Genomic DNA, 57671 nt, shown 5'->3' with positions numbered 1-57671 from the left:
CTCGTCGATATGGATCATCGGACGGTTCGTCTGCCACGACAGCACCTGCAGCGTCTGCTGGCAGCGCATCCACGGCGATGTGGAGAGCCGCGTCGGATTGTAGCAGGCCAGCTCGCGGTTGAGCGAGTATGCTGCGGCGGCGCCACGCGGCGTGATCGGGCGTGCGGCGTCCGAGCCTTTCCAGGATTTGCGGGGCTCCGCTTTGGCATGGCGTACCAGCAGTATGGTCTGCGCGTCGGCGGCGCCTTCCTCGATCCGGTCGACGAACAGGGCGAGGATGTCCCTGTCGGTGGTGTGGGTGAGTATTTTGCGCGCCTGCGAGATGGACACCCACACGATGTCGTCGATTTCGCCGATATCGGCGCGGCGCACCGGTCCGAAGGCGTCAAGCAGATGTTCGGCATCGGTGGGGCTGATCGGCTGCGCCATCCAAAACCGTGCATGTTTGACGGTTTCCGTGGAATTCGCGGGGCAATGCCGCCTTTTCGGCTTGCCCTCGTCGGCCAGCGGATATTCCACGTCTCCTATGTACGGGCCGAGCATGACCGGCATGCCGGTTTCTTCGCTGATTTCGCGCACTGCGGCGTGACGATGCGTTTCGTTGGCGTCGAGCTTGCCTTTCGGCCAGCTCCAGTCGTCATATTTCGGGCGATGCACGATGCATACTTCGATTGATTCGAGCAGTGAGCGGCGTTGCTCTTCTGCGTCTTTGTCGGATTGCGTCGTTGCGTGACGGGCACTGTGTTTGGCGGCGGCTTTGGCGGCTACGTCTGTTTCGGCGTCTGCTTCAGAGGCTTCGTTCGTGCGTATGCCGGCGCTGTCGTTCGGCAGGGAATCGGCGCGCTTTCGATAGAGGATGCCGCCGGCCGTTTCCACGATTCTTCTCACTTCGTTTCCCATGCCTTTCATTGTATTGCGATGCGGCGTTACGGGGACGGCCTGCATCGTGCGGGCTGTGGCGCGGATGCGCCTCGTCTGTTGCGGGGCGCGTAAGAACGGCCGGTTCCTTGGGAAGGGAACCGGCCGTTACCATTGCTCTTTAGCTGTTGTTGCGAGGACGGCGGGTGTGCTTTTTGATCAGGCACTCCTGGCTGTCCACCAGCGGGCGTCCCTCTTCGTCCTTCGAATGGCGTACATACGTGCCATCCGGCTGCATATGCCACGAAGCGGTGGTGTCGGCCATCTGCAGATCGACGTAGCGGATCAGCTCATCGATCTGCTCCGGAGCGGTGACGCGCACCAGCGCTTCGACACGACGGTCGAGATTGCGGTGCATCAGGTCGGCCGAACCGATCCACACTTCCGGACCGCTTGCCGGCCCTTCGCCGATCTGCGGGCCGCAGGAATTCGCGAACGCGTAGATGCGGCTGTGTTCGAGGAAACGACCCAGGATGCTGCGCACGCGGATGTTCTCGGACAGTCCCGGAACGCCCGGCTTCAGCGCGCAGATGCCGCGTTCGACGATATCGATCTTCACTCCGGCCTGGCTTGCGCGGTACAGCGCGTCGATCGTCTTCTCGTCGACGATGGAGTTGACCTTGATCTTGATCCACGCTTCCTTGCCGGCGCGTGCGGCATCCTCTTCACGGCGGATGCGCTGAATGATGCCGGTGCGCACGGTACGCGGCGCGACCAGCAGACGGTGGAAGCTCGACTTCGGCGCGTAGCCGCTCAGCTGGTTGAACAGGCGGGTCAGATCCTGGCCGACGACCGGATCGCAGGTCAGCAGGCCAAGATCGGTGTAGACGCGGGCGGTCTTCGGATTGTAATTGCCCGTACCCACATGGCAGTAGCGCCTAAGCCCGTCCGCTTCCTGACGGACCACCAGCGACAGCTTGCAGTGCGTCTTCAGGCCGACGATGCCGTAGACCACGTGGACGCCTGCGCGTTCGAGCTTGCGGGCCCAGGCGATGTTGGCGTCCTCGTCGAAACGCGCCTTGATCTCGACCAATGCCAGCACCTGCTTGCCGGCATGCGCGGCGTCGATGAGCGCGTCGATGATCGGCGAATTCGAGCTGGTGCGGTACAGCGTCTGCTTGATCGCCAGCACCTTCGGATCGGCCGCGGCCTGCGCGAGGAACGCCTGCACGGAGGTGGAGAAGGAATCATATGGGTGATGCAGCAGGATGTCGCGCTCGCGGATGGCGGCGAAGATGTCCTGCGCGCGGCTGGATTCGACTTCGGCGATCTGACGGTTCGTGGTCGGCACAAACGGACGATACTTCAGGTCGGGACGGTCGATGGCGCCAAGCTCGAACAGCACGGTGGCATCCAGCGGGGCCGGCAGACGGTACACCTCGTCCGGGGTGACGCGCAGCTGGTCGGCGAGCAGCTGGGACAGGAACGGGCTGGTCTCGTCGGAGATCTCCAGACGGATCGGCGGTCCGAAACGACGACGCAGCAGCTCGCGCTCCATCGCGTTGAGCAGGTTCTCCGCATCATCCTCTTCCACGTCGATGTCTTCGTTGCGGGTGACGCGGAAGGAGCGGGCCTCCTTGATGATCATGCCGGGGAACAGGGATTCCAGGTGGGCGATGATCAGATTCTCCATCGTGATGAAGCCGTAGCGCACATCCTCGGCATCGTCTTCGGTCATGTCGTCGACCGGCACCAGACGGTTGAGGTTGCCCGGAATCTTCACGCGGGCGAAATGCGACTTCCCGGAGTTCGGATTCTCCACCAGCACGGCGAGGTTGATGGAGCCGCCGGAAATGTACGGGAACGGGTGGGCCGGGTCGACGGCGAGCGGCGTCAGCACGGGGAAGACCTGCTGGCGGTAGTAGCGCGACAGGCGCTCCTGCTCCGCGGTGGTCAGCCGGTCCCAGCTGAGCAGCACGATGTTCTCCTTCGCCAGATCGGGAAGGAGATGCTCGACCAGATAGTGGGCGTGCTCTTCCTGCAGGCGATGCGCCTGCTCGCTGATCGCGCGCAGCTGCTGGCGCGGGCTCAGGCCGGAAGCCGCGGTGACGGCGATGCCGGTGTCGATGCGGCGTTTGAGGCCGGCCACACGGACCATGAAGAATTCATCGAGATTGTTGGCGAAAATCGCTTCGAAACTGGCACGTTCGATGATCGGGAGATCTTCGTCCTGGGCAAGTTCGAAAACACGCTTATTGAACTTGAGCCAGCTCAGCTCGCGGTCGAAAAAGCGGTCGTTGGGCAGCGGTTCTTCGCCGGCGATTTGCTCGCGTTTGTCCGACTTGTCGGTTTCGGCGATATGCTCGGCTATCTGGCTGCGCAGAATAGCCTTGGAGGATGCGTCAAAAATCTGTGCCATACCTCAATACTTTACGTGCAGGAGGGCGCGAAAACACAGTATCCGTTTCAAAAATTCAGGTGCTGTTCATGTTTCGCTACGACACGCCGCCGAAGTATGTATAAACGCGCACAAGTAAACAGAAAGGTGACTGTCGCTTTGCGAGGATGTGCGGTTTGCGGACGGTTTTGCGGAGGAATCGCACAACACCGGAAATCCACGAAAAAAGTCTTGAAAAAGCGTCGATTCGGCTTGCATATCGGGGCGGGAGTGAATATATTTACAAGTACAAGGACAACTTAAAAGAGCAGAGCCCACAAAGAGTGTATGGTCATGAGGACTGTTACGTTGGACGGGCATTGGAAAGACTTACCGTTACAACGATGATGTTGTGCAGAGATTCTGCTCCTAGTGTTCTTGTTGAAAAGGCCCGCTCCGGCGGGCCTTTTCGTTTGTCCGGCCTGTGTCCTGCCCTTGTCCCGCCCATGCCCTGCTTCTGCCCTTGCCCTTGCCCTTGCCCTTGCCCTGCCCATGCCTCTGCTTACGCTTCGTGTCTTCGCTTGTGCGTCCGCCTCTGCTTGTGCATATGCCGTCTTCTCTTGACAGTTTTGACCGCAACACGCCGTCGTCTGCGGTCAAAACTGTCAGTCGTCTGTTGGCGGTTTGTGGTTCGCGTTGTCTCCTTTGACGCTTTTGGTCTCGGTCCGCGGCGTGTTGCGGTCAAAACTGTCAGCCGTTTCTCGGAGTCCAAAGGTTTGCGCCGTTTGCCCTGGCGAGGAGGAGGCGAGTTGTCCACAGGCTTGTGGATGACACTCCGATGATGTGAATAACTGCGTCCTTTCGACCACATACCCCTGTCGAGATTGCGCTGAGCGCTTGGTTCACGGTTCAATCTGGCTATGAACACACAAACACATCCATCGGAATCCACGCCGCCGCGCAATTATCCAAAGTCGGGTACGGAATACGTGCGGCGGAGCCAGCCCGTGGCCGAACATCGGCGTCCGGCAACGCAAGTGACCATGCAGCGAAGCGGAGGTCGATTCGGGCCGGTATCCACGGGCATGAACGTCGGCACAGGCACTGCGACGGCCTGCCATAACGTCGTTGTGATGAGCTCGCCCAGCGGAGGAGTTGGGCTGAGCACGCTATCCGCGATGCTGGCGTTGGCTTTGCGTCGTCGCGAATACAAGGTGTCGCTGGTCGACGCCGATCTGCTTGCGGGCGGATTGGATGTGCTGCTCGGATTGGAAAGTGCGCCGGGACTGCGGTTCAGTGATATCGACGCGCCTTTGGGCCATATTGAAGGCAAAGCGCTATATGAGGAGTTGCCGCATTGGGAGGATATCGCGATACTGTCCTGCGATTCATGGAGCGGTCGCGTTCCGGATTGGTGGGAACTGCAGGCCGTGACCCGCGCGCTGTCGCAGGTCAGCGATGTCGTTGTGATTGATGCCGGGAGAGGCCGTGAAATAGAACATGTTCAGGCATTGCATGAGGCCTTGCAGGTCAGCGTGATAGAGCTGTCCGTACTTGGCCTGGCGCGCGCGAAAGCTCATGCCGGCAGGTTGAAGGCGGCAAAATGTTCAAAAATGAAGTATGCGGCAATGCGCCCGAAAGGCGTAAGGAACGGTAGCGGCGTCAGCGCTGATGAGGCTGCGAGTTTCATGGGCGGCAGCGTGTCTCCTGTTTTTCGTGAGGACGCAAAGCTCTGTGCCAGTCTGCTTGATGGGCTGGGCATTCAAACCATCGGCCGGCGTAATCGCAAAGCGGTGTTCGCATTGGTCGAGCAGATTGAGCAGTCGCTGGGGTTGGGGCAGCTGGGGCATGAATAGTGGTGTGGCAACGGCATAAACAGCCCGTGTGAATCCGTATGCGGTGATTGGTGAAGGCGCGAATATCGTGAAAGGAGAGCAATGGAATTGGGGCCGCTCACGACGTTGGGTGACGATCCCTCGGTCACCGATGTGGCCGTCACCTGCGACGGTCGCGTGTGGGTCGACCGGGGCGACGGCATGCGCGAATACATATTGGAGATTCCCTTTTCCGGTCCTCGCATCGTGCGCGAGTATGCCGTTCGCCTATGCTCGCAGTTGGGCAGGCGTTTGGACGACGCCTGCCCGATCTGCGACGCGTCCAACGAGCAAGGCGTGCGCGTGCATGCGGTGATCGCTCCGCTGGTGCCGCAAGGCGCGGCGATCACCATACGTTTCCCTGACCGTGCCGTGCCCCGGCTTGACGCCCTGGCTGCGGGCGGACTGTTCCCCGGCGTCTGGCTGCCGTTGTTCCGTGGTCTGGTCCGCAATCGCGCGACGATACTGATCACAGGTGGGACCGGAGCGGGGAAAACCACACTGCTGAAAGCGTTATTGGGACAGTGCGATGATACGGAACGCATCGTCACCGTGGAGGAGGTGCGCGAGCTCGGCGGTCTGCGTAACGCCAATCATGTGTCGTTGGTCACGCGTGAGGCGAATGTGGAGGGCGCCGGCGCCATCGGCCTGTCGCAGCTGGTGAAAGCGACGTTGCGTATGCGCCCCGATCGAGTGGTGTTGGGCGAATGCCGAGGCGAAGAGATCGCCGATCTGCTGCGCGCGTTCAATTCCGGTCATCATGGCGGCATGACCACATTGCACGCCGATGATGTGCCGCGTGTGCCGTCGCGATTGATTTCCCTTGGATTGTTGGCGGGGCTTGCCCCGCAGGCGTTGTCCATGTTGGCTGAAGGCGCGTTCGACGTAGTGTTTCACGTGGAACGCGTACGAGGTATTCGTCGTATAACGCAGATCGGCCGGCTGGTTGCAGGCTCGGAAGGATTACGCGGCGACACTTTGGTCGCATGGGACGGGCGATGTGCCGTTCCCGGTCCGAATTGGAATGCCTTCGTGCGGCGATGGGCGAATACCCGTGTCAGAGGGCCCGCATGAACGATATCGCAGTATTTGCTTTTTTCGCGGCCGCATGCTGCAGCTGCGGCGTATGGTCCGTTCTGGAATCCTCAGACGTTTCAGCGCGGCGTTTGGAAACGCTCGCGACGAAAGGCGGACGCCTTCCCGCATTGCGAATCGGATTGTCGATGACCGTCGCGTCGGCCATCGCATACGTGCGTAGCGGGGGGACGTTGATTGACGCGTTCGGCAAGCAGCACGGCATGCGCTTCGCTGTCCCGCGGCTGACGGCGGACCGGCTGTACGCAGTGTTGGCGACCAGGGCGGAGCCCGCGGACAGCGAAGCGAAGATCGGACATGTGGCGATGGAACTTGAAGCGGCATGCCGGTTGAGCGCAACATTGGGCTGCGAGGCGGCGCGCTGTCTGGAGGCGGTGTCGGCATCGCTCAGACGCATGGAATTGCTGGATGACCTGCGCAAAACGGCGTTCGCCATGCCGAAGGCAACGGTGAACATGCTGACGGTGCTGCCGTTGATCACTTTGATATTGGGGGAGATCCTGGGCGCGCGGCCGGCGGCCTTCCTCTTCTCCGGTCTGCAAGGATGGCTGTGTCTGATCATCGGCGGCGCCTGGTATGGGCTCGGATTGCTGTGGGTGCGCGTATTGATGCGGAATATGGAATCGGAAACGTCGCCGAACGAAGGCGGTTCCGATGATGCGCATGCAGGAGGAGGCGTACAAAGCGTCGCCGGGAATCGGACGGACTTTGAAAGGGAAGATGATGGCTGAATTATGGAGCATGGTCGCCGCATGCTGGGCTGCGATCGGCGTCGCCGTCATACTTGCGGCAAGACGCGACGCGGATTCGCGCCTTCAAAGCTGGGCCGGCGTCAGGCCGGATGCGTTGGGCGCGGATGCGGCGGCATTGCCGTTGATTTTGGAAATGCTGGCGGTATCGATTTCTCAAGGGGCGTCGATTCCGCATGCGCTGATTTCCGTGGGGAACATCGTCGGTGCGGCGTTGGGATATGGCATGGTCGCCGTGGGAGAGTCGCTGCATCGAGGCGGCGGCTGGGATGAGGCTTGGGCATGTGCGATGACGACAGCTGATTCGTCAGAGGGGAGTGGAATCGGAACGTTGACGGAGCCTTCGGAATCAGCCGCGGCCGCAGAGCGGCGCATCATGGCGGATGCATTGCCGCTCATTCGCTCGGCCCTGGAATCTTCATGGATACACGGCACCTCTCCGGTATTGCGTTTGCGCACGACGATCGAACAGTTGGATAAGCGCTCGCGTACGGCAATCGAACGGAACGCCGCGGCCTTGTCGGTGAAGTTGCTGATGCCGATGGGACTGTGCTTTTTGCCGGCCTTCATATGCATCGGCGTAATCCCGTCGATTGCCTCCTTTATGGGGTGACGCATGGAATGCAACGCGTGGATCAGGGCTCATGGGCGTGACAAGGAAGGTTGTCCACAGGATTGTGGATAACACTCCGGGTATGTGGATAACCGTTTCCATTCGACCACATACACCGAAAACTTCACCCTAAAAATCGGAAACCCGTCATAGTGGAACAACCTGGTCGCCCGACCGGGGAATCACCAATGAAAGGAATGCCATGAATTTCGGAGAACCTGTCACCGTCGACAGGCATAGCGGAATGCTGCGTGCGACCAAAACCGGCGTAGGCGGCCTGTGCGAACGAGTCAAACGTCAGGCGATGCTGCTTGATGCGAAGCTGCGTACGCTCACTTTGGAGCCGGAAGAGGGCACCGCCACAGCCGAGTACGCTGTCGTGCTCGTCGCGGCAACCGGCTTCGCCGCATTGCTTGTCGGCATTTTGAAATCCAATGCAATCAAAACCCTTCTGACGGATATCGTCGAAAAGGCCTTGAGCGCAGGGTGATTCATGATGGTCATGCGTCGTATGCGCGCCATGGCCGATATGACGGACGAGGGGGCTGCCACTGCGGAGTTCGCGGTGGTGCTCCCCGCCGTAACGGTGATGGCCATATTGCTGCTCTATCTTGCTCGTGCGGTCGTCGTATCGATGAGCTGCCAGGACGCCGCAGCCGCTATAGCTCGTGAGCTGGTCGTCGACGAAGAAGTGGATGCCGGTGCGTTGGCCAGGCGTATCGCGGGGGAGGGCGCCACTGTCTCCGTGGCCAGAGGCGACGAACGGGCGGAAGTCATTGTGCATTGCCCGGTGATCCCCGATCCCCTGCATGTTCTTCCCGAACTTGTTACCGGAAAAGCCGTAGGAGTGTATTGACATGAAACGCATGCAAGACGCGGATATTGGCTCCGGCACCGTGGCTGGCGTCATGCTTGTCGCGGTTGCGGCCATTCTGATCGCAACCGTGGCGATGGGAGGAGGACTGTTGATTCGATACCATCGTGCGACGTCGGCGGCCGATTCGGCATCCGTCTCAGCGGCGACGGCATTGCGGCAAGGCAAAAGCGTGAGCGCCACATGCGCAGTCGCCGCGGGCGTTGCTCAGGCCAATGGCGTCGCATTGGAGGATTGCGTCGTGGATGGCGAAGATGTGCAGGTGACGGTGATGATGGAAACCGGTATCCCGCTGGCACCGCATATCAGGAAAATCTCCCGCGCCGGACCCGTGCCATGTGATTGATGCGGCGTCAACGGCACCCATGGAGATTGACAAAATGTCAAGTGTTTGCATATCGGCGCGACACGACGCGAAGCACTAGCGCATCTCGCCTCGCTGCGGTTATCGTAGCTGTATGGGAGAACTGCATTCGAATACAACCGTGGCCATGATCGGCAATCCGACGTCGGATAAAGGCGCTGGCGCCAAGATTATGGAGCAGGTGTTCAGCCTGCTGTCCGACGAAGGTGTGAAATACGGCTTTGGCGTAATCGACTTGACCGGCGACAGTTTCGAAAGTTCGTTGAACAATGCGCGCATGCATCGCGATCTGTATGACCATCTGGTCGTCGTCGGCGGTGACGGCATGGTCGCGCTCGGCGTCAATGCCGTCGGCTGCAGCAAAACACCGCTTGGCATCGTCTCCGTGGGATCCGGCAATGATTTCGCCAGAAGCATGGGGCTGCCGGTGAACCGCGTTGAGGTCGCAGTCGCGGGCATCGTCGGCGCGATCGTTCGTCATGCCTATATCGATGTGGATATGGGGCATATCGTGTCGTTGCCGGGCGGCCAAGCGGTGGATTCCTCCACGGGAGAGGAACGGCCGGAACCGACGGATATCGACTGCTTCTATGGCGGCATGCTGTCGTGCGGACTGGATGCAAAGGTCAACGATTTCGCCAACCACTCCCACCTGCCGGGCGGTTCGCTGCGCTACCTCGCCGGCGTGGCCTCCGTGGTGTCCAAGCTCAAGCCGTATGGCTATCACGTCAAAGCCACGCTTGCCGACGGTTCGGTCGATGAGAGGGATATCGTCTCCCCGATGCTGACGGTCGCGAATTCCCGCCATATCGGCGGAGGCCTGGAAGTGTCGCCGTATTCCAGATTCAATGACGGCCTGCTGGATCTGATTTGGATCGACCACATGCCGAAGGCCGGTGAGATCGCCGACGCCGTTTCGCGCATCTACACCAAAGGCCTGCTGTCAAGCCGCATATTCGGATGGAAGCGAATCCGCGAAGTGGAGATCGGCCGTGCCGACGACGGTATGGAGCCTCCGATTTTCATGGCGGACGGCGAATACATCGGGCATCTGCCCGTCAAGGTCACCGCTCAGAAGCGTGCCCTGCGCGTGCTCGTGCCGCCGGCCGTCGCGCTCGACCAAGGCGCCGGCGAAGCCGATCACATCGACATGCGAGTCCGCCGTGACGGCCGTGACCCCCTCACCGGCGAATTCGTACGATAGCGCGCCGCTTCCCGCCGCTCATCCAACGGCCATGAGACGGCGCTGGATATCCGAATCCCCTTCGTGGCAATGCCGGCGCTGCATTCGTCGATCATGATGACAATGCGGGAGTGTCGGAAAACCGGTATTCCCGCATATCTGCAGGCAGGATATGCGGATGGGGCGATGGAAGGCGGCCCTGAATTCGACCCGGTGATGCACATGTCGGGCTGCGGCCTGGTGCGTATTTTCCTTACGACGGTTTTACGATTCTGAATATTGCTCTGAGGAACGGATCGAGGAATGACGCGGATTGAGGATTATGTTCCCCGATTTTGTTGATTGATGATTCGTCGGTATACGTTCATGCGGATGCTGCCGCACCCCAGTGCGTCCTGTCAAGGTCCCGCGCTGCTGACACGTTATTGTTGAAAACGGATGGAGTAAGGAGCGTGGAATGTTCACTGTGGCAGTGGTCGAAGACGACGAGTCGGCCGTGACCAAATTGCGTGCATGTCTTGATGAGTATTCCCGCACGCATGAGGGCGTGAATTTCGACATCACGGTGTTCGGCGAGCCGACCGCATTCCTCGATCCGTATCTCGCGAATTGGGACATCGTGTTCATGGATATCGAAATGCCGAATATGAACGGGCTTGAGGCGGCCCATAAACTGCGTGAGCTCGATGATGAGACGGTGCTGATCTTCGTGACCAACCTGGCCCAGTATGCGGCGAAGGGCTATGAAGTGGACGCGCTGGACTACATCATCAAACCGTTCGCCTATCCGGATTTCGAACGCAAACTCGCCCGCGCCATCGGCATCAGGGAGGAGACCTCCTCCACGGCGATGATCGCGCAGCGTGGCGGTGTGCGACGAGTCATGCTGCGAGACATCATATACATCGAAGTCAAAGGCCATAATGTCCTTTACCACATGGAACAAGGCCTTATCTCAGGCAGCGGCACCTTACGGGAAATAGCCGATAAACTAGGCCCGCGAGGATTTCTGCGCTGCAGCAAGGCGTTCGTGGTCAACAGCAGGCATATCGCCGAAGTTCGTGGCGGCGAGTTGGAATTGTCCGACGGTACGCTGCTGACCATAGGGCGTGCATACCGGAAAAGCTTCATGAACAATCTGGCGTCCAGCATGGGCGCCGGCATGGTGATATAGCCCGTCGTGGGCTGCGGACAGCCGGGCGAGCCGGGAAGGGACCGTTGGGGATGGAAGGCATGAACGACATCATTCGTTTTTTCGATACCAATGGCATGGTGTTCGAAATGCTGGTGGCGATTCTCCCATTCACATGGAAGCAGGAGCATCGTCGTCGCTTCATCGTTTGCGCATGCGGCGGCTTCGCCGTGATTCTGGCGGAGTCGGCCATCTGGCATGCAACGGTATCGGGCGGATTCTGGACGACGATAGCGGAGAATCTCATCATGTTCACGATGTTCGCCATGTGGATTTTCCTTTGCTGGCGCGTCACCCTGCGACAGGCGTTGTTCTATTTCATGATGGGCGGCACTTTGCAGCATTTCATGTATCGCGGTGCACGTCTGTCTTCCGTCTGGGTGCATTGTTTCGGCATAGACGCCGCATGGGCGGACACCTATCTGTATGCAGTGATGCTGATTCCGTTCCTCCTGGTGGGATGCTGGTGCTTCGCGAGGCCACTGAACGGTGAATCGATGTCGCTGCTGGCCGGCCGGTCCATATCCGCCTTGCTGATCGGCATGCTGCTGTGCGTCAGCGTATTCACAAATGCATACAACGAGTTGGCAACTACGCACAATCCTGCAGGCTATACGGTTTTCGCCGCTTTCGATTTGGTGACCTGCATATTCATGATGTCGCTCGCCGTGGAAGTGGTGTCGCGGCAGCGCGCCCAGGCTGACGGTGACGTATTGCGGGAATTGCTGCGCCAGCAGAAGCGGCAGATGGAAAGCTCGAAAGAGACCATTGATCTGATCAATGTCAAAACGCATGATCTGAAAAAGCAGCTTACGCAATTGGGCGGTACGACTGTTTCGCACGATCAGATGGCGGAATTGTCGTCGTTGGCCGATCTGTATGACGCATCCGTCTGTACGGGCAATGAGACGTTGGACGTGCTGATGGCGCAGAAGTCGATGCAATGCGAGCAGCGCGGCATTCGTTTCGACCGCATGATCGATGGCGCTTTGATGTCGTTCATGACGGAGGCCGACGCGTACGCATTGTTCGGCAATGCCATTGACAACGCGTTGGAGGCGTTGGACAAGATGCCGCCGACCATGGAACGGTACGTATCGGTACGGGTGAGCCATGAGAAAGGCATGGCGATGGTGCGTGTGGAGAATCCGTTCATCGGCGATTTGGATTTTGAGGACGGCTTGCCGAAGACCACGAAAACCGATACGAAATATCACGGATTCGGCATGCGTTCGATTCGTCTGATTGTGGAACGTTACCACGGTTACTTATCCATCCTCGCCAAGAACGGAGTCTTCCGCTTGACGATGATTTTCCCATTGCGGTAACGGCATGCGGCGAGGGCATGGCGTCGGCGGCCGATGCGATCCGTGTCGTTCGACGCGCGAAACGCGTCGTTTGCGAAGAGCGCATTGCAGGAGACGACAACCATCCCGACACTCGGATATCGAGGCCATTCATAGTTGAATGGCATGAGATTCAAGGAGGATGGGATGCATAAACGGGTAAGTTTATGGCGTGGCATCACGGCCGTTGGCGCATTGCTGCTCGCAATCGCCATTATGGCCGGAACGATCATGGAGACCTACCGTACATCGTTGGATGCTTTTGTAGGGACCAGAAGCCAGCGTACCGTTACCGACCAGTCCGCGAATGCGGAAGACAGCTGGACCTTCCAATCGGATTTCACCACTGCGCAGGAAGCGTATGAGGGTTGGAAGTCGATGGCCATGGAAGAGGCCCAGGAGACGTTCGCTCTGTTGAAGAACGATAACGATGCCCTGCCGATCGCAAAGGACGCCAAGGTCACGATGTTCGGCGTTCGCAGTTATGCTCCGGTGTACGGCAGCTCCGGCGGCTCCATCGCAGACGGTCATTCCACCGTTGAAATCACCCAGGCGTTCGAGGATTCCGGATTCCAGATCAATCCTTCGATGCTTGCCGCCTATGAAGCGTATTTCAAGGATAAGGAATGGGTGACTCCGCAATTCGGCAGCGGTCTCGTTCCGGAATATGCGGAAATCACCAAGTACAACGACCCGTGCGAGCTGACGCTGGATGAACTGGCGCAGTTGAATCCCGATTATGCATCGCAATATGACGAATACAATGATGCGGCCATCGTGGTCGTGGGCCGTCCGGGCGGCGAGAACGGTGACGGCTATTATCCGGGCGAGCAGGGCTTGGCGGATGGCGTCAATACCGTCACCGGCAACATTCTGAGCCTTTCCGACGAGGAGATGGCCTTGGTCGACGAAGCGAAGGCGAATTTCGATAAGGTCATCGTGCTGGTCAACTCCGTCAATCCGATGGAAATCGCCAATCTGTCCGATGATCCCGACATCGATGCGATCATGTGGATCGGCTTCCCGGGAGCCTATGGCTTCTATGGCGTCGCCGATGTGCTGAACGGAACGGTGTCCCCGTCCGCGCATCTGGGCGACGTGATGGCCAAGAACAGCGCCGCCGCGCCGGCCATGGCCAACTACGGCAATATTCCGTGGGAGAATGCGGGCGATTTCGCTGAAGACGCCGCGGTGAATTCGTATCTGATCGAAGCTGAGGGAATCTATAGCGGATATCGCTATTACGAGACCCGTTATGCCGACATCGTCATGGGCAACGGCGGCGAGGACGCTTCCTCCGGCACATATGCGAACGCCGACGGCACGCTTGCCGCCAGCGACGGCACGTGGGATTATGCGAATGAAGTGGTGTATCCGTTCGGCGCCGGTCTGAGCTATACGACGTTCGAGCAAACGCTTGACGATGTGCAGATCCAAGGCGACAAGAAGACCGCAACCGTCACCGTCACCACCACCAACACCGGCGATGTCGCAGGCAAGGCGGTCGTACAGCTGTACGCTTCCGTACCGTATACCGATTACGACAAGACCAATAATGTGGAGAAGTCCGCAATCCAGCTGATGGACTTCGAAAAGACGGACTCCTTGGAGCCGGGCGAATCGCAGACCATCACGATGAACGTCGATATGGCCAATCTCGCCAGCTACGACTATACGAATGCGAAAACCTATATCGTCGATCCGGGCGACTACTACTTCTCCATCGGCGATGACGTTCACGACGCGTTGAACAATGTGCTGGCCGCCCAAGGCTACGGCGAATCCGATGGCATGACCGCCGCAGGCGACGCCGCAAAGACCTACAAGTGGACTTGGGACGGCGACGTGGATGCCGAGACCTTCTCCGTTTCGGATACCGGCACCGCCATCACGAACCAACTGTCGGACGGCGACTACGCGATGGATTACAACGCCTTCGAAGACGGTACCGTCACCTACCTGACCCGCTCCGACTGGAACGGCACCTTCCCGAAGACCTATTCCGGTCTGAGCGCGGGGGCTGAAGTGTCCAAGCTACTCAACAACGATTTCATCGACCTGGCCACCGACGACGATGTCTCCGATATCGCCATCGGAGACGCCTCCTCGAGCGATCTGGCCATCAATGATATGAAGGGCGCCGATTTCGACGATGAGCGTTGGGACGAGCTGGTCTCCAAGGTCTCCGTCGAGGAATTCATGTCATTCGCGGAGAACGCGTTCCATGCGATCGGCGGCATCGAATCCATCGGACTGCAGGACATGCTGACCGACGACGGCCCCGGCGGCTCCGACTCTCACACGTTGAGCGAAGGCCAGTATCAGGGCACCCCGTACAGCGACGCGAACGATGAGGCCTATGCGGATAAGACGTCTCGAGTGGCCCCGTCCCCGGTCAATCTGGCGTACAGCTGGAACAAGGAATTGGCCTATCACAACGGCGAAGTGATCATCGGCGAAACCAGCCTGGTGTTCAATCTGCCGATCATCATCGGCCCGGCCATGAACGTGCATAGGCATGCCTATAACTCCCGTGGCGTGGAATACTATTCCGAAGATCCGATTCTGTCGGGCTACATCGGTTCGGCCGTCACCCAGGGCGCCCAGTCCAAGGGCACGTTGGTGAACCTGAAGCACGTCGCCTTCAACGATCAGGAAATCAATCGCTCCGGCATCGCCGTGTTCATGAACGAACAGCGGGCTCGTGAGCTTGAGCTGCGCAACCTGCAGCAGGCCATCGAAGCCAAGGGCGAACCGGCCTCCTTCGTCGGCGACGAATCGAAGAACGGCCTTTACGAACAGGGCGCGCTCGGCATCATGAGCTCGTACAACCGCATCGGTGCGGTCGCATCCAGCGCGAACGCCGCGGTGATGGTCAACATTCTGCGTACGGAATGGGGCTTCAACGGGTACAACGTCACCGATTTCACTTCGGTGTCCCCGCATGCCGCGCCGAAGGAATCGGTGCTTGCCGGCACCACCGCCTTCTGCGGCTTCGGCAACCAGGGCGTGAGCTACTGGGATGCGAACACCCTCAGCAAGGACCGCAACATGCTGCTCGCCATCAAGCAGGATCTTCACTACGCCTTGTGGGCGCTCGCCAACTCCAACGCTTTGAACGGCGTGAATTCCACCACGCATACCGAAAACGTCATGACCTGGTGGAGGGCGGCCTATATCGCGGCGATTGTCGTCACCGGCATCCTGACCGCGGGCGGCGTCATCGGATACACCGTCACGCGTGTGCGTGGGACGAAGTCCGCGGCCGCCCCGACCGGCGCGTCCGCTCGATAAGGAAGGACTGGAAAAGAACATGGCACAGATACTGAAAACCGGTCTTGCTGAACTGATTGCAGCTGTGGCCGCGCTGATTGGACTGATTCTGTTCGTCGTCACTTCGGTGACCGGCTATCTTGCCGGTCAAGGGGTGGACGTGCCGTCCATCGCGCTCAGCGTGGTCGGCATCGTCGCGGCGCTGGCTCTTGCGGCGCTTCGCAGGCGCCTGCCTGCGGTGGCTGCTGACGTGCTGCTGGTCGGTGCGGAAGTGCTGCTGATCCTGGCCTTCGCAAGGTTCACGCTTTCCCGTGTTCGCCTGGCCGCGGATATCTATTTCATCCCAGTCAACTACCCCGCAGCCGAGGAACTTGCATTCAACCTGTCTTTGGTCGGAGTCGTTTTGTACCTCATCGCTATCGTGGCGTTGATCGTCAAGGCGTTCACGAACAAAGACAAAACCGTTGAAACAGTGCGGATCGTTTCGCACACGGCCCCGGAACAGGCCTGAACAACGGCAATTCTGCCCTGAGCGGGCCCGGCGGCATGCATGCTGCAGACCGCCGGGGCCTGCTCGGGCTCCTTGCTGAACGCAATCAGTCGTATACCGTCGAACAATTCCATAAGGACAAGTAATGCATGCAGTGGATTTCAATCAAGGATGGTCATACCGCCATCTTGATACTGATGAGCCTTTTGTCAGCGTGACGATACCGCATGACGCCATGCTGGTCGAACCACGTACCCCGCTGGCCGCCAGCGGCTTGAACTCGGGTTGGTTCGAAGGCCATGACTATGAATACGTATGCCGGTATACGCCGGACGCCGCGTATTCAGGCCAGTCCATGATCTTGGAATTCGAAGGCGTGTATCACAATGCCGAAGTGTGGGTGAACGGCGAAAAGACCGCCTTCCGCCCGTACGGCTACACGAATTTTCATGTCGACGTCACCGATCGCTTCGTCGTCGGCAAAAGCAATGAAATCCGCGTCGTCGCGCGCAATGCGGATCAGCCGAACTCCCGCTGGTATTCCGGCGCCGGCATCTACCGTCCCGTGACGTTGTGGGTCGCGCCGAAGGAACATATCATACCGGAAGGCGTGTGGGTGCGAACATTGTCAATCGGCGATGCCGATACCCCTGCGCGCATCGCAATCTCAGCATCCGCCACACATGCCGGCACGGTGACGCTTACCGGCGTGGAATCCGTCAATGGCGAAATCGCGGAATCCGTCCCCTTCCAAGCGGTGCGGGGTGATCAAACGGCTTCATCGTCCAATGCGAATCCCGTATCCGCACATACCGATTCCGGCAATACCGCCGTCTTTGCGGTCGATATGCCGACTGCGAAACTGTGGTCGCCGGATCATCCGAATCTGTACACCGCGCGAATCCGATATGTATCGGATTCCGGCATGGTCGACGAAACCGAAATCACATTCGGCATCCGCGAAATCGCATGGGGAGACAATGGTCTTACCCTAAACGGCGAACGTGTAATCGTGCAGGGCGCCTGCATCCATCATGACAACGGCATACTCGGCGCCTGCGCCTACGCGGATGCCGAAGAGCGCAAAATCGCGCTGATGAGGGCTTCCGGCTACAATGCGATCCGTTCCGCGCACAATCCCTGTTCAAAAGCGATGCTTGACGTCTGCGACAAGCTTGGCATGCTCGTCATGGACGAATACATCGACCACTGGTATATCCATAAGACGCAGCATGATTATGTCGATTATTTCGACGAATGGTGGCGCCGGGATTTGACCGACATGGTGATGAAGGATCGTAATCATCCGAGCGTCATCATGTATTCGACCGGCAACGAAGTCAGCGAAACCGCGCAAAAGCGAGGCATCAAGCTGACGTGTGACATGACCGAATATTTGCATGGTCTTGATCCGACCAGGCCCGTCACATGCGGCGTCAACATCTTCTTCAATTTCCTTAGCTCGATCGGATTCGGTCAGTATTCCGACGAGAAGGCCGCGAAAGAGGCGGCCGCCGCGGAAAAGCGTCGTGCGGCGGGCGAAACCACCGACAAGCATAAAGCGGTCGGCAGTGAATTCTTCAACAATATGGCAGGCATTTTGGGCGCGGATTTCATGAAAACCGGCGCCGCGCTGCCGTTCTGCGATTGGGTGACGCGAGACGCCTTCGCCAATATGGACATCGCGGGCTACAACTACGGCATCAAGCGTTATGCGCATGATCTGAAGAAGTATCCGCATCGTCTCATCCTCGGGTCGGAAACGTTCTGTTCGGACGCCTACCGTTTCCGCGAATTCGCGAAGAGGAATCCGCGACTGATCGGCGATTTCGTGTGGGCGGGAATGGATTATCTCGGCGAGACCGGCGTCGGTTCGTGGGAATACGAGGATTACGCTTCGCTGAATATCGAATACGGATGGCTGACTGCCGGCTCCGGACGCATTGACCTGACCGGCAAGCCATTGGGGGAGGCCTATTACACGCAGGTCGCCTTGGAAGAGGCGACGGGGCCGTTCATTGCGGTGTGCCCGGTGAACCATACGGGTGACAGGCATTCCCCCAGCGCGTGGAAAATGAGCAATGCCATGGATTCGTGGAGCTGGAACGGCTGTGAAGGCCGCAAGGCGAACGTCGAAGTGTACGCGCGTGCGGCGTCGGTCGCGCTGCTGGTCAATGGGCGTGAAGTCGGACGCTGCGAACTGCATGATGATTGCATCGCGCGATTCTCCTGCACATATGAGCCGGGCGCGATCGAAGCGGTGGCGTATGACGATGCCGGTCGCGAAATCGGCCGGCATGCGCTGACCGGCGCTTCGGAGCATACCGAACTGCGTGCGGAATTGGAATGGGCGGGCGGCGTCGATACGTCCGTGCGCTTTTCGAACGGCAATGCCGCGGCGTCTTCGTCCGCCGCGGTCAAAGCCGGTCATGTGTCGTTCGTCCGCGTGCGGTACACCGATGAGCGTGGCATCGTCAAACCATTGGAACGAGGCGTGCTGAAGGCTTCCGTGCAAGGCGGGAAGCTGCTGGGATTCGGCTGCGCCGCACCGTACAACAAGGGCAGCTTCGTCACGGGTGAAAGCGGCACGTATTATGGCGAAGCCCTGGCGGCGGTCTGGGTTCCGGACGGTGGCGCGGCTGATGCTGGCGATGCCGCTGCGCTCGGCGGCGTGCAACAAAACGTCGTCATAACCGTTTCGGATGGAACGAATTCCACAGAATTGATGTTGGATGTCCGCTGATTCAGCGGCTTTGGACATTGTCATTCTTGCCTTTTCCGATAGGAAGGAGATCATATGAAGGCCCGACGTGACCGTCAGGAGGGGGCGCCCAATGCTTTGGCGGTTTGGTGGCGGGGATTCGCCGTCAAGCACAAGCTCGTCGCACAGTTCGTGATGTTCTATGCCTTTTCGTTGTTCGTGACGGTCCTGCAGTATGTTCTGCTTACGTTCCTGCCGGGCTTGTTCTACCGGTATACCGATTGGTGTGAGATTCCGGCCCAGCTCATTCCCTTGAGATTCGGCCCGGTGGATACCTATGTGTTCGATTACCCGGTCACCGGTGACGAGACCGGCGGCATGGGGTATTTCGCCGCGTTCGCGATCACGCTGTTCATCGCGCAATGCGTGAATTTCCCGATGCAGCGTAATATCACGTTCAAGTCCAAAGGCAATGTGTGGTATCAAATCGCCTGGTATGTGGTGGCGTTCATCCTCATCACCATTGTGTGCAGCTTCCTGATGGGGCTGTATGTTCCGCTGTGCAAGAGCTTTTTCCCGCCGGCTGTATACAACGTGTTGATCACCGTCATCAATGGCGGCGTTCAGATGGTGATTTATTTTCCGATCTACAAGATTATCTTCCCGGAAGGGGAGGCTGCCCGTACCGCAAAAAAGTAGGCTGCAGGCGGGCGCTCCCGACGGACGCGCAAAAATCGGGGGCGGCGATCAGCCCGCCCCCCCATCTGTATGGTCGGTAATCATCGGTTCATGTATTTCTCAAGATGCAGCGATTGCGCGACGACCTGCTTGATGACGTCGTCGCTGGTTTCGGGATGCCGGCGCAGCAGGGAGATCATGCCGATGACCAGAATGTAGAACGATTCGTGCACGTTGTCGATGGGCAGGCCGTGCAGCCGGTCGAAGTCGCGTGCGGTGGTGTCGCAGATGTAGCCGGCGATGCGGTCCGCTGTGGAGTCGATGAATCGGATATACAGTTCGGCGTTGCCGGTCTGCAGGAGCTTTGCGCTCAGCGGCCCCTCGTCGGCGAGGACGGAGCGGAATATTTTGATGAGGTCTTCGAGCGCCTGGTCGACGTTGCCTTCCTCGCGCTCGTCGTTCCAGTGCTGCAGTCTGGCCAGTATGGCGTCGACTGCGGATTCGAGCATCGCGTCCGCCACTTCGTCCTTGCTTTTGAAGTAGTGGTAGAACAGCGACCTTGTCATGTTCGCGCGTTTGGCGATGTCGCTGATGGTGAGGCTGGAGAAGCCTGTGTCAAGGCAGGCTTCTCGTGTCGCCTGAAGAATCTGTTCGCGTCTGGCGTCGCTGCGTTGCCGGCGCGGCGCATTCGCGTTGTCGTGGGCGTTCATTGAAATCTCCTTTATGTTGCCGCTTGTTCCGATGCGGTGTTGTGGTGCCATTGTGTTTCCTTTACGGTGATGGCGTTGAGGCCGCTGTCATGCGGGTATGCGCGGTAGGGTAGGGGCTTTTTCTTCTCTTGATGCAAGAGAGTAGACATTTTTTGACAAAATGTCAAATTTGATGGCGTTTGATGGCGCTTGACAGTGTTTGATGATGTTTGCCGATATCCGATGGCGTTTGATGGCGTCGCCTTTTGACGCCACCCGTCTTTCCGTATCCGGCGAGCCCCGTGCAGTGACGGGATATGGGGCCGTCCCGGCCGGCGATCCAGTTCGCGGCGATGGGATAAGGTGAATGCACTGCAGGATGCACTGCAACGGCTGCGGATATGAAGGTAGGTAGATATGGCGCTTGCACTGTACCGGCGATACCGACCCGACACCTTCGACGGGGTCATCGGCCAGGACCAGGTCACGGTTCCGCTGATGCGCGCCCTTGACGAGGGCAAACTCACGCACGCCTACCTGTTTTCCGGCCCGCGCGGCTGCGGCAAAACCAGTTCGGCACGTATTCTGGCGCGATGCATCAACTGCGTGAACGGCCCCACATCGCATCCGTGCGGCGAATGCGAAAGCTGCAGGGATCTCGCGGTCGGCGGCCCCGGTTCGATCGACGTGGTCGAAATCGACGCGGCAAGCCATAACGGTGTGGATGACGCCCGAGAACTGCGCGAGCGCGCAGGATTCGCCCCCGCCCGCGACCGCTACAAGATCTTCATCCTCGACGAGGCCCATATGGTCACGCAGCAGGGCTTCAATGCGTTGCTGAAAATCGTTGAGGAACCGCCGGAACATGTGATGTTCATCTTCGCGACGACCGAGCCCGACAAGGTGATCGGCACGATTCGTTCACGCACCCACCATTACCCGTTCCGCCTGATTCCGCAGGAAATCATGGGCCCGTACCTGGAGGATGTGTGCGCCAAGGAGGGCATCCGCCCGGAGCCGGGCGTGCTCCGTCTGGCGATGCGCGCCGGCGGCGGTTCGATGAGAGACACATTGTCGGTGCTTGACCAGTTGATGGTCGGCGCGGTGGACGGTGTGATGACGCTGGATTCCGCCGTCGCATTGCTCGGTTTCACGCCGGACGCCCTGATCGGCGAAGCCATCGATGCGGTCATCGATCGCAACGGCGAAGCGTTGTACGGCGTGATCCAGAAGGTTGTTGTCGGCGGTTTCGACCCGCGCCGTTTCGTTGAGGATCTGCTCGCCCGCGTGCGCGATCTGCTGGTGCTGACGTTGGGCGGAGAACGCGCGGAAAGCGTGCTGAGCGATGACGCCGCCGCGGAAGATTTGAATGATCTGCGCAGGCAGGCGTCCGCGTTGGGATTGTCCGCGCTGACCGCGATCGCGGACATCATCAATGACACGTTGGGCAGTATGACGGGCGCGATTTCGCCGCGTATGCGACTGGAATTGCTGGCCGCCCGCCTGCTGGCAGGCCGGGAGAACGATTTCGCGCGGCCCGCGGTTTCCGCCGGTCCGCCGGATGCGGTCTCGCCGCGATCCGCCGATGCTTCGTCGCGGAATGCTCCGGGAAAACGCGGCGGCTTCATCGGCAATCGCAATGCCGTCGCGCAATCGCGGCAATCCGATACCGCGACCGCGGCGGCGCCGCAAACGGCGGCCGTATCGGCCGGTGCACCATCGTCGAGTAGCGCGCAGACAGGCGCGCAAGCGGATGCGGCGTCTTCGGCGCCGGCCGCGCCTGCCGCCGCTTCTTCGGCGTCTTCGGAGGCATCGTCCGAACCTGCCACCGAAGCGGCCGCCGTGCCGGATGACCGCACGCCCGACGAACGATGGGATGCTCTGGTCGCATCGATGCCGCCTGCGGTGCAGCGTTATATCAATCGCGTCAAAGTGCCGCGCATCAATCTCGCGCCCGATCCGAAGAGCGGGCAGAAGCGCCTATGGATCAAATTCGACGTGCCGCTGAGCAAGTACGCGTTCGCGATGGCGAACACGACCGAGGCGGTCAACGGCAGCAATACAGTGCAGGATATCGTGCGGGCCGCCGTGCGGACCGAATTCGGCCAGGACGTGGCGTTGGCGCCGACCCAGAAAATGGCCGACGGGCAGGTGGCGCCGCCTTTGAGCAAGCTGCCGGCGCAGGAATTGCAGCGCATCAAATTGCAGATCGTGCAGCAGGATTTGCGGGCCGCCGCATCCGGCGCCGCATCCGGGGCGTCTTCGGATGCGGCGTCCTCCACTGAGCCTTCCGGCAAGGAATCCGCGGCATCGTCGAACGCGTCGTCTGCGGCGTCGGACGACGACGTCGATCCCTGGGCCGCTCCGCTGCATAGTCAGACCGAGCCGCGCGGATCCGCCGCAATGCATTCCGCCATGGCGGATCTGGCGGATGACGACGATCCCTGGGCCACGCCATTGCCGACGTCTTCCGCGGCGGCCTCGACTGCAAATGCGGCCTCTGCCACGCCGGTCATGCCGGCGTCCGACAATCATTCGTCCCATAACCATGTGGCGGTGCCGGACATCAGCGACGGCGTCGATCCGTGGGCGACGCCGCTGCCGACATCAAACGGCGCCGCTTCCGGCGATGCCGCTTTCGGCGGCGTCTCAACGGCGGCCTCGCCGGGTCCGGACATCGCATCGCATGATGCGGACGCCGCCGGCGATATGCAGCACGGCGAACATCATTTCCACGCCGTGCCGGCGGAAGACGGCATCGCATACGGCGGTAACGCCATGCCCGGCGGCATCGCGGACGGCATGGCCAACGGCATGAACGGCGGTGTCGGCGTCGCCGCGGCCGATCCGTGGAATCAGCCTGCCTCACCTGCGCCTGCGCCGCAGGTGGCGCCGGAAGAGGACGAGTATTCGATGAATGACGCGTCCTTGGAAAGCGTGACCACGATGAGCGTGGACGACGTCGCCAAATTGTTCGAAGCGAAGAAAATCGAGGATTTCGCTGCGGACGACCCGAATAATCCGCGCAATATGAAGGCGAAGAAAAATCAGGAATCCTGATCGCCCCGCATGATCCGGGCGGATGATCGCGCGGGATCCGCGCAGGCGGGACCGCGCCGCGCAAACGCGTGTCGCAGGCGTATGCTTGCGGCGTATACGTCGCAGCGCGGCATTGCTGAAAAGGACGTGTGCAGAGGAGGACGGCACTTATGGCTTTGGCATATGATGGCGCCATTCAGCGGCTGATCGACGCGTTTTCGCGTCTGCCGGGTATCGGGCCGAAAGGCGCGCAGCGCATCGCGTTTCATCTGCTGAGCGCATCCGACGAGGAGGCGCAGGCATTGGTGGACGCCATCACCGAAGTCAAAACCAAAGTGCGCTTCTGCGAAACCTGCGGCAATGTGTGCGAGACCAGCCCATGCCCGATCTGCGTCGACCCGCGCCGCGACCATACGGTGATCTGCGTGGTCGAAGAACCGAAGGACGTGATGAGCATCGAGCGCACGCGCGAATACCGCGGCCTGTATCACGTGCTGGGCGGCACCATCAATCCGATGGCGAACGTCGGACCGTCCGACCTCAATATCGCGGCGTTGCTGGATCGTCTGAAAACCGACGAAGTCAAGGAGATCATCCTGGCGCTCAATCCGAATATCGAAGGCGAGGCGACGACTACGTATCTGAGCCGGCTGCTGTCGCCTCTCGGAATCCGCGTGACGCGCCTGGCCAGCGGTCTGCCGGTCGGCGGCGACTTGGAATACGCCGACGAGATCACATTGGGGCGCGCATTGCGCGGGCGGCGCGAAGCCTGATCGTCGCCGCGGTCATCGCTGCCGTTCATATGGCATATGGCGTGATTCCGTATCGTGGGCGCGGTTTCGAACGGTCGACGGGCGTTTTCATATAATCGTGTTGCCTGCGTAGAATGTGCCGCAGGTAGTTCCCCGAAGAAGATTGGACAGTTGTGGCTCTTATCGTGCAGAAGTTCGGCGGCTCCTCCGTCGCCGACACGGAATCCATCAAGCGCGTGGCCCGACGCATCATCGAAACCAAGAACGCCGGCAACGATGTGGCCGTCGTGGTCTCCGCCATGGGCGACACCACCGACGACCTGATCGATCAGGCGCTCAGCATCGATTCCAATCCGCCGGCGCGCGAGATGGACATGCTGATGACCGCAGGCGAGCGTATTTCGATGAGTTTGCTCGCCATGGCGATTCACGCGGCCGGCTCCCATGCATACTCGTTCACCGGATCCCAGGCCGGTTTCATGACCGACGCGCAGTTCGGCGCCGCGCATATCAAGGCCGTGAAGCCCGATCGCGTGCAGCGCGCCCTCAACAAGGGCAGCGTCGCCATCGTGGCCGGTTTCCAGGGCATGAACGAAGGCGGCGACGCGACGACGCTGGGCCGTGGCGGTTCCGATACGTCCGCGGTCGCGTTGGCGGTCGCGCTGGGCGCTGATATCTGCGAAATCTACACGGATGTGGACGGCGTCTTCACCGCCGATCCGCGCATCGTGCCGACGGCGCGGCGCATTCCCGTAATCGGCTATGACGCGATTCTGGAAATGGCGTCCTGCGGTTCGAAGGTGCTGGCGTTGCGATGCGTGGAATACGCGCAGCGCTTCAATATGCCGTTGCATGTGCGCAGCTCCTTCTCCCATCGCCCGGGCACGCTGGTGGTGCCTGACGACATCGATCCGAGGACGCTGCCGAATCTCAAGTAGACGACGGCCGTTGAGACGCCGGCTGACCGATGGCCGCCGGCTGAGCATTCGTATCCATCAATAAGACGCAAAGGCAAAACACATGAAAGAGAACGATAACAAGTCCATGGGCGATCTGTTCCCCGACCTTGGCCCGGAAGCGCCGGTCATCTCCGGCGTCGCCCACGACCGCAGCGAATCGTTGGCGACATTGCGCGGCGTGCCGAATGAGCCGGGCATGGCCGCCAAGGTGTTCACCAAGCTGGCCGAAGCCGGCGTGAACGTCGACATGATCGTGCAGGCCGGCGCCTCCGTCGGCACCGCCGACATTTCCTTCACCGTGCCGGGTTCCACCGTGCCGGTCGTGCAGGACGTGCTTATGGACAAGCAGGAGGAACTGGGCTACCAGTCCTTCGACATCAATGCGAACGTCGGCAAGGTCGCCGTCGTCGGCGTCGGCATGAAGACGCATTCCGGCCTGGCCGCGAAGTTCTTCAATGCGTTGAGCGAAAAAGGCATCAACGTGCTGATGATCTCCACTTCGGAAATCCGCATCGCGGCCTTGGTGCCGCTCGAGCAGCTGAACGATGCGGTCAAGGCCCTGCACACCGCCTACGGCCTCGACGCCGAGCAGGTGGAAGCCGTGGTCTACGGCGGCACCGGCCGCTGACAGGCCGCTGACAGGCCTCGACGCCCCGGCTTCCGTGGCCTCTCGGCAGTCGATATTGCGGGTCGCCTTCTGTTTTCAACGGTCTCTCCCGTTGGAAACAGAAGGCGATTTGCTTGCGTGCATATTTTTCGGGGGAAAAAGTTGCACGTATGCATATTTTTCCGCGGAAAAATATGCAAGTATGCTACAATCAAAGCATGACCAGCTTCAATGACGTACACCTCACGCGAAAAATCGAACGTGGACTGCAGGAATGGAAGGAAGATCCGCGCCACAAGGCGCTGATCATTGAAGGCGCGCGACAAGTCGGAAAAACATATTCCATCAAACATTTCGGCGAAACGAATTACAAGCAGGTCATCAGTCTGAATTTTGAGGAAACCCCTGATTATAAAGGCATCTTTCAAGGCAGTAAAAGCGCCGACGACATCTTTTCCCGTCTTTCCCTGTACCAGCCTGTACGGATTGATCAGGAAACGGAGGGCGCTGATCTTCTGCTGTTCCTCGACGAAATACAAAGCTGCCCCGATGCGATCGCCGCGCTCAAATTCCTCACCATCGACGGGCGCGCCGATGTGATCGCCACAGGCTCGCTGCTGGGGGTCTCCTATAGGGAAGTGTCGTCGTATCCGGTCGGCTACGTCGAGCATATGCGCATGAATTCGCTTGATTTCGAGGAATTTCTGTGGGCGAACGGCGTCGAGGAATCCTCGATCGAATATGTAAGGGGATTCTACGAGCGTCACGAAAAAGTGCCGGACGCGGTCAACGACCGCATGCTGCAGCTGTTCACCGAATATATCGTGGTAGGCGGCATGCCGGAAGCGGTCAGCATATTCCTTGAAACGAAGGATTACGCCAAAGTGTTGGCGGCGCAGCGGGATATCGTTGCTGAATACCGCAATGACATCGCCAAATATGCGGACGGGACGGAAAAGGCGAAGGCCCGTGCCTGCTTTGATTCCATTCCGAAGCAGCTGGCGCGCGATTATAAGAAATTCACGTATTCCGTTGTGGAGCCACGCTCTTCGGCCAGAAAATACGCGGGCAGTCTGCAATGGCTGTACGACGCGGGAATCATCAATTTCTGCTATCGACTGGAGATTCCAGAACTGCCATTCGAAGGGAATACGGACAACACCAAATTCAAGGTGTATATGAGGGATACCGGTCTGCTGGTGTCAATGCTGGAAGAAGGATCCCAGAAGGATATTCTCAACGGCAATCTCGGCATATGCAAGGGCGCCATTTTCGAAAATGTAGTGGCCGACGTGTTTGCGAAAAACGGCAAACGTCTGTACTACTATGAGCGGAATAATTCGCTGGAAATGGATTTCTTCATTCGTTTGGACGATGAGCCCGTCGCGATTGAAGTGAAATCCTCGCGCAATCGCAAGGCGAAGTCGATGGATACGATGATTGGCGGCGGACTGGTGAAACGCGGCCTGAAACTGGCCACAGGCAATTACGGGGTGGTGCGGGAAGGCGTCGAAACGCTGCCGATTTATATGGCGATGTTCATGTAGATGATTATGGGGCCGGGGCCCGCGCACAGGCCAGGAAGCCGGCGCGGACCCCAGCACGGGTCACTTTTTGGCGATGTAGCCCAGCGCGGTCAGCATCTCGGCGCTTTCCAACGCGCCGCCGGCGGCGCCGCGCAGCGTGTTGTGCGCCAATCCGACGAACTTCCAATCGAAAATGGAATCCGGGCGCAGGCGTCCGATCGAGACGCCCATGCCGCCGGCATAGTCGACGTCCAGACGCACCTGCGGACGGTCGTCATCGGCCAGATACTGGATGAACCGCCGCGGCGCATGCGGCAGCTGCAGCTTCACGGCGTCGCTGGTGTAGTTCACCAGACGGTCGATCAGCTCCTCCTTCGTGGCGGTCTTGCCGAAATTCACGAAAACGGTTGCGGTGTGGCCGTTGAGCACGGGCACGCGAATGCACTGCGACGTGATGCGTAAGGGTCCGTCGAACGGCACGATCTCGCCCTTGGCGGCGTCCACATGGCCGAAGACCTTCAGCGGTTCCTTCTCGCTTTTCTCCTCTTCGCCGGAGATGAACGGGATGATGTTGCCTTCCATTTCGGGCCATTCGCGGAACGTCTTGCCCGCGCCGGAAATGGCCTGATAGGTGCTGACCACCACTTCGCGCGGCTCGAATTCCATCCACGCGGCCAGCGCCGGCGTATACGCCTGGATCGAGCAGTTCGGCTTGACGGCGATGAAACCGCGCTTCGTGCCCAGACGCTTGCGCTGGTATTCGATCACCTCATAGTGGGACGAGTTGATTTCAGGCACGACCATCGGCACGTCCGGCGTCCAGCGATGCGCGCTGTTATTCGACACGACCGGCGTTTCCGTCTTCGCATACGCCTCTTCGACCGCGCGGATCTGATCCTTCGGCATGTTCACCGCGCAGAAGACGAAATCGACGTCCTCGACGACGCGTTCGATGTCGGCCATGTCGAGAACGACCATGTCCTTGACGAATTCCGGCATCGGCGTCTCCATCTTCCAACGGCCGCCGACGGCCTCCTCGTAAGTCTTGCCCGCGCTATGCGCGGATGCGGCCAACGTGACCACTTCATACCACGGATGATTCTCAAGGAGCGTGATGAAACGCTGGCCGACCATGCCAGTGGCGCCGAGAATGCCGACTTTCAGTTTTTCGGACATAACAACCTCTCGCTTTGCTGAATGCGGACACTGCATAGACATCGCGCAATACCTCAGATGCTTAAGGCACTTAAGGCGTTTGCAACACTCAAACACCGCATGGCTATGCCGTGGTTTTCCTCCATCTTACGGATGCGCGCAACATCGCCGGCCGCCGCTTTCATATGGCGGGCCGGATCACGCCAAAATCCGCCTTGTTCGCCGGCCGCCGCGTACACTGGAAACATGTCGAAGGCATCAGTGGAAGCGCTCAAGCAGCTTGACCGTATCGTGGCGCTGGGATACCCGGACGTGGCCGATATGAGCGCCGCCGCGTTCCGCGCGCTCGCCCGCCCGCTGATTCATGCGTTGGAAAACTCCGACCTGGGTACGGATATTCTGCTGATCCCGACGCGCGAGCTGGTTTCGCCGGAGTCGCTGATCGCGCGGACTTCGATCAACCGTATGGCCGGTTTTACGACGATGCCGCCGCGCGATATCGCCAGCTTCATGCCGCAGGACGGTTTCGAGCCGCCGGAGGGCCCGTTCTATTTGGTGATCGGGCCGCATACCGGCACCTGCTATGTGAATCGTGAGCCGGATGTGGCACGCAAGCTCATCGATTCCGACGAGCGTACGCCGCTGACGTTGGAGGAGGGGCTGGCGATCGCCACGCAGCATCCGGAATGGCTGCTGGAAAAGAACGGTTTCAATCTGCTCGGCTCCCGCAGCGCGGACGGCCGCGTGCCCAGCATTTGGCTGAGCCAGAATGCGCCGCATCTGGGCGCGGTCTGGCCGAATTCGCGTCACACCTGGCTGGGGAATGCGTATTGCATGGCCCGCCGCGGCATCAGCCTGTTCGAATGATGGTCGATCGTTGATGGCGGCTGTCAATTGATGATCCGTCAATTGACGGCCGCCCATCATCGGTGACTGATATCCGGCGCCTGCGATCTTGCCATCTGTGATGTGACGGCTTTTTACTTGCGTCCTTTTCCGAACATTCCGATGATCGCGTGCGCCGCACCGGCGAATCCTATCGAGACAAGGCCCGCAACGGTGGCGAACACCTGCGGGCGGCGCAGTTCGTTGCGAACGCCGATCATGTCGGTCGCACAATGGTCGGCGAAGAAAACGCGCAGTTCATTGCCGGAATATCGCCCGATCAGATCACCCCAGGTAAGCATGCGCGTCTCGTAGTCGGCGGGATCGTTTTCATGGAACTCGAAAAGACGGATGCCGCGCAGCCGCGACTTCGGGCCGTAGGATTCGAAGCCGCACGTCGGCGCATAGCCCAAATCCAAATCGTGCACATGACCGACGAACGAATTCTTATGATCGTGCCCGCAATACAGTGCGAAATATCCGCCGGCCTCGCGCAATGCCTCGACCTCGCCAACATTCTCGTCGGCGCAGCCGATGGCCTCGCCCAAATGCGATCCGGGCCTGCAGACGGTTTCATCAAGCACATAGCAGCGGCCTGCGAACGTGCGCGCGCCTTCGACCGCATTCGGCGTCCATGCGGGGACTTCGCGCAGGCAATCATAGAACTCCTGAGGGGCGATGTGCTGGAATGCGATCGCCGGCACAGGCCGCCCGTCGCCGTTCATCTCGCCCAACGTATGCTGCACATCCTTCAACCATGCCAGCGCCTGCGGCGAAGGAGTCCCGTAGCCGGCGGAATCGGCGAGGTCGAGACCGCGTGAATTGGTGGCGTAGCGTAACGTTTCCAAGGTTTCCAGCGTTTCCGCGGCGGCCTTGGCAGGGGTCGGGGAGGCGTTGCCGGCGTCCTGCCCACCGTTATTCGTATCGCCTGCATCCGGATCGTCGGCGTAGTCGCCGGAATTGACCATCATCACGCTCATCGCGATACGACCGGAGCCGTCGGACGCTTCGATCGGCAGCGCGAATGTGCCGGGCTCGCAGGCAAGCGCGGCATCGTCGTCCTGCTGTGGCGCCGGCGGATTCACGCAACCGTCGAATTCGCGGTAGATGTCATCCTGCTCATCGACGAGAATGCCGCACTGAAAATCATGATTGCCGTACGTCGCCGCAAAAGGGATGTTGTGACGCAGCGCAGGGCCCAGGAATTGCGCGAATGTGGAACGCACTTTTTGGCGGGCGTCCGCCAGCATCTCCTCTGTCGTCGCGTCCGGCGCGACAGCCGGCTTCTTGCCGTGCAGGCGGGCTTCGAGCATCGTCACCGCGCGCACGCGCGTGCCGTGACGTTCGCCGCGGCGGCGCAGAAAGGTGTTCATGTAGGCGGGGTCATAGCCGCGAATCTGATCGCCGGTGAGCACGATGAGATCGGGATCCGACGCATGGATCGCGGCGTCGATCAGTCGAATCGTATCGGGATTCACATTCGGGCCGTCCTGAATGTCGGCCATCTGCAGCACGCGGAACGTGCCGTCCTCATGAAAGCGCAAAGCCATACCATTACTGTAGCCGGAAATCGCCGTCAAAAAGCGGCGTTCAAGTGGTGTTTCCGCGATGTTCTCATCTGCGAATCGGCTGCGTGCCGGCTGTAGGGCGGCCGCGCGTCGGATGGCCGGCCGCGCGTCGGATGCGTCTGTAACGTGTCTGTGCCGTGTTTATATCCGTGGCCATATCTTGATATGCCGCGCAAAGCGCGAAGCGTCAAACCGGTAGAATGATAGGTTGGAATGTCAACCGAATCAAGGGAAAAGGAGGAACGGAATGGGTCAGGATCAATCGTCGGTGTTTGATCTTGCGGCGGTGGCCGCGGCGTCCAACGGGGGGAACAACGACCCGCTGCTGCCTCCGGCGCGTTTCATCGGCGCTCCGCAGCGTCCGAGCAAGATGCCGTACAACAAGTATGTGGCCTACGATAAGCAGGTTCCGTTCGATCTGCCGGATCGCACGTGGCCGGGCAGGCGTCTGCGGCGCGCGCCCCGCTGGTGTTCGGTCGATCTGCGCGACGGCAACCAGGCGTTGGTCAATCCGATGGATTCCGAGCGCAAGCTGCGCTTCTGGAATCTGCTGGTGTCGATCGGTTTCAAGGAGATCGAAGTCGGCTTCCCGAGCGCTTCCGAAACGGATTACGACTTCATCCGCATGCTGATCGAACGTGAGCTGATTCCGGACGACGTGACGATCGTCGTGCTGACTCAGGCCCGTGAGCATCTGATTCGCAAGACGTATGAATGCCTGAAGGGCGCCAAGCGCGCGGTCGTGCATTTCTACAATTCCGTGTCCGTGCTCCAGCGCGAGGTCGTGTTCCGCAAGGACAAGGAAGGCATCAAGAAGCTCGCCACCGACGCGGCCGAACTGTGCAAGGAACTCGAGGGCGAAGCCAAGGGCATCGACCTGTATTACGAGTATTCTCCGGAATCCTTCACCGGCACCGAGCCGGACTACGCCGTCGAGGTGTGCAATGCGGTAATCGATGTGATCAAGCCGACTCCGGAACGTCCGATGATCATCAATCTGCCTGCAACGGTGGAAATGACGACGCCGAACGTGTTCGCCGACGAAGTGGAATACGTGTCCAATCATCTGCAGGACCGCGATTCCGTGGTGCTGTCGCTGCACCCCCACAACGATGAGGGCATGGGCGTGTCCGCCGCCGAACTGGGCATCCTCGCCGGCGCCGACCGCATCGAAGGCTGCCTGCTGGGCAACGGCGAACGCACCGGCAACGTCGACCTGGTCACGTTGGGCCTCAACATGCTGACGCAGGGCATCGATCCGCAGATCGACTATTCGAACGTGCCCGAAATCCGCAAAACCGTCGAATACTGCAATCAGATCAAGATCTCCGAACGCCACCCGTATGCGGGCAACTTCGTGTTCACCGCATTCTCCGGCTCGCATCAGGACGCCATCAAGAAGGGCCTCGAAGCCCGTCAGATGGCCGCCGACCGTTGCGGCGCGGAATTGGACAACTTCCTGTGGCTGGTGCCGTACCTGCCGCTCGATCCGAAGGACATCGGCAGCACCTACGAGGCCATCATCCGCGTGAATTCGCAGTCCGGCAAGGGCGGCATGGCGTACCTGCTCAAGACCAACCATAATCTGGACCTGCCGAAGCGTCTGCAGATCGAATTCGACAAGATCGTTCAGGCCTACGCCGACGAAACGAAGAAGGAAGTCAAGGACGAAGTCATTTGGCGCCTGTTCAAGGACGAGTATCTGCCCGTCGAGGAATCCGGCGCGACCGCGGCCGGCGCGATCGTGGGCGACAGCAAGGACGAGACCCTGAAGCAGTGGGGGCGCCTCAAGCTGCTCAAGGTGGCAGTGTCCTCCGGTGAGGACGGCTCCGACACCGTGCTCAAGGCCAAGCTGCTTGACCGCGGCCTGAATCCGGGCAAGGACGAGCCGGTGACGCGCGAGGTGTCCGGCATCGGCAACGGTCCGATCGCGGCCTTCCTCAACGCGGTGTCGAATTTCGGCATCACCGCGTCCGTGCTGGATTACGCCGAGCATACGATGTCGGCCGGAACGGACGCCATGGCCGCCTCCTATGTCGAATGCCAGGTGGGCGAGGACGCGGAAACCCAGATCGTGTGGGGCGTCGGCATCGATTCGTCGATCATCACCAGCTCGCTGAAGGCGATCATCTCGGCCATCAACCGCTCCGAGCGCTGAGCGTAGAGGGCTGGCGGCGGGGCGGTATCGGCCGGTGCAGGCCGGATTGTCCGCGGCCAATCCTGACCTGCGCCGCTGATTCGTGCCGCTGATTCGTGTCGGTCCGGCCAATCGCGATCCCCGTGCGGTTCCTCCCATTCGGGCTCCTTCGAGGCCCTGAAAATGGGGGATCGGCACGGGGATCGCTGTTTTGCGGGTGTGCGGCCACGCCAATGGAACAACGGTGAGCGGATTGCGGGTCGGTGATGCCGCCGCTGCACGGTTCGCGCACGTAGTCGATTTACATCGTTGTACGCCATATAATGTACGCTTGAACGCATCCATATAGTTCCATAGTTGGAAGGTGATGCAATGACGCAGGCGCGACTTGTCGTCGATGATGATTTTATTGTTGCCGCGGTGAATGACCGGCTGTTCGGATCCTTCGTGGAGCATCTGGGCCGCTGCGTGTACACGGGCATCTACGAGCCGGGGCACCCGACCGCGGACGAGCACGGATTCCGCGGCGATGTGCTGGATCTTGTCCGCGAGCTGGGCGCGACCACGATCCGTTACCCGGGCGGCAACTTCGTTTCCGGCTATCGTTGGGAAGACGGCGTCGGCCCGAAGGAGAACCGCCCGCGTCGCCTCGATCTGGCCTGGCATTCCACGGAAACCAACGAATTCGGCCTGCATGAGATGGCCGACTGGATGGCCAAGGCCGGTGGCAACGAGCTGATGGAAGCCGTGAACCTCGGCTCCCGCGGCCTTGAGGACGCCCTGGACCTGCTGGAATACGCGAATGTGCCGTCCGGCACGGAACTGTCCGAACGCCGCCGCGCCAACGGCGCGGACAAGCCGTTCGACATCCGCATGTGGTGCTTGGGCAACGAAATGGACGGCCCGTGGCAGCTCGGCCACAAGACCGCGGAAGACTATGGCACTCTTGCCGCGTCCGTCGCCGCCGGCATGCGCCAGATCGATCCTGACCTGGAACTGGTGGTGTGCGGCTCTTCCGCGCACGGCATGCCGACCTTCGGCGCTTGGGAGCGCACGGTGCTCGAGAAGACGTACGACAACGTCAACTTCATTTCCTGCCACGCGTATTATGCGCCCGAACGCCGTGAAGACGGTTCCCGCGACATGGCCAGCTTCCTTGCGTCCGGCGTCGACATGGACGGCTTCATCAAGGACGTCGCCGCCGTCATCGATTCCGTCAAGGCCGGCCTGAAATCGAAGCATGATGTGTATATCAGCTTCGACGAGTGGAATGTGTGGTATCAGCAGGATGAGCCGAGCAAGACGCCTGAGGGCATCGGCAATTGGCCGGTCGCTCCGCGCCTGCTGGAGGATATCTACTCGGTCGCCGATGCGGTGGTGTTCGGCGATCTGATGATCACGCTGCTCAAGAACGCCGACCGTGTGCGCGCCGCCAGCCTCGCGCAGTTGGTGAATGTGATCGCGCCGATCATGACGGAGCCGAACGGCCCGGCATGGCGTCAGACCACGTTCTATCCGTTCGCGCAGACCGCACGCCTGGCCAAGGGCGGCACGGTGCTGGAGCCGAAGCAGGATTCCAGCCAGACCGCGACCGCGAAGTACGGCGACGTCGACGCCGTGAATTCGGTGGCCGTGCGTTGCGCCGACGGCTCGCTGGCGGTGTTCGCGGTGAACCGTTCGCTGGATGAGGCCGCGTCGTTCGAAGTGCGTCTTCCGGAAGGATTCGCGCCGCAGTCCTGCTCCGCGCAGACGCTGCATGACGACGACATTTTTGCCGCCAATACGCTCGAGCGGCAGAATCGTGTGACGCTGCGCGAGAACGACAGCATCGCGATCGACGCTGACGGCAATGCGGCGACCATTTCGCTGCCTCCCGTTTCCTGGACGGTCATGCACCTTCGCTGATTGATACGGCAATAGAGCTTGTGTAACGATGCGGCCCTGTCTGTATCCGACCGATATGTCGGATACAGACAGGGCCGTTTGCTGGTGCCGATCAGGATCGATCGAGGACCGGCGCTAGCTCTGGTGTTCTGTGTGAGACCGGCGATTATGCCGTACGCCGGGCGCCCCACAGTGCTTGGTTGCCGCCGATCGCGGTGAAGACGAGCGTCCGCCGCCCGTCGATTTCGCGCGGCAGCTGTGCGAAGACGCCGGTATAGGTGACGTCGTCGATGGTGATCGCCATATCGCTGGCGCAGCATCGCACGCCGGCCGGCGTCGCGCCGAGCAGACGCCAGGATCCGCGGGAGGCCGGGCCATCCGTGGAACGGGGCAGATTCGCCTCCGGGGTGTCGAAGAAATCCACGACGCCGCCGCTGGTGACGCGGCCGTCGGCATGAAGCGTGACGGTCTGCGGCGTATTGACGCCGTAGCAGGTGCCGTCGGCGTTGCGCTTGCCGTTGAAATAGGTGTGCGGATCGTGGAATACGATATCGTATTCGCCGCAGAGCGTCTGCGTCATATCGTCCGTGCCGTCGCAGTGCGGCGGCGTCGCCACGGCGCCTTGGTATTCGTACGGCGCCGCGGCCAGCCATCCGTCCTCCGTCGGCAGCAGCTCTCGCACATGGGTCTCGTAATCCTCATCGTCCCCGCTGTGGAAACGCCCGGCGAAACGCGTGTGGTACGTGAGGAACAGACGCCCGTCGCTACGGCGGTGCAGCACGGAATTATGGCCCTGCGACACCTCCACGTCTTCCAACGTTGAAGGGCCTCCCTCCCAAAGCACGGAGGAAGTGAGGCGGATGCCTGTGCCCTTCTCGTGATTATCCGGTACTTCACCGTTGGAAATGGCGGGGTTGCCGAACTGGTCGACATAAGGCCCCAGCAGATGGCGGGATCGGAACAGTCGGATCTGGTAGCCGCCGGTACGGCCCAGCCAGCCGTACGACATGAACAGGTACCACCAGCCGTTCTTGTGCACGAAATACGAACCTTCGCCGGAATTCCAGTATCCGCCGGCGATCTTCACGCCGTAGTACGGGTCGGAGGAATCCTTGCGCAGCGGGTATGTCGTACCGTAGTCGCGCAGGCCGGTGGCCGGGTCGAGCTTGATCATCCAGATGCCGCCGAACCAGGAGCCGACGCTCATCCACATCTCGCCGTGCCCGCACATGACGGGCGCCGCGTCGATCGCGTTGATGTGCGTGTCCTTCAGCGACTGGTAGCGGGCAAGGTCGCCATGCGCCTCTTCGCCGAGCACGCGCGGCACATCGGTGGCGTCGACGTTATCCGGGGTGAATCCCGAATAGACGACCGGGCCGACGTACCGCCAGTCGCCGTCGAGGCGATCGGCGACCAGCAGCACGATGACGGAGCGGAATTCGTGACCATTCACGGACATATACATGCACCATTTGTGCATGGTCGGATTCCAGATCACGTCCGGAGCCCAGGTGTTGCCCAACAGGTCGGGATTCTCCGGCTGCTTCGGCCATGCCCGCCAGATGTCGCCGAGCACTGCGTACGGGTCGCGGCTCAGATTGTTCTCGAAGCGCTCCCAGTGCACCATGTCGGTGCTGCGCGCGCAGCGGCGATGCGTGCCGAAGATGTAGTAGACGCCGTTATCTTCGACGATCGCCGGATCGTGGATGGCGATGCGGCCGCGGGACAGCGGCACGTCGATTTCGTGGGCTTCGGGCGAGGAAGTGGTGTTGTTATCCATATTGACGAAAATCGCTTCCTTTCTCAAATCACTTCTGGGAGCCCCAGATGCACACGTCGTTGCCGAGCGCACTGAAGGTCATGACTTCCTTCTGGTCCTTGTCGCGCGGCAATTCGTCGAACGCGCCGTTGTAGGTCACCTCGCCGTCGTCGCCGGTCAGCGTGATGGTCATCTGGTTGGATCCGTCCGTGGCCTGCCAGGTGCCGGTCTGGTCGCCGGAGACGGTTCCGTCCTCGTTCAACGTGATGTTGACCGGCTTGTTGACTCCGCGGTAATCGGTGCTGGTCTTGTCCGTGACCTTCTTCGGGCCCTTGAAATAGGTGCTCTTGTCGTGCGTGACGAGTTCGTAGTCGCCGGCAAGGTCGGCGGCGTCGTATCCCTGCTGGTCGGCCTTGGTGCCGGTGTATTCGTAAGGGGCCGCGACGAGCCAGCCGTCGGAGGTGGTCAGGAGCTCGTGCACGCGGACCTCATGCTTTTCGCCGGAACCGGAGAATCGGGTGTGGTAGACGAGATAGATGGTGCCGTCGTCGTCCACGAGCACGGAGTTGTGCCCCTGCGCCGCTTCGATGTTGGCGTTGTCGTTGCCGCTCCACTGGATCGAGCTCATCAGTCGGACGCCGATGTCGCTCTGCCAGTTGTTGCCGATGGCGCGGGTGGACACTGCGGGGTTGCCGGCCTGGTCGACGTAGGGGCCGGTGATGTTCTCGGAGCGGAACATACGGATCTGGTAGCCGCCGGTCTGCTGCAGCTCGCCATACGAGGCGAACAGGTACCAATAGCCGTTGGTGTGGATCAGATAGGAGCCTTCGCCGGAATTGCCGAAGCCGCCGCCGAGTTTGATGCCGTAGTAGGCGTCGGATTGGTTTTCAACCGTTTCATAGGTGGTGTTGTAGTCGCGCAGGCCGGTGGCGGGGTCGAGCTTGAACATCCACATGCCGCCGAACCAGGAGCCGAAGGTCATCCACATGTCGCCGTTGTCGTCGGTCTTCACGCACGGGTCGATGGCGTTGATGCCGGTGTCGGTCTGCGAGGCGTAACGCGTCAGATCGGCGCCTTCGCCGAGGACCTTCCAGACGTCGGTCTTGCCTGCGTTGACCTTTTCGAAGCCGGAATAGACCACAGGTCCCACGTAGGTCCAGTCGCCTTCGATGTCGTCGGCGGTGAGCAGCACGATGACGGAACGGTAGTTGGCGCCGTTGATGGACATGTACATGCACCACTTGCCCATGGTCTCGTTCCATACCACGTCGGGGGCCCACATGTTGCCTTCCACGTCGGGGTTCGAGGACTGCTTCGCCCACTCCTCCCAGATGTCGGCGAAGATGGTTTCGTAATCCGTGCTCAGGTTGTTCTCGAACTTGGTCCAATTGACCATGTCGTCGCTTTTGAGCCAGGCGCGGTGGGAGCCGAAGATGTAGTATTTGCCGTCGGCCTTGACGATGGACGGGTCGTGGGATTCTCCGCGCTGGATGGCCTGTGTGGTCTGCGCGTCGCTCGTCGTGTCGTCGGCTCCGTCCGTGGAGGCGTTCGTCGAGCATCCGGCGAGCGCGCCGATGAGCATGGCCGTCGCGATCGCGCCGGTGAGAGCCCTGCGGAAAGCTGTCTTTATGGTCATATGATTGGTGTCCTTCTCGTGTGCGATGGCGTTGTCGCCACGCATGTCGCATCGTCGCGCTTGTACAACGATGTAATCATCTGTATAGTGTACAACGTTGTAAAGAAAAAGCTGAATCGAAAGGGCGTCTCAATGCCGGGCTCCTATTCCTTGTTGTGCTATACACGTCATGCCACCAAACGAGAGGAGGCGAACAACGCCGACATCGCTTTGAGCATGCATCTTGCGCTTCGTTCGACGGTCGGCGGGGAGTGGACCGCGCTGAATGAGAACTACGGTGTGTTCTTCGCCGCAGGCGTGCCGGTCTCCGCCGCAAAGGGCGTCAGTCGTGCGTGCACGGCCGCCGCGCGCTTCGGCGAGGACCCATATGAGGGTCCGCGTGAGTCCAGCCCCGCCGTCAGTCACGGTGCGGTGATGCCTGGCGTGGATATCGTGCTGAAATCGTTGAAGGATCCGTATCTGTTCCGTATGCAGGACGGCCGTTTCGGTGTGGCGGCGACCCGTACCAACCGCGAGGGGGAGCCGGACGGTTCCGAGCGTGGCGCGCTGCTGCTGGCCACCAGCCGCGACCTGACCTCCTTCACCCAATGGGGCCTGGTGCTGCTTGACACGGAAGCCGGTGTGCACCGTCCGACCGTCGAATTCCGCAAGGAGGACGGTCTGTATGTGATCCGTTGGTCCGACGACGACGGCGCGCGCCGCAAGGCGGTCGTCGCGGACATCACGGCTGCGGTCCGGCAGGGCGAGCGGCTCCCGGTATCGGACGACGACGGCTGCGTCGCGGTCTGCGCTCCCGCGGATTGCGGCATTCCCGACGCCGTTCCGGGCAACGTCATCTCCATCACGCCCAAGGAGGCGGATGCGCTGATCGAACGTTTCGGACGCGTCTACAATACGGGCGTCGACGTACGCGGATACGTGCTGCCGGCGGCGCTTGGCGGCGAAGCGGCCCGCGATGCGGTCGCGGCCTTGGGGAAGGCATGCGCCACCCTGCATTATTCCGATGGTTCCAGCGCGGTGCGTGCCGTCGATTGGGACGGCGAGGCCCTGAAGGCCCTCGCCGATGACGCGGCGGCGGAACGCCTTGTTCCCGGGGAACGCCGCATCGTCCACGGGAGTGTGCGCCAAACGGTGTATCCGGTTCCGTTCGCGGTCGAGCGTGCCGACCCGTCGGTGTTCGCCTGGAACTGGAACGGGCAGCCGATGTTCATGTTCATCGCCACCGAAGACGCGGACGGCAATTGCGTGGACCCGCGTGGAGGACGCACCCACATGCCGTTGCGCATCGCCGACTCCATCGAGGCCCTGTCGGACGCGGCCGGCGGTCGTGAACATGAGATCGACCTGTTGACCCGTGGCGATCTGAATTCCGAAGGCCGACCGATGACCGGCTGCTTCTGGGCGCCGGAACTGCATGTGATCGATGGCAGGCTGTCGGTGCTGTTCATGCCGTGCTTCGACGGAGCGGAGCTGAACGACGACGGCACCGCGAACGACCGTGCCGGAAAGCCCGACATGTGGACCGGCCGCTGCCATATCATGCAGCTCAGGAAGGACGCCGACGGCCTTGACCTCGACCCGCGCGTCCCCTCCAACTGGACCGTGCCGGAGCCCATCGTCGGACCGCAGGGCGGCATCCTCAACCCCGTTCAGAAGATCTCGCTGGATATGACGGTGATCCAGGACTCCGGCCGCTGGTACTATGCGTGGCAGCAGGTCGGCAGCGTCTGGATCGCATCCTTCGACCCGGAACATCCGTCCGTGCTGACCTCCGATCCGGTGCAGATCATCGTTCCGGAGTTCGCATGGGACAACATGATCGCGGAAGGGCCGAACGCCTTTGTGCATGAGGGCCGCATCTACCTGATCTATTCCGGCTCTTTGGTGGGAATCGACTACACGACGGGCCTGGCGACCGCCCCGGCCGGCCAAAGCGCCGATCTGCTCGATCCGAAGGTTTGGCGGAAGCTGGATTATCCTTTGCAGAAGTCAGGCGTATACAACGGGCAATGGCAGCTTGGCACCGGGCATGGCATGTGGTCGCATGATGAGGACGGCAATCTTATCTACGTGTTCCATAATGCCGAATACAACGATGGACAGTATGGCGGCCGCGACGCGCAGGTCCGCCGGGTGCATTGGTCCGCCGAAGGCATGCCGATTCTCGACATGCAGAGCTCGGAAGAGCTCGATCCGTCTTATGCTGAAATAACGATGGAAATCGTGGTGCGGTAGTTTTCGCCGCGCCGAATCGGACGAGAACGGAATATCGACTGGAAAATGAGGAGAGCTATGGGGAAGACCTCCGAGCGTGGCGGCCATGGCGTAACGATGCATGATGTGGCGAAAGCGGCCGGCGTGTCCATCAAAACGGTGTCGAATGTGGTCAACGACTACGAATTCGTATCCGATGCCACGCGAGAAAAGGTGAACCAGGCCATCGAGGAGCTCGGATACGTGGTGAACGTGTCCGCGCGCAACCTGCGCACAGGGCAGACGGGCATCATCGCCCTGGCGATTCCGGATCTGCAGATGCCGTATTTCGCGCAGCTCTCCTCATTGGTGATCAAGGAGGCCAAAAAGCTGGGCCTGCGCGTCATCGTGGAACCGACCCTGTATTCACGCGAAGGCGAATTGGAGGCCCTGCACGGCTCCCAGGTCTCCATGGTGGACGGCCTGATCTACAGTCCGCTGGAACTGGGGCAGGACGACGCGGGGCAGCTGGACGTCGACTATCCGCTGGTGTTGGTGGGGGAACGCATCTTCACGGATCAGGTGGACCATATCGCCACCGAGAACGTCGAGGGCGCCAAGCGGGCCACCGCATACCTGCTGCGGACCGGCTGCAGGAAGGTGGCCGTGGTCGGCATCCATCCCGGGGAGAAGGTGGGCTCGGCCGGCCTTCGTTTCCAAGGGTACCGGGAGGCTTTGGAGGAAGCCGGCGTCGAATTCGACGAGAGGCTGGTCGTCGAATCACGCATGTGGCATCGTAGCGACGGCGTCAGGGCGATGAACGAGCTGTTCGATGCGGGTATTGTGCCGGACGGCGTGGTCGCGTTGAACGACATGCTCGCTTCCGGCGTCATGCATGCGATTCAGATGCGCGGGTATCGTGTGCCGGACGACATCGCCGTAATCGGATTCGACAATTCGGATGATGCGCAGTACATGTCCCCGACGCTGACGACGATTTCCCCTGGCCTGGAGGCCGTGGCCCGCCTTTCGGTGAAGACGTTGAAGGACCGCATCGACGGTCGCGTTCCGGTCGGCGTCGGGCCGTCGGGGCATCTGTTCCGCAAGGTGGCGTCGTCGCTGGTGGTCCGCGGGTCCACGAGGGCCCCCGCCGAAGGGATCACGCGGTTCTGACGGTTCCGAGGGGCCGGCGGGAGGACACGGCGTTCGTCGCATGTCCTCCCGCCGGCCTTTTTGCATGTCTTGGGACGTAGGGCGCGGCTGTGACGACGCCGATGACACCGACTTGTTCCAACGTTGTAAAAATGATATATTCAACGTTGTAAAGTGTCGTGTTCAATGATTGAGCGAGGATATCCATGACCACCTACAACAATCCGATTGTTCTTCAGCGCGCCGATCCCTGGGTGCTCAAGGTCGACGGGGAATACTACTTCACGGGTTCCGATCCGGAGTACAACTGCATCGCCATCCGTCGTGCATCCACCATCAACGGATTGCAGTCCGCGCCGGAGACCGTCGTGTGGCGCAAGCATGAGTCCGGCCCCGCGAGCATGTATATCTGGGCTCCGGAGCTGCACCGCGTGAACGGCGCTTGGTACATCTACTTCGCGGCCGCCGAGACCGATTTCGAGGATTCCGGGCTGCCGACGCACCGCATGTTCGTGCTGGAAAACACCGACGAGGACCCGACCACCGACAACTGGGTGGAAAAAGGCCAGATCAAGACCCCGATCGACTCGTTCTCCCTGGACGCCACCTGCGAGGTGATCGACGGCGTGCAGTATCTGGTGTGGGCGCAGAAGGATCCGCAGATCGAGGGCAACTCCAATCTGTACATCGCCTCGATGGAGAACCCGTGGACGCTCAAGAGCGACCCCGTCATGCTGACCAAGCCGGAATACGACTGGGAATGCATCGACTTTCTTGTCAACGAAGGTCCCGCCTTCCTGTTCCACGGCGACAAGATCTACATCACGTATTCCGCGTCCGGCACTGGCGTCCCGTATGCGGTCGGCCTGCTGACCGCGGACAGGGACGCCGACCTGCTCGATCCGGCGTCCTGGACCAAGAGCCCGGTGCCGGTGTTCAAGACCTGCGCGGAGAACGGCCAGTATGGCCCGGGGCATAATTCCTTCACCAAGTCCGAAGACGACTCCGAGGACCTGATGATCTACCACGCCCGCAACTACACCGAAATCAAGGGCGACCCGCTGTTCGACCCGAACCGTCACGCCCGCGTCGGCGTGGTGAAGTGGACCGACAACGGACCGGACTTCGGCGTTCCGGAGCCGGATACCGTCTGGAGCCCGAAGACCACGGAGGTTCTGTCTGCCGATGGCGGTCCCAAGGCCGGCGGACCGGTGGACGCCGAATGATCGCATGACGATGACGGCAAAATATCGGTGTGTCAGATTTGTACAACGATAGAAAAAGCTGTATACTCAAAATTACAACGTTGCAAATGAGCATGCGAGGATGCGGGCGGCGTTCGAATAAAACGAACAACGGCGTTTTTTGCAAATGCCGCCTGCGCCATTGCGAGAATGCAGCGCGCCTCATTGTGGAATCTTGGGCAACCAAGAACAAGAAGGAGAGATCCAATGAAGATCAAGAAGACTTTGGTCGCGGGCGTCGCCCTGTCCATGGTCGCCACCCTGGGCCTGTCCGGCTGCGGCGGCGGCGATGACGTCGAGAAGACCGCTGACGGCAAGGTTAAGATCACGATGTGGCACGGCTTCTCCGAGGCCGACGGCAAGACGCTGGAATCCATCGTCGACGAGTTCAACAAGTCTCAGGACAAGTATGAAATCGACGCCCAGCTGCAGCCGTGGACCACCATCGGCGAGACCATGGTGACCAAGGTCACCTCCGGCGACGGTCCGGACATCGTCACCACCGGTGCCGACAACGGCCAGGGCTGGTCCATCGATGGCACCTTCCAGTGCGTGACCGATTTCTACGAGGATTCGGCGAACGAGACCGAGAACTACATCGAGAACGTGGTCGACCAGATCACCTTCGACATCGACGGCTCCGAAGAGAAGTGCGGCGTCCCGATGGGCTACGCCCCGACCGCCGTGTGGTACAACACCGACATGTGGGCTGCGGCCGGTCTGACCGAGGCCGACTACCCGCAGACCTGGGATGAGCTGCTGGAAGTCGCCAAGAAGCTGACCAAGTCCGATGGTTCCCAGTACGGCATCGCTCTGCCGGATCTGGGCTGGGCCCCGTTCCTGAAGGGCAACGGCTCCGGCATCTACACCACCGACGGCGAAGTCTCCATCAACACCCCGGAGAACAAGGCGTTCCTGGAGAAGATGCGTGACTTCTACAAGGGTGGCTACTCCCTGTCCGGCATGGATGAGACCGCTGCCCGCGAGTCCTTCGAATCCGGCCAGTCCGCCATGGTGATCGTAGGCCCGTGGGAAGATCAGGCCGCCACCGACAAGGGCATCAACCACGACCTGTTCCCGGTCCCGGCCGGCGACGGCACCTATGTCTATCCGGATGGCACCTCCGGCTCCAACACCGGTTCCACCGGTCTGTACTGGTGGGTCACCTCCCAGGTCGGCGATTCCGAGAAGCTGCCCGGCATCTACGAGTTCTTCAAGTGGTACAACAACCACGACAACCAGGTGAAGTGGTCCCTCGGCTCCGCATACCCGCCGAACAACACCACCGTCACCGCCGATGAGCTCTCCGAGCGTCCGCTGATCGCCAAGATCGCCGAAAACACCGACAAGTCCTTCATCGGCATCGCCGGTCTGAAGGGTGGCTTCGGTGACATCGCCGCCGAGGTGGACACGCTGACCTCCAACACCACCCGTACCGACGACGACATCCAGACCCTGCTGGAAGACGCCGAAAGCAAGATCCAGGGCTACCTCGACGAGTACGCCGAGTGAGCATCCTGAACCGCTGAGCGGTTGGTACGTCTGATTACTGAATGGCCGCTCTGACGAACGGATCGCATAAGCTCGTCAGAACGGCCATTATTGCTGCCCACTCGCATCGTTAACCAAAACCATCGGAGGAGAAAATGTCACAAGCAACCGCCGCGAGCGGAGCTCAGGTGGCGAAGCAGAACAAGAAGGCCCTCGCACGGCGCAACCTGCGCACCGGCGTCCTGTTCACGCTGCCCGCTCTTGTCGTACTTGCAATCTTCGTCTTCTATCCGGCGGTCAAGACGTTCATCACGTCCCTGACCACCGACCGCATCAATCGTTCCGGCAAGTTCGTCGGATTCGACAACTACATCAAGCTGTTCACGAACGACGACTTCTGGACCGACGTCATCAACACCCTGGTCTATGCGGTGTTCTATGCGCCTATCGTCGTGATCGTGGCTCTCGCGTTCGCTCTGCTGCTCAACCGCAAGGACCTCAAGTTCGTCGGATTCTTCCGTACCTGCATGTTCCTGCCGTTTGTGATCTCCCTGACGGTCGCGGCCATCGCGTGGCAGTTCATCCTGTCCCCGTCGCTGGGCCTGGTCCCGTACTGGGTCTCCGAGATCTTCGGCATCACCGGCCTGAATCTTCTGGGCACGCGTGAGACCGCAATGGCGACCATCGTCTTCATCACCGTCTGGAAGAACTTCGGCTACTTCATGGTCATCTTCCTCGCCGGTCTGCAGGGCATCTCCGCCGAACTGTATGAAGCGGCCTCCCTCGACGGCGCCAACGCATGGCAGAAGTTCCGTTACATCACGCTGCCGGCCCTGCGTCCTACCTTCAACTACGTCGTCATCTTCGGCTTGATCGGTTCCTTCCAGGTCTTCGACCAGGTCTTCATCCTGACCTCCGGCGGCCCCGACCGCGCGACGGAAACCATCGTGTACCGCATCTACACGGAGGCCTTCGGCAACGGCAAGCTCGGCTATGCGTCCGCCCTGTCCTACGTGCTGCTGATCATGACGCTCATCGTCGGCCTGATCCAGCTGTACACCAACGCCAAGCATGAGAAGGAGGAGATCGCATGAGCACCGCAACCATGTCCGCACAGGAAGCGGAAAACGCGCGCATCAACGCCGAAAACGAGCGTCTGCGCAAGCGCGCGACCACCCGTCGTCGCATCGGTCTGGGCTTCAGCTATCTGGCTCTTATCCTGATCACCATCCTGATGGTCTTCCCTCTGCTGATCGTCCTGCTGGTGTCCTTCACCCCGAACGAGATCACGCAGACCTGGCCGCCGAAGCTGATTCCTTCCGCGTTCACGCTCGATAACTATGCGTCGCTGTTCGAACGTCTGCCCATCGGCCGTGAGCTGGTGAACACCATCGTGTTCGCCGGCGCGGTGACCATCATCTCCGTGTTCTTCGACTCCCTCGCCGCATACGGCCTGTCCCGCGTGGACTTCAAGGGCCGCGGCGTCCTGTTGGGCATCCTGATCGCCACGATGATGATCCCGGGCATGGCCCTGCTGATCCCGGTCTACAAGCTGCTCGCGGACATGGGTCTCGTCAACAGCTACCTCGGCATCATCATCCCGCGTATGGCTGACGTCGGCGGTATCTTCCTGTTGCGTCAGTTCTTCATCTCCATTCCGAAGGATCTGGACAACGCCGCCCGCATCGACGGCGCCGGCGAGTTCCGCATCTTCGCGCAGATCATCCTGCCGAACGCGGTTCCGGCCATCCTGACCGTCGGCATGTTCAACTTCATGGGCAACTGGAACGACCTGCTCTGGCCGTTGATCATGACCTCCAAGCCGGAGACCCGCACCATCACCGCAGGCCTCGCCATGCTGACCGGTCATGGATCCTCCGTCACCCCGTATGGCGTGGTGATGGCCGGCGCCCTGATCTCCGCACTTCCGCTGCTCATCGTGTTCTTCTTCGTGCAGAAGCGCTTCGTCGAAGGCATCGCGATGACCGGCATGAAGTGATCCCCCCCCCTACTTTCCTTTCATCTCCTCCAGCCTCATCCTGACGGTTGAGGCAGGCCGCCGCCGCGGATCTCCCGCGGCGGCGGTTTTTTGTTTTCGCCGCACTGTGGGATACACTGAAAGCCAGTGTTTTACAACGATGGAAACCCTTGTATGAGGCAATGATCGCCCTTGGGAGAAGGAGCTTATATGAACGACGTGGTCGAACGTTTCCCCCTTGCGTGGGTCGACGTTGAAGGCGACGAATATCTTGCGGCCCAGCGGGCGGGGGCATTGTATCTGCTCGCCCTTGACGTCGACAGGCTGCTGTTCCCGTTCCGCCGTGAGGCGGGTCTCGCACAGGCCACGGACGAGTACGGCGAACCGGTGGAATCGTATCCCAATTGGGAGGCGACCGGTCTGGACGGTCATATCGCAGGCCACTACCTGTCGGCCTGCGTGGCGTTCGCACAGGCCGACGGCGGCGACGCCTTCATCGACCGCGCCGCGCGGATGGTGCATGGGCTGCGCCTGTGCCAGGAGGCGTTCGCCGACGATGGACTGATGCACGGCTACGTCGGGGGAGTGCCGCATTCGCGCGACGTCTTCACCCGAATCGCGCATGGCGACGTCGAATCGCAGAATTTCGCATTGAACGGCGGCTGGGTGCCGATGTACAACCTGCACAAGACCTTCGCCGGACTGTTGGACGCATGGGAGGGACTGGCCGGCATCGACGCGCAGATCGGCGAAACGGCCCGCGTGACTGTGCTCGAGCTTGCCGGCTGGTGGTGCCGAATCACCGATTCGCTGGACGACGCGACCTTCGCCCGCATCCTGGTCGCGGAATTCGGCGGCATGTGCGAATCCTTCGCCGAACTGTATTCGCGAACCGGCGATGAACGCTACCGTCGCATGGCCTACCGTTTCCGCGACCTTTCGGTTTTCGACCCGTTGTCGCATGGAAACGACGTATTGACCGGCATGCATGCCAACACCCAGATCCCCAAAGTGCTGGGATGGGAACGCCTGGGAGCCCTGTGCGGCGACGACGCCTGCAACGCGGCGACCGAGACGTTCTGGCGATCCGTGGTCCACAAACGTTCCGTCAGCATCGGCGCGCATTCCGTCGGCGAGCATTTCCATCCGGTCGACGATTTCTCTTCCATGGTCGAATCCCGCGAGGGACCGGAAACCTGTAATTCCTACAACATGTCGAAACTGGCCGAACGCCTGTGGCTGCGCGACCCGAAGCCCGAATACATGGACTTCTACGAGCGCGTGCTGGAGAACCATCTGCTGTCGACGGTGAATCCCGAACATCCGGGATTCGTCTACTTCACGCCCATGCGTCCGAACCACTACCGCGCCTATTCCACCCCCGGACAATGCTTCTGGTGCTGCGTCGGATCCGGACTGGAGAACCACGCCCGGTACGGGCGTCTGATCTTCGCCCGCCAGCACGTCGACGGCGAGCCGGAACGGCTGCTGTGCAACCTGCTGATCGACGCCACTTTGGACTGGAAGGATCAGGGGCTTGTCGTCAGCCAACAGGTGGAACGCGATAACGCCAACGACGGATACTGCGTGTCCAAGCTGCACATCCACAGCGACGACGACCGATCCCGTCGGTTGGTCATATGCGCCAGGGACCCTTGGTGGGCGGAAGGCTTCGGCCTTGTCGACGCGACCTGCGTCGCACGGCTGCAGGAGCCGTCGCGGGTTCCGGGTCTGCCCGAAGGCTATCGGGTTCTGGAAATCGAATGGCGCGGCGATGCGGAAATCCGCCTGCGCATCAAACCGCGCGTCAGCGTGGAGCTCCTGCCGGACGGCTCGCCGTGGGCAAGCTTCCTGGTGGGCCCCAAGGTCATGGCGCTGCGGGGCGATTCACACGATCTGGTCGGGCAGTTCGCCGATGACGGACGCATGGGGCACATCGCCGCCGGGCCGCTGCGCCCTTCGGCGGATATGCCGATCATCGCCGAAGACGCGCAGGAGGCAGCCGGACGTGCGCTGCTGGACCTGCGTGATGGACGCCTGTTCGTGCGCGCGTACGATGCGCGGAATCAGCAGATCCGTCTGGAACTGGAACCGTTCACCGGCATCCATGAATCCCGGTACAGCGTGTACCTGCCGATAACGCCCGACGGCGACGTGGAAAGCCGTCGAAAGGCGCTGGCGCACGTCGATGCCGAGCAGATGGCGCGCGAAAGCAGCACGATCGACGGTGTGTCCTGTGGCTTGCAGCAGTCGGAAGTGGACCATGAATACCACGGCCGCGGTGACGGGATGGGTGTGGACGGCACCGTGCATTGGCGCCGCGCCGCGGCGGAGGGATGCTTCGGATACATGATGAAGCGTCTCGATGTCGGACGCCGTCTGGAAGTGTCGGTGCTGGCCGCGGACAAGGACATCCCATACGCGCTGTCGGTCGACGGCGTGACGCTGCCCCGTGGGGAACGCCGCATCATGGATGGCGACCCGCTGTGCGTCGACGTGTATGACCTGGACGATTCGACGGCAGCCAAGCGGGCGTCGGTGCGTATCGACGCCTTCCCGGAATCGCCGTCGCCGAAGATCTCGTCGCTGCGCATCGTCACACGCTGAGCCGGCTGCCATGCATCCCAAGAAAGGACCTGATATGAACGGCATCCCCGCCTCCGCCCCCTACGGTTACCTGCTGGTGCATTTCCTGGAGGACCCGGACGGATACGCCGAACGCATCTATCTGGATGTGTCGGACGGCGACAATCCCCACCGCTGGATTCCGCTGAACGACGGCAAACCGGTGCTGACGTCGGATATCGGCACCACCGGCGTACGCGACCCGCATATCATCCGCAATCCGCAAACCGGCATGTGGTATATCATCGCGACCGATCTGCGGGTATTCGGCGGCGACGACGGCGGATGGTACGAATGGTCCCATCATGCGAGCACGAATCTGATCGTCTGGCAATCGCCGGATCTGCTGCATTGGGAAGGCCCCCGCACGCTGGACGTCTCCCGGCGCGCCGACGGCACGCATATGCAGCTCGGCATGGCCTGGGCCTGCGAATGCCTGTGGGTGCCGGACTACTATCCGCAAGGGCACGAAGGCGGCCGCGGCGCGTTCGTGATGTACTGGTCCAGCACGGTGTTCGACGACGCCGATGCCGGGCATGCCGATGATTCGGTGACCAGCTCCGTGCTGTGGGGCGCGACCACCGACTTCACGCAGGACACGTTCGAATTCGGCGGCGTGCTGATCGACACCGGCGGCGATTCGATCGACACCACGATGGTGCAGCGTCCTTTGCCGGACGGCGGGCTGCGCACATACCGCATCACCAAGGACAATTCCTTCGGCAACGGCATCTGGATGGACTACACCGATGCTCGGCGCTGGTGGCAATCCGACGCCCAGTGGCATGTCATCCAGCGTCATATCGGCGCCAATTATGTGGAGGACGGCAATCCCGGAGGCGTGGAAGGCCCCGCGGTATTCGCCGACCATCACAACAACGGCGGTCCGGACGACGAATGGTATCTGTTCGTGGACGTCATCCCGTCGATCGGCTACAGGCCGATGGTCACAAAGGATCTCGACGCCGGCTGGCGGCCGCTGGAGGACGCGGACTATTTCCTGTCGCCGCACACCAAGCACGGCGGCGTCGCCTCGCTGACACGCGAGGAATACGAGCGTCTCACCCAAGCCCTGTAGTTTCAGGTTGTTGAACGAGCCCCGTTGAAAGCCCCGTGGCCCTTACGAATCAACGTCCCTGAGGGACGAGAACGTAAGGGCCACGGGGCTTTCAACGAATAGGGCGGGGTCGCCCCCGCCCTGATATTCGGAACCTGATCAGAACCCAGTCCCACCTAGGACCTGGTCGGAACCCGGGAACCTAAGAGCCCGAGCCTACTGCGTGTTGCCGTTGGCTCCGGTCTGGCCGTCGGTTTCGCCGCCGGAACCGCCATCGGACGTATCGCCGCCATCGCCGTCGGCGTCACCGGTGTCGCCGGATCCGTCGGCACCGGTTCCGTCACCCGTCCCGGCTCCCGTGCCGTCGCCGGCATCCGTGCCGCAGGACTGATCGGCGGGATTGGTCTCGCAGACATTCCGGCCTTCCTCGCCGGACTGCTGCGCATCTTCCTGCTTCTGCTTCTCGGCCTCCTCCCGGGCCTTCCTTTCGGCTTCTTCCCGGGCCTGCTGGGCCGCGGCATCCTGCTGTTCCTGCGCCGTGGTCTTGCCCGATCCGCCCAATCCCCACGTGCCGTCAGGGCCGCCGAGCTTGCCGTTGTCGGTGGCGGTCGGGAAGGCGATGACCTCCTGGCCTTCCAGCGCCTGCTTCATGAATTCCGTGAACAGATGCGACGGGTATCCGGTGGAGGAGACGCCGTATCCCGCGAATTCCGGCACCATCTGCGCGCTGCCGTCCTCGCCCGGATTCCAGATCGCCCACACATTGATCAGCTGCGGCGTATAGCCGACGAACGAAGCGGCGGTCTCATCATTCGCGGTACCGGATTTTCCGGCGACCGCGCGGCCCAACGCGGCGGCCGTGCCGGCGGCGGTGCCCGTCGTCGTGGTGCCCTGCATCGCCTTCTGCACAAGCGCGCAATCATCGGCGTCGAAGACCTGCTTGTTTTCGGTGACGGTCTTATACGCTTCCGTATCATCGCTTTGCAAAACCCTGTCGACGATATGCAGCGTATTCTTCACGCCGTTCGCGGCGATCGTGGAATGCCCCTGCGCCAGATCCCACACGGTGATCGCATTGATGCCGAGGACGTTGTAGATCGAATCCGCGTCGATATCGCCTTCGATGCCGGCCTCGTGCGCGATCGCGGCCAGTCGCTGCGGCGTCAGATGCTCATTGACGTTCATGAATACCGTGTTGACGGAATTCGCGGTGGCCGAATACAGATCGATATTGCCCCAATTATTGCCCAGCGCATTGTCCACCGGTTCGGCGGCGCCCACGAAGGTCTGCCCCGAATTGCCGTTGAAAATCGTACTGAAACTGACGTCCTCCTGCGCCGCTCCAAGCAGGCCGAACGGCTTCATGGTCGAACCCGCCTGGAACGTCGCCTGGGTGGCGTTGTTCAATTGCTGCGTCAGATAATCGGAGCCCGCATACATGGCCTTGACGCTGCCGTTGCGTGGATCCGCCGCGATGCCGCCGACCTGGATGCTTTCCGGCATGCCGTCAGGCCGCGTGTCGCCGACGGCCTGGATTTCGTCCTGCATCGTCTTGTCCAACGTCGTAATGATCTTGTAGCCGCCTGTTTCCAGCTCATCCTTCGTGAAAGCGCCGGAATTGATCAGCTCGTTCTCCACCGTGGTAAGCAGGTATCCGTTCGCCCCGGCCAATTGGTTCTGCAACGTTGTATCAGCGGTCGTCGGGAATTCGGCGGCGGCCTTTTCATCGGCGGTGATGTAGCCGTCCTCTTCCATGATGTTCAGCACACGCTTGAAACGGGACTGCGCCTGGTCGGGATTCACCGCCGGATCCCACGAGCTCGGCGCGGGAATGATGCCCGCCAGCATCGCCGATTCCGACAGCGTCAGATCCTTGGCGTCCTTATTGAAATACGCCTGCGCCGCCGCCTGGATGCCGTACGCGCCGCGGCCCAGATAAATGGTGTTCATGTAATTGCACAGCACCTGATCCTTATCCTGCGCCTGTGCGATCTTGATGGCGAGGAACGCTTCGCGAAGCTTGCCCAGATACGTCGTCGTTTCGCCCAGATAATACCGTTCCGCATACTGCTGCGTAATGGTCGAGCCGCCCTGACGGCTGCCCGTGGTCAGATTGGTGTACAGCGCACGCGCGATGCCGACCGGGTCGATGCCCTTGTTCGTATAGAAGGAACGGTCCTCGGACGCGACGATGGCCTTGCCGACATAGTCCGGCAGCGCGGAACATTCGATGATGTCGCGATTCTGTTCGGCGAACGTGCCGATTTCCGTGGTGCCATCCGCATAGTAGACGGTCGTCGCCTCGGCCAGCGCAAACTTCTCCGGCTGCGGAATCTCGGTCGTGATATAGAAATACGCGAACACGCCGATGCCGGCCGCCAGCAGCGCGGCGAAAACGCCAAGTATCCACTTCCATACAAGGTTTTTGCGCTGCTTCTTCTGCGGGCGCCGCCCACGACGCGGGCCGTTCTGACGATGCGCGCCACGTGCGGAGCGCGAGGCGGACGCATTGCCGGAATGCTGCGCGCCGCGAGACGCAGCGTTGTAAGCACGCGACGAGGTAGTGCGAATATGTGAAGACATAAAACCTACCGTAATCATCCCTCTTGAAAATAACTGCTGAAAAAGCGGGGAAAACGCGTTTTCTGCGATTGATTTGCGCCGAATTCACACAAATCTGAAAGTGCCCTGCATGGGATTCCGGCGGCGCCGGTTCGCGATTTCGCCGCAATCGTCCTGCGCGGCAATCAATCTGCGCATTTCCGTGATCCGCCTGCGATCCCGCCGCAGCCGGCCGGCGATTTCACGTCCGCGCTGCGCCGTTTCGCGCGGTTCCGTACTATTTCGTATTGCGCCGTGTCGACGTTGCCGGCTGCAATCCTGCTTGCAATCGTTTTTGGATGATATTCAGAGGATTCCCAGCAAAGCAAGTAAGCTTGCAAAGGCAATAATTCTTGATTTTCAAGGAGCGTCACAGATGAGCATTCGCGTGGCAATCGCAGGCGTGGGCAATTGCGCCTCGTCGCTGGTGCAGGGAGTTGAATATTACAAGGACACCCGGGACGACGACAAGATCCCTGGCCTGATGCACAACAATTTCGGCGGATACCGTGTGCGCGACATTGAATTCGTCGCCGCATTCGACGTTGACGCATTGAAGGTTGGCAAGGATCTGTCCGAAGCGATCGAGGCGTCGCAGAACAATACGATCAAATTCGCCGACGTGCCGGATCTGGGCGTCGAAGTGCAACGCGGCCCCACATATGACGGCCTCGGCACGTACTACCGTGAAATGATCGAAGAATCCGACGCGGAGCCTGTCGACGTGGCGCAGGTGCTGCGCGAACGCAAGGTCGACGTGCTGGTCTCCTATCTGCCGGTCGGCTCCGAAGAGGCCGACAAGGCGTACGCGCAGGCCGCCATGGACGCCGGATGCGCATTCGTCAACTGCCTGCCGGTGTTCATCGCCTCCGATCCGGAATGGGCGCAGAAATTCCGCGACGCCGGCGTGCCGATCGTCGGCGACGACATCAAATCCCAGGTCGGCGCCACCATCACGCATCGCACGATGGCCCGCCTGTTCGAAGACCGCGGCGTGCGCCTCGACCGCACATACCAGCTCAACGTCGGCGGCAACATGGACTTCATGAACATGCTGCAGCGTTCGCGTCTGGAATCCAAGAAGATCTCCAAGACCCGCGCCGTCACCTCCGTGGTGCCTCATGAGATGGATCCGCACAATGTGCATATCGGCCCGTCCGATTATGTGGCGTGGCTGGATGACCGCAAGTTCGCGTTCGTGCGTCTGGAAGGCACGACGTTCGGCGATGTGCCGCTGAGCCTGGAATACAAGCTGGAAGTGTGGGATTCGCCGAATTCCGCCGGCATCGTCATCGACGCGGTGCGCGCGGCCAAGATCGCGCTCGACCGTGGCCTGGCCGGTCCTGTGCTGGCTCCGAGCGCCTATTTCATGAAGTCCCCGGCCGTACAGCATGAGGATCATGAGGCTCACGAGCTGGTGGAGAAGTTCATCGCCGGCGAAGTCGAAGCCGACGAAACCCAGCTCAACGCCGACGTCGCCGCCGCCAAGGCCGCCGGCAAGGACGTCTGGCGCGCCTGATCTTCGTCATTGCGGGCATGCGTAAGGGAGTATACCGAACGCATGCCCGATGTTTTTCAGGAGGCCATTCATCCGTTCCGTCATTCGACGGCCTAATGCCGGGGATGGCCTAATGTCTGAAACGGACTGACGTCTGGAATGGTCTGATGTCGGGATGGTCTAATGTCTGGAATGATCTGATGTCGGGATGGTCTGACGTCTGGAATGGTCTGATGTCGGGATGGTCTAATGTCTGGAATGGTCTGATGTCGGGATGGTCTGACGTCTGGAATGGTCTGATGTCGGGATGGTCTAATGTCTGGAATGATCTGATGTCTGGAATGGCCTAACATCTGAAACGGACCGACGTCTGGAATAAGACTGATGGCCTGCTAGCTCGGTGGCCGGATTCTAATCATCTGACAGTCTGTCGGTCTCATATCAATCCTGTATCAATCCCGCGCCTTATTGTGAGGCGGCCGCCTGAGGCGGGGCCGCGTCCCTCTGGACCCCCGATGGCGGTTCATACGACATCGCAGGCCTCTTGCCGAATCCTTCCCAATGTTTCCGATTTTGCCGGCGTTTTTCGATTTTGCGACCATTTCTGCCATTATTGACGAAGCCATGTGGCGTAATTGGCCGTTGTGCCGGGCGTGTTGCGACCACTTGTGCCACATAGGCCGCGGGACGCGATCCGTATCGGGAGCCGCCCAAGGTAGCAGAAAACCGAATCGCACTGTGATTCCGGTTCGGCGGATATCCCGGGCAAGTCAGCCCTATTGTGAACGCCTCAATGAAAAGTTATCCACAATGCCTCGCTAAGGGAGGAATCACAAGGGAAAAGTGATGATGCCGTCAGACGACACGCCGTGAGATGCGTCTCTTCGTCCACATTTCCTGTGCGGCTTTACTTGCTGTTTCCCAACGTGCAGCATGGTTGTATGAGAACGCATCAGCACTTGGAACCGCTTATTAAAGCCGCGGAACAGGAACGGCGATGCTTCTCTGTGTCCCAGGATCCGGATCGTCGCGCCGTCTATCGCCGCGTGCGATGCGGCGAATTGATTGCGGTATGCCGAAACCTATATGCACGTACCGAGTATTGGAATGCTCTGAATCCGGTGGATAGGTCGAAGCACATCATTCGCAGCATGGCGATTCGCGATCCCGGGCGCGTATTCGCGGGAATCAGCGCGGCGGCGATGTATGGCTGGGAGCAGTCGTGGTCTTTGCATAGGAAGAACGATATTTATGTCGCGTCGGAGAAGCCTCGGTGCGCAAACCGTTCGCGTGGGCAAACGAAATGGCTGTATGTCAAATCGTTGGACGCTCATACTGCGAGGTTGCCGTTTGGCGATCATACGGTTGATGTGACTTCGCCGGCCCGCACTTTGGTGGATTGCGGATTGCTGCATTCGTTCGCACAGGCGCTGCCGATATTTGATTCGGCGCTGCGCAAGAATATGGTGACCGTCGATGGGATCGTCGCGATATGCGATGACATGCGACGCGATTGCGGCCGTGTCTTTCGGTTGTTGCGCTACGCGGATCCGAGGAGCGAGAATGGCGGCGAATCATTGTGCCGGGCGACGATCATCGATTTGGGATTCGCCGTTCCCCAATTGCAGCACGTGTTCGTGGATCCCGATGATTCGTATGCGCAGGCGCGCGTCGATTTTGTATGGCATAAGCCGGATGGCGGCATCGTCGTGCTGGAGTACGACGGCATGCGCAAATATGTCGATCCGGCGATGACGAATCGTCGTGACGTTTCGCGGGTCGTACATGATCAGATGAAGCGCGATGAATTATTGAAGCGGGCCGGTGTGACTGAGATCGTTCATGCGACGTACGACGATGTCGTCGGAAGGGCCTCTCTTGCGGTGATGCTCGATCGGGCAGGCGTGCCGGATTTGCTGCATATGCCGTTGTATGAGCGCATCGATTCGTGAAGATTCCCGTCTTCGTCGCACTGTTAAGGTGTCCTTGCATGCGGCATGTTCGTATGTTTGCTGTGCAAAACGATATCGCCCTGTGCTCTATGAGAGAGTGTTGCGGTCGTTTTTCTGATTTGCGACCAATGATGCCATTTTTGATGAAGCCATGTTGCGGAAACGGTCGCAACACGCCCGGAATACCGTCCAATTATGCGACATAGCTTCGTAAAAATGGCATGATTGGACGCTTTTGCCTGAGCGACACAGTTTGGTCAGACCCGGTTTGGCCAGACCCGGTTTGGCCAGACCCGGTCAATTGGTGTGGCTCAGTTGGGCCGATTGACGCTTTTGACCGCCGTCCGCGGGGTGTCGCGGCCAAAAGCGTCAGGGGTGAGATAGTCGGTTGGTGGATTCCGGTTGACGTCGTCTCCGTTCTGACGTTTTTGACCGAGACACGCCGGTGTGTGCGGTCAATAGTGTCAGAGGAATCCGGTCGGATTGGTGTTATCCGGCGGATGGTGTCCTCTCCTTGACGTTTTTGACCGGGACACGCCGGTGTGGGCGGTCAAAAACGTCAGAAACGGGAGCGGCCGGCCGTGGGACGACCGGCCGGGTTGGGACGGCCGGGTTGGGACGGCCGGCCGGCCGCCGAAGGGGCCGGGCCTACTTCCTGAGCAGGGGCTCGACCTGCCGCTCGTAGGCGGTGAGGGCCGCGTCGATCACGTTGTGCATGTCGTAGTACCTGTACGTGCCCAGACGCCCGCCGAACACCGTGTTCGGCTCGGCCTCGGCCAACGCCGCGTAACGCTCGTACAGGGCCTTGTCGGCGTCGGTGTTGACCGGATAGTACGGTTCGTCGTCGCGCGTGGCGAAACGGCTGTACTCCTCCCACACCACGGTGCGCTCCGGGTTCTGCGAGCCGCGCCGCTCCGGGTTGAAGTTCTTGAACTCGATCGCGCGCGTGTACGGCACGTCCGCGTCGGCGAAGTTCATGACCGGGCATCCGAAATGGTCGCCCTCGTCGTAGCGGACCTCCCTGAAGTCCACCGTGCGCCACTTGAGCTCGCCGAGCGAGTAATCGAAGTAGCGGTCGACCGGGCCCGTGTACACGACCGGCACGCCCGCCGCGGCCAGGGCCGTCTTGCTGTACGGCTGGGATTCGTCGAAGAAGTCCACGCCGAGCGACACCTCGATGCGCGGGTCGTCGACCATGCGCTCCATCCACGCGGTGTAGCCGTCCGTCGGCAGGCCCTCCCACGTGTCCCTGAAGTAGCGGTTGTCGTAGTTGAAGCGCACCGGCAGGCGGTTGATGATCGACGCGGGCAGCTCGCTGGGGTCGGTCTGCCACTGCTTGCCGGTGTAGTTCTTGATGAACGCCTCGTACAGGGGCCGGCCGATCAGCGAGATGCCCTTGTCGTTGAGGTTCTGCGGATCGGTGCCCGCCAGCTCGCCGGCCTGCCCGGCGATCAGCGCCCTGGCCTCCGCCGGCGTGTAGTGCGCGCGGAAGAACTGGTTGATGGTGCCCAGGTTCACCGGCAGCGGGAACACCTCGCCGTCATGCGTGGTGTACACGCGGTGCACGTAACCGGTGAACGACGTGAAGCGGTTGACGTAGTCCCAGACGCGCTTGTT

42 protein-coding genes (2 of these 42 cut by a window edge) are annotated in these 57671 nt (G+C 60.7%); 32 read left to right on the top strand and 10 right to left on the bottom strand.

Going from position 1 to position 57671, the window contains the following annotated elements:
* Positions 1–900 carry the 5' portion of an NUDIX hydrolase gene (locus AC1AX7_RS06315; RefSeq protein WP_476509243.1) on the bottom strand. The gene continues 294 nt to the left of window position 1, outside the view, so the window shows 900 of its 1194 coding nt (coding positions 1–900); the start codon lies at positions 898–900; its stop codon lies off the left edge, out of view.
* Positions 901–1039: 139 nt separating this feature from the next.
* Positions 1040–3277 carry an RNA degradosome polyphosphate kinase gene (locus tag AC1AX7_RS06310; protein WP_476509242.1) on the bottom strand — a complete coding sequence of 746 codons (2238 nt, stop codon included), beginning with the start codon at positions 3275–3277 and terminating at the stop codon, positions 1040–1042.
* Between the two features lie 1043 nt (positions 3278–4320).
* On the opposite strand from AC1AX7_RS06310, the gene AC1AX7_RS06305 reads away from it, so the two are divergent.
* The 14 genes from AC1AX7_RS06305 to AC1AX7_RS06240 all read left to right on the top strand — a co-directional run bounded on the left by AC1AX7_RS06305 (position 4321) and on the right by AC1AX7_RS06240 (position 19688).
* Entirely contained in the window at positions 4321–5091 is a 771-nt protein-coding gene (locus tag AC1AX7_RS06305; protein ID WP_476509241.1) for a P-loop NTPase, read from the top strand.
* An 81-nt stretch (positions 5092–5172) separates the two neighbouring features.
* Entirely contained in the window at positions 5173–6183 is a 1011-nt protein-coding gene (locus tag AC1AX7_RS06300) for a CpaF family protein (RefSeq protein ID WP_476509240.1), read from the top strand.
* Positions 6184–6332: 149 nt separating this feature from the next.
* Positions 6333–6935, top strand: a complete 603-nt coding sequence (locus tag AC1AX7_RS06295) for a type II secretion system F family protein (RefSeq protein WP_476509239.1) — start codon at positions 6333–6335, stop codon at positions 6933–6935.
* A complete protein-coding gene (locus AC1AX7_RS06290) occupies positions 6862–7566 on the top strand; it encodes a hypothetical protein (RefSeq protein WP_476509238.1) in 705 nt (234 codons plus the stop codon). Before AC1AX7_RS06295 ends, AC1AX7_RS06290 begins: the two co-directional genes overlap by 74 nt.
* A 244-nt stretch (positions 7567–7810) precedes the next feature.
* Entirely contained in the window at positions 7811–8056 is a 246-nt protein-coding gene (locus AC1AX7_RS06285) for a DUF4244 domain-containing protein (RefSeq protein WP_476509260.1), read from the top strand.
* A gap of 6 nt (positions 8057–8062) precedes the next feature.
* Entirely contained in the window at positions 8063–8422 is a 360-nt protein-coding gene (locus AC1AX7_RS06280) for a TadE family type IV pilus minor pilin (protein WP_476509259.1), read from the top strand.
* Position 8423: 1 nt separating this feature from the next.
* The gene (locus tag AC1AX7_RS06275) at positions 8424–8786 is read left to right on the top strand and encodes an Rv3654c family TadE-like protein (protein WP_476509237.1); all 363 of its coding nucleotides are present in this window, start codon (positions 8424–8426) and stop codon (positions 8784–8786) included.
* 112 nt (positions 8787–8898) lie between these two features.
* The gene (locus AC1AX7_RS06270) at positions 8899–10008 is read left to right on the top strand and encodes a diacylglycerol/lipid kinase family protein (RefSeq protein WP_476509236.1); all 1110 of its coding nucleotides are present in this window, start codon (positions 8899–8901) and stop codon (positions 10006–10008) included.
* A gap of 436 nt (positions 10009–10444) precedes the next feature.
* The gene (locus AC1AX7_RS06265) at positions 10445–11161 is read left to right on the top strand and encodes a LytR/AlgR family response regulator transcription factor (protein WP_476509235.1); all 717 of its coding nucleotides are present in this window, start codon (positions 10445–10447) and stop codon (positions 11159–11161) included.
* A 59-nt stretch (positions 11162–11220) separates the two neighbouring features.
* The gene (locus AC1AX7_RS06260; protein ID WP_476509234.1) at positions 11221–12507 is read left to right on the top strand and encodes a GHKL domain-containing protein; all 1287 of its coding nucleotides are present in this window, start codon (positions 11221–11223) and stop codon (positions 12505–12507) included.
* Positions 12508–12672: 165 nt separating this feature from the next.
* Positions 12673–15819 carry a glycoside hydrolase family 3 protein gene (locus AC1AX7_RS06255; protein ID WP_476509233.1) on the top strand — a complete coding sequence of 1049 codons (3147 nt, stop codon included), beginning with the start codon at positions 12673–12675 and terminating at the stop codon, positions 15817–15819.
* A 19-nt stretch (positions 15820–15838) separates the two neighbouring features.
* Positions 15839–16309 (top strand): hypothetical protein, encoded by a 471-nt coding sequence (locus tag AC1AX7_RS06250; protein ID WP_476509232.1) that lies wholly within the window; start codon positions 15839–15841, stop codon positions 16307–16309.
* A gap of 124 nt (positions 16310–16433) precedes the next feature.
* Positions 16434–19031 carry a glycoside hydrolase family 2 TIM barrel-domain containing protein gene (locus tag AC1AX7_RS06245; RefSeq protein ID WP_476509231.1) on the top strand — a complete coding sequence of 866 codons (2598 nt, stop codon included), beginning with the start codon at positions 16434–16436 and terminating at the stop codon, positions 19029–19031.
* 54 nt (positions 19032–19085) lie between these two features.
* Positions 19086–19688, top strand: coding sequence for a hypothetical protein (locus AC1AX7_RS06240; protein ID WP_476509230.1), 603 nt, complete (start codon positions 19086–19088; stop codon positions 19686–19688).
* Positions 19689–19768: 80 nt separating this feature from the next.
* Here the strand turns inward: AC1AX7_RS06240 and AC1AX7_RS06235 are convergent, their stop codons facing one another.
* The gene (locus AC1AX7_RS06235) at positions 19769–20377 is read right to left on the bottom strand and encodes a TetR/AcrR family transcriptional regulator (protein ID WP_476509229.1); all 609 of its coding nucleotides are present in this window, start codon (positions 20375–20377) and stop codon (positions 19769–19771) included.
* A 396-nt stretch (positions 20378–20773) separates the two neighbouring features.
* Here AC1AX7_RS06235 and dnaX point away from each other — a divergent pair, with 396 nt between their 5' ends.
* From dnaX to AC1AX7_RS06210, 5 genes are all read left to right on the top strand, one after another.
* Positions 20774–23416 (top strand): DNA polymerase III subunit gamma/tau, encoded by a 2643-nt coding sequence (gene dnaX / locus AC1AX7_RS06230; protein WP_476509228.1) that lies wholly within the window; start codon positions 20774–20776, stop codon positions 23414–23416.
* Positions 23417–23565: 149 nt separating this feature from the next.
* A complete protein-coding gene (gene recR / locus AC1AX7_RS06225; RefSeq protein ID WP_476509227.1) occupies positions 23566–24168 on the top strand; it encodes a recombination mediator RecR in 603 nt (200 codons plus the stop codon).
* Between the two features lie 152 nt (positions 24169–24320).
* Entirely contained in the window at positions 24321–25085 is a 765-nt protein-coding gene (locus tag AC1AX7_RS06220; RefSeq protein ID WP_476509226.1) for an aspartate kinase, read from the top strand.
* A gap of 82 nt (positions 25086–25167) precedes the next feature.
* A complete protein-coding gene (locus tag AC1AX7_RS06215; RefSeq protein ID WP_476509225.1) occupies positions 25168–25734 on the top strand; it encodes an ACT domain-containing protein in 567 nt (188 codons plus the stop codon).
* Positions 25735–25931: 197 nt separating this feature from the next.
* Positions 25932–27260 (top strand): ATP-binding protein, encoded by a 1329-nt coding sequence (locus AC1AX7_RS06210; RefSeq protein WP_476509224.1) that lies wholly within the window; start codon positions 25932–25934, stop codon positions 27258–27260.
* A 60-nt stretch (positions 27261–27320) separates the two neighbouring features.
* On the opposite strand, the gene asd is transcribed toward AC1AX7_RS06210, so the two are convergent.
* Both asd and AC1AX7_RS06200 read right to left on the bottom strand, forming a co-directional pair.
* Positions 27321–28415 (bottom strand): aspartate-semialdehyde dehydrogenase, encoded by a 1095-nt coding sequence (gene asd / locus AC1AX7_RS06205; protein WP_476509223.1) that lies wholly within the window; start codon positions 28413–28415, stop codon positions 27321–27323.
* 53 nt (positions 28416–28468) lie between these two features.
* A complete protein-coding gene (locus AC1AX7_RS06200; RefSeq protein ID WP_476509263.1) occupies positions 28469–28669 on the bottom strand; it encodes a hypothetical protein in 201 nt (66 codons plus the stop codon).
* Between AC1AX7_RS06200 and AC1AX7_RS06195 the strand changes: the two genes are divergently transcribed.
* The gene (locus AC1AX7_RS06195; RefSeq protein WP_476509222.1) at positions 28641–29261 is read left to right on the top strand and encodes a DUF5701 family protein; all 621 of its coding nucleotides are present in this window, start codon (positions 28641–28643) and stop codon (positions 29259–29261) included. The two genes, AC1AX7_RS06200 and AC1AX7_RS06195, sit on opposite strands and share 29 nt — an antisense overlap.
* A 113-nt stretch (positions 29262–29374) precedes the next feature.
* Here the strand turns inward: AC1AX7_RS06195 and AC1AX7_RS06190 are convergent, their stop codons facing one another.
* Complete coding sequence (locus AC1AX7_RS06190) at positions 29375–30829, bottom strand: metallophosphoesterase (RefSeq protein WP_476509221.1); 1455 nt, start codon at positions 30827–30829, stop codon at positions 29375–29377.
* Between the two features lie 265 nt (positions 30830–31094).
* Here AC1AX7_RS06190 and leuA point away from each other — a divergent pair, with 265 nt between their 5' ends.
* Complete coding sequence (gene leuA, locus AC1AX7_RS06185) at positions 31095–33005, top strand: 2-isopropylmalate synthase (RefSeq protein WP_476509220.1); 1911 nt, start codon at positions 31095–31097, stop codon at positions 33003–33005.
* A gap of 351 nt (positions 33006–33356) precedes the next feature.
* The gene (arfA, locus tag AC1AX7_RS06180) at positions 33357–34889 is read left to right on the top strand and encodes an arabinosylfuranosidase ArfA (protein ID WP_476509219.1); all 1533 of its coding nucleotides are present in this window, start codon (positions 33357–33359) and stop codon (positions 34887–34889) included.
* A 145-nt stretch (positions 34890–35034) separates the two neighbouring features.
* On the opposite strand, the gene AC1AX7_RS06175 is transcribed toward arfA, so the two are convergent.
* Both AC1AX7_RS06175 and AC1AX7_RS06170 read right to left on the bottom strand, forming a co-directional pair.
* On the bottom strand, positions 35035–36648 hold the full coding sequence (locus tag AC1AX7_RS06175) for a glycoside hydrolase family 43 protein (RefSeq protein WP_476509218.1): 1614 nt from the start codon (positions 36646–36648) through the stop codon (positions 35035–35037).
* 28 nt (positions 36649–36676) lie between these two features.
* Positions 36677–38263 carry a glycoside hydrolase family 43 protein gene (locus tag AC1AX7_RS06170; protein WP_476509217.1) on the bottom strand — a complete coding sequence of 529 codons (1587 nt, stop codon included), beginning with the start codon at positions 38261–38263 and terminating at the stop codon, positions 36677–36679.
* A gap of 132 nt (positions 38264–38395) precedes the next feature.
* On the opposite strand from AC1AX7_RS06170, the gene AC1AX7_RS06165 reads away from it, so the two are divergent.
* The 8 genes from AC1AX7_RS06165 to AC1AX7_RS06130 all read left to right on the top strand — a co-directional run bounded on the left by AC1AX7_RS06165 (position 38396) and on the right by AC1AX7_RS06130 (position 50024).
* The gene (locus AC1AX7_RS06165) at positions 38396–40498 is read left to right on the top strand and encodes a family 43 glycosylhydrolase (protein ID WP_476509216.1); all 2103 of its coding nucleotides are present in this window, start codon (positions 38396–38398) and stop codon (positions 40496–40498) included.
* Between the two features lie 57 nt (positions 40499–40555).
* A complete protein-coding gene (locus AC1AX7_RS06160; RefSeq protein WP_476509215.1) occupies positions 40556–41629 on the top strand; it encodes a LacI family DNA-binding transcriptional regulator in 1074 nt (357 codons plus the stop codon).
* Positions 41630–41814: 185 nt separating this feature from the next.
* Positions 41815–42834: a glycoside hydrolase family 43 protein gene (locus AC1AX7_RS06155; RefSeq protein ID WP_476509214.1), complete on the top strand. Its 1020-nt coding sequence runs from the start codon at positions 41815–41817 to the stop codon at positions 42832–42834.
* A gap of 225 nt (positions 42835–43059) precedes the next feature.
* Positions 43060–44364, top strand: coding sequence for an ABC transporter substrate-binding protein (locus tag AC1AX7_RS06150; protein ID WP_476509213.1), 1305 nt, complete (start codon positions 43060–43062; stop codon positions 44362–44364).
* A gap of 134 nt (positions 44365–44498) precedes the next feature.
* Positions 44499–45437, top strand: a complete 939-nt coding sequence (locus AC1AX7_RS06145; protein WP_476509212.1) for a carbohydrate ABC transporter permease — start codon at positions 44499–44501, stop codon at positions 45435–45437.
* Positions 45434–46342: a carbohydrate ABC transporter permease gene (locus AC1AX7_RS06140; protein WP_476509211.1), complete on the top strand. Its 909-nt coding sequence runs from the start codon at positions 45434–45436 to the stop codon at positions 46340–46342. Before AC1AX7_RS06145 ends, AC1AX7_RS06140 begins: the two co-directional genes overlap by 4 nt.
* 189 nt (positions 46343–46531) lie before the next feature.
* On the top strand, positions 46532–48928 hold the full coding sequence (locus AC1AX7_RS06135; RefSeq protein ID WP_476509210.1) for a beta-L-arabinofuranosidase domain-containing protein: 2397 nt from the start codon (positions 46532–46534) through the stop codon (positions 48926–48928).
* 34 nt (positions 48929–48962) lie between these two features.
* Positions 48963–50024: a glycoside hydrolase family 43 protein gene (locus tag AC1AX7_RS06130; protein ID WP_476509209.1), complete on the top strand. Its 1062-nt coding sequence runs from the start codon at positions 48963–48965 to the stop codon at positions 50022–50024.
* Positions 50025–50219: 195 nt separating this feature from the next.
* Here AC1AX7_RS06130 and AC1AX7_RS06125 read toward each other — a convergent pair whose 3' ends face one another.
* Complete coding sequence (locus AC1AX7_RS06125; RefSeq protein ID WP_476509208.1) at positions 50220–52586, bottom strand: transglycosylase domain-containing protein; 2367 nt, start codon at positions 52584–52586, stop codon at positions 50220–50222.
* A 394-nt stretch (positions 52587–52980) separates the two neighbouring features.
* On the opposite strand from AC1AX7_RS06125, the gene AC1AX7_RS06120 reads away from it, so the two are divergent.
* A complete protein-coding gene (locus AC1AX7_RS06120) occupies positions 52981–54123 on the top strand; it encodes an inositol-3-phosphate synthase (protein WP_476509207.1) in 1143 nt (380 codons plus the stop codon).
* A gap of 1349 nt (positions 54124–55472) precedes the next feature.
* Positions 55473–56054, top strand: a complete 582-nt coding sequence (locus AC1AX7_RS06115) for a hypothetical protein (RefSeq protein ID WP_476509206.1) — start codon at positions 55473–55475, stop codon at positions 56052–56054.
* A 648-nt stretch (positions 56055–56702) separates the two neighbouring features.
* Here AC1AX7_RS06115 and glf read toward each other — a convergent pair.
* Positions 56703–57671, bottom strand: partial view of a UDP-galactopyranose mutase gene (glf, locus tag AC1AX7_RS06110; RefSeq protein WP_476509205.1) — the 3' portion only. The gene runs 210 nt beyond the window's last position; the window shows 969 of its 1179 coding nt (coding positions 211–1179); its start codon lies beyond the right edge, outside the window; its stop codon occupies positions 56703–56705.

Source organism: Bifidobacterium sp. LH_449 (assembly GCF_056356755.1).
This window is presented reverse-complemented; position numbering and strand designations above follow the sequence as displayed.

Excerpts from the sequence above, each read along its gene's own strand:
- AC1AX7_RS06310 (WP_476509242.1), bottom strand. The coding sequence starts at position 3,277 with ATGGCACAGATTTTTGACGCATCCTCCAAGGCTATTCTGCGCAGCCAG.
- AC1AX7_RS06305 (WP_476509241.1), top strand. The coding sequence starts at position 4,321 with ATGAACGTCGGCACAGGCACTGCGACGGCCTGCCATAACGTCGTTGTG.
- AC1AX7_RS06300 (WP_476509240.1), top strand. The coding sequence starts at position 5,173 with ATGGAATTGGGGCCGCTCACGACGTTGGGTGACGATCCCTCGGTCACC.
- AC1AX7_RS06295 (WP_476509239.1), top strand. The coding sequence starts at position 6,333 with ATGACCGTCGCGTCGGCCATCGCATACGTGCGTAGCGGGGGGACGTTG.
- AC1AX7_RS06290 (WP_476509238.1), top strand. The coding sequence starts at position 6,862 with ATGCGCATGCAGGAGGAGGCGTACAAAGCGTCGCCGGGAATCGGACGG.
- AC1AX7_RS06285 (WP_476509260.1), top strand. The coding sequence starts at position 7,811 with ATGCTGCGTGCGACCAAAACCGGCGTAGGCGGCCTGTGCGAACGAGTC.
- AC1AX7_RS06280 (WP_476509259.1), top strand. The coding sequence starts at position 8,063 with ATGGTCATGCGTCGTATGCGCGCCATGGCCGATATGACGGACGAGGGG.
- AC1AX7_RS06275 (WP_476509237.1), top strand. The coding sequence starts at position 8,424 with ATGAAACGCATGCAAGACGCGGATATTGGCTCCGGCACCGTGGCTGGC.
- AC1AX7_RS06270 (WP_476509236.1), top strand. The coding sequence starts at position 8,899 with ATGGGAGAACTGCATTCGAATACAACCGTGGCCATGATCGGCAATCCG.
- AC1AX7_RS06265 (WP_476509235.1), top strand. The coding sequence starts at position 10,445 with ATGTTCACTGTGGCAGTGGTCGAAGACGACGAGTCGGCCGTGACCAAA.
- AC1AX7_RS06260 (WP_476509234.1), top strand. The coding sequence starts at position 11,221 with ATGAACGACATCATTCGTTTTTTCGATACCAATGGCATGGTGTTCGAA.
- AC1AX7_RS06255 (WP_476509233.1), top strand. The coding sequence starts at position 12,673 with ATGCATAAACGGGTAAGTTTATGGCGTGGCATCACGGCCGTTGGCGCA.
- AC1AX7_RS06250 (WP_476509232.1), top strand. The coding sequence starts at position 15,839 with ATGGCACAGATACTGAAAACCGGTCTTGCTGAACTGATTGCAGCTGTG.
- AC1AX7_RS06245 (WP_476509231.1), top strand. The coding sequence starts at position 16,434 with ATGCATGCAGTGGATTTCAATCAAGGATGGTCATACCGCCATCTTGAT.
- AC1AX7_RS06240 (WP_476509230.1), top strand. The coding sequence starts at position 19,086 with ATGAAGGCCCGACGTGACCGTCAGGAGGGGGCGCCCAATGCTTTGGCG.
- AC1AX7_RS06235 (WP_476509229.1), bottom strand. The coding sequence starts at position 20,377 with ATGAACGCCCACGACAACGCGAATGCGCCGCGCCGGCAACGCAGCGAC.
- dnaX (WP_476509228.1), top strand. The coding sequence starts at position 20,774 with ATGGCGCTTGCACTGTACCGGCGATACCGACCCGACACCTTCGACGGG.
- recR (WP_476509227.1), top strand. The coding sequence starts at position 23,566 with ATGGCTTTGGCATATGATGGCGCCATTCAGCGGCTGATCGACGCGTTT.
- AC1AX7_RS06215 (WP_476509225.1), top strand. The coding sequence starts at position 25,168 with ATGAAAGAGAACGATAACAAGTCCATGGGCGATCTGTTCCCCGACCTT.
- AC1AX7_RS06210 (WP_476509224.1), top strand. The coding sequence starts at position 25,932 with ATGACCAGCTTCAATGACGTACACCTCACGCGAAAAATCGAACGTGGA.
- asd (WP_476509223.1), bottom strand. The coding sequence starts at position 28,415 with ATGTCCGAAAAACTGAAAGTCGGCATTCTCGGCGCCACTGGCATGGTC.
- AC1AX7_RS06195 (WP_476509222.1), top strand. The coding sequence starts at position 28,641 with ATGTCGAAGGCATCAGTGGAAGCGCTCAAGCAGCTTGACCGTATCGTG.
- AC1AX7_RS06190 (WP_476509221.1), bottom strand. The coding sequence starts at position 30,829 with ATGGCTTTGCGCTTTCATGAGGACGGCACGTTCCGCGTGCTGCAGATG.
- leuA (WP_476509220.1), top strand. The coding sequence starts at position 31,095 with ATGGGTCAGGATCAATCGTCGGTGTTTGATCTTGCGGCGGTGGCCGCG.
- arfA (WP_476509219.1), top strand. The coding sequence starts at position 33,357 with ATGACGCAGGCGCGACTTGTCGTCGATGATGATTTTATTGTTGCCGCG.
- AC1AX7_RS06175 (WP_476509218.1), bottom strand. The coding sequence starts at position 36,648 with ATGGATAACAACACCACTTCCTCGCCCGAAGCCCACGAAATCGACGTG.
- AC1AX7_RS06170 (WP_476509217.1), bottom strand. The coding sequence starts at position 38,263 with ATGACCATAAAGACAGCTTTCCGCAGGGCTCTCACCGGCGCGATCGCG.
- AC1AX7_RS06165 (WP_476509216.1), top strand. The coding sequence starts at position 38,396 with ATGCCGGGCTCCTATTCCTTGTTGTGCTATACACGTCATGCCACCAAA.
- AC1AX7_RS06160 (WP_476509215.1), top strand. The coding sequence starts at position 40,556 with ATGGGGAAGACCTCCGAGCGTGGCGGCCATGGCGTAACGATGCATGAT.
- AC1AX7_RS06155 (WP_476509214.1), top strand. The coding sequence starts at position 41,815 with ATGACCACCTACAACAATCCGATTGTTCTTCAGCGCGCCGATCCCTGG.
- AC1AX7_RS06150 (WP_476509213.1), top strand. The coding sequence starts at position 43,060 with ATGAAGATCAAGAAGACTTTGGTCGCGGGCGTCGCCCTGTCCATGGTC.
- AC1AX7_RS06145 (WP_476509212.1), top strand. The coding sequence starts at position 44,499 with ATGTCACAAGCAACCGCCGCGAGCGGAGCTCAGGTGGCGAAGCAGAAC.
- AC1AX7_RS06140 (WP_476509211.1), top strand. The coding sequence starts at position 45,434 with ATGAGCACCGCAACCATGTCCGCACAGGAAGCGGAAAACGCGCGCATC.
- AC1AX7_RS06135 (WP_476509210.1), top strand. The coding sequence starts at position 46,532 with ATGAACGACGTGGTCGAACGTTTCCCCCTTGCGTGGGTCGACGTTGAA.
- AC1AX7_RS06130 (WP_476509209.1), top strand. The coding sequence starts at position 48,963 with ATGAACGGCATCCCCGCCTCCGCCCCCTACGGTTACCTGCTGGTGCAT.
- AC1AX7_RS06125 (WP_476509208.1), bottom strand. The coding sequence starts at position 52,586 with ATGTCTTCACATATTCGCACTACCTCGTCGCGTGCTTACAACGCTGCG.
- AC1AX7_RS06120 (WP_476509207.1), top strand. The coding sequence starts at position 52,981 with ATGAGCATTCGCGTGGCAATCGCAGGCGTGGGCAATTGCGCCTCGTCG.